This window comes from Duganella sacchari (assembly GCF_900143065.1).
Classification (GTDB): Bacteria; Pseudomonadota; Gammaproteobacteria; order Burkholderiales; family Burkholderiaceae_D; genus Rugamonas; species Rugamonas sacchari.
The window spans coordinates 56,456-112,781 of record NZ_FRCX01000007.1; the positions used below are offsets into that span (position 1 = coordinate 56,456).

The 56,326-nt window shown below is 62.2% G+C and carries 53 protein-coding genes (1 of these 53 only partly in view); 31 read left to right on the top strand and 22 right to left on the bottom strand.

Going from position 1 to position 56,326, the window contains the following annotated elements; translation table 11 throughout:
* The 3 genes from BUA36_RS16480 to BUA36_RS30370 all read left to right on the top strand — a co-directional run.
* On the top strand, nt 1-18 hold the 3' portion of the coding sequence (locus BUA36_RS16480; RefSeq protein WP_072786260.1) for a PEP-CTERM sorting domain-containing protein. 663 nt of this gene lie to the left of the window's left edge; only the last 18 of its 681 coding nucleotides appear in the window; its start codon lies beyond the left edge, outside the window; its stop codon occupies nt 16-18.
* 219 nt (nt 19-237) lie between these two features.
* Complete coding sequence (locus BUA36_RS16485) at nt 238-561, top strand: hypothetical protein (protein ID WP_072786261.1); 324 nt, start codon at nt 238-240, stop codon at nt 559-561.
* 217 nt (nt 562-778) lie between these two features.
* A complete protein-coding gene (locus BUA36_RS30370; protein WP_139260612.1) occupies nt 779-1,531 on the top strand; it encodes a hypothetical protein in 753 nt (250 codons plus the stop codon).
* Between the two features lie 50 nt (nt 1,532-1,581).
* Here BUA36_RS30370 and BUA36_RS16495 read toward each other — a convergent pair whose 3' ends face one another.
* The 11 genes from BUA36_RS16495 to BUA36_RS16545 form a co-directional block, all read right to left on the bottom strand.
* Nucleotides 1,582-2,364, bottom strand: a complete 783-nt coding sequence (locus BUA36_RS16495; protein ID WP_072786263.1) for a 3-hydroxybutyrate dehydrogenase — start codon at nt 2,362-2,364, stop codon at nt 1,582-1,584.
* Nucleotides 2,365-2,374: 10 nt separating this feature from the next.
* Nucleotides 2,375-3,565 carry a patatin-like phospholipase family protein gene (locus BUA36_RS16500; protein WP_084560203.1) on the bottom strand — a complete coding sequence of 397 codons (1,191 nt, stop codon included), beginning with the start codon at nt 3,563-3,565 and terminating at the stop codon, nt 2,375-2,377.
* Complete coding sequence (locus tag BUA36_RS16505; protein WP_072786264.1) at nt 3,558-4,124, bottom strand: carboxymuconolactone decarboxylase family protein; 567 nt, start codon at nt 4,122-4,124, stop codon at nt 3,558-3,560. The genes BUA36_RS16500 and BUA36_RS16505 overlap by 8 nt, the downstream gene beginning before the upstream one ends.
* Before the next feature lie 168 nt (nt 4,125-4,292).
* Nucleotides 4,293-4,676 (bottom strand): hypothetical protein, encoded by a 384-nt coding sequence (locus BUA36_RS16510; RefSeq protein ID WP_072786265.1) that lies wholly within the window; start codon nt 4,674-4,676, stop codon nt 4,293-4,295.
* A gap of 31 nt (nt 4,677-4,707) precedes the next feature.
* Nucleotides 4,708-5,454, bottom strand: a complete 747-nt coding sequence (gene tpiA, locus BUA36_RS16515; RefSeq protein ID WP_139260613.1) for a triose-phosphate isomerase — start codon at nt 5,452-5,454, stop codon at nt 4,708-4,710.
* 9 nt (nt 5,455-5,463) lie between these two features.
* On the bottom strand, nt 5,464-6,951 hold the full coding sequence (gene glpK / locus BUA36_RS16520; RefSeq protein ID WP_072786266.1) for a glycerol kinase GlpK: 1,488 nt from the start codon (nt 6,949-6,951) through the stop codon (nt 5,464-5,466).
* Nucleotides 6,944-8,503 (bottom strand): glycerol-3-phosphate dehydrogenase, encoded by a 1,560-nt coding sequence (gene glpD, locus BUA36_RS16525; RefSeq protein ID WP_208861903.1) that lies wholly within the window; start codon nt 8,501-8,503, stop codon nt 6,944-6,946. The genes glpK and glpD overlap by 8 nt, the downstream gene beginning before the upstream one ends.
* Nucleotides 8,503-9,333: an SDR family oxidoreductase gene (locus tag BUA36_RS16530; RefSeq protein WP_072786268.1), complete on the bottom strand. Its 831-nt coding sequence runs from the start codon at nt 9,331-9,333 to the stop codon at nt 8,503-8,505. Before BUA36_RS16530 ends, glpD begins: the two co-directional genes overlap by 1 nt.
* Before the next feature lie 85 nt (nt 9,334-9,418).
* Nucleotides 9,419-10,288, bottom strand: coding sequence for an alpha/beta fold hydrolase (locus BUA36_RS16535; protein WP_072786269.1), 870 nt, complete (start codon nt 10,286-10,288; stop codon nt 9,419-9,421).
* A gap of 11 nt (nt 10,289-10,299) precedes the next feature.
* Entirely contained in the window at nt 10,300-12,459 is a 2,160-nt protein-coding gene (locus tag BUA36_RS16540; RefSeq protein ID WP_072786270.1) for a TonB-dependent receptor, read from the bottom strand.
* A 41-nt stretch (nt 12,460-12,500) separates the two neighbouring features.
* Entirely contained in the window at nt 12,501-14,156 is a 1,656-nt protein-coding gene (locus tag BUA36_RS16545; RefSeq protein WP_072786271.1) for a 3-(methylthio)propionyl-CoA ligase, read from the bottom strand.
* A gap of 221 nt (nt 14,157-14,377) precedes the next feature.
* Between BUA36_RS16545 and BUA36_RS16550 the strand changes: the two genes are divergently transcribed.
* The 6 genes from BUA36_RS16550 to BUA36_RS16575 all read left to right on the top strand — a co-directional run bounded on the left by BUA36_RS16550 (nt 14,378) and on the right by BUA36_RS16575 (nt 21,433).
* Complete coding sequence (locus BUA36_RS16550; protein WP_072786273.1) at nt 14,378-15,400, top strand: AraC family transcriptional regulator; 1,023 nt, start codon at nt 14,378-14,380, stop codon at nt 15,398-15,400.
* Between the two features lie 46 nt (nt 15,401-15,446).
* The gene (locus tag BUA36_RS16555; RefSeq protein WP_072786275.1) at nt 15,447-16,352 is read left to right on the top strand and encodes a helix-turn-helix domain-containing protein; all 906 of its coding nucleotides are present in this window, start codon (nt 15,447-15,449) and stop codon (nt 16,350-16,352) included.
* Nucleotides 16,353-16,493: 141 nt separating this feature from the next.
* Nucleotides 16,494-19,163, top strand: coding sequence for a TonB-dependent receptor plug domain-containing protein (locus BUA36_RS16560; protein ID WP_072786277.1), 2,670 nt, complete (start codon nt 16,494-16,496; stop codon nt 19,161-19,163).
* Nucleotides 19,164-19,165: 2 nt separating this feature from the next.
* Nucleotides 19,166-19,990: a hypothetical protein gene (locus tag BUA36_RS16565; RefSeq protein WP_139260614.1), complete on the top strand. Its 825-nt coding sequence runs from the start codon at nt 19,166-19,168 to the stop codon at nt 19,988-19,990.
* 53 nt (nt 19,991-20,043) lie between these two features.
* On the top strand, nt 20,044-20,733 hold the full coding sequence (locus BUA36_RS16570) for a glutamine amidotransferase (protein ID WP_072786280.1): 690 nt from the start codon (nt 20,044-20,046) through the stop codon (nt 20,731-20,733).
* Between the two features lies 1 nt (nt 20,734).
* On the top strand, nt 20,735-21,433 hold the full coding sequence (locus BUA36_RS16575) for an MOSC domain-containing protein (protein ID WP_072786283.1): 699 nt from the start codon (nt 20,735-20,737) through the stop codon (nt 21,431-21,433).
* 6 nt (nt 21,434-21,439) lie between these two features.
* On the opposite strand, the gene BUA36_RS16580 is transcribed toward BUA36_RS16575, so the two are convergent.
* The gene (locus tag BUA36_RS16580; RefSeq protein ID WP_208861900.1) at nt 21,440-22,840 is read right to left on the bottom strand and encodes an aminotransferase-like domain-containing protein; all 1,401 of its coding nucleotides are present in this window, start codon (nt 22,838-22,840) and stop codon (nt 21,440-21,442) included.
* A 122-nt stretch (nt 22,841-22,962) separates the two neighbouring features.
* On the opposite strand from BUA36_RS16580, the gene BUA36_RS16585 reads away from it, so the two are divergent.
* The 6 genes from BUA36_RS16585 (at nt 22,963) to BUA36_RS16610 (ending at nt 30,080) form a co-directional block, all read left to right on the top strand.
* A complete protein-coding gene (locus tag BUA36_RS16585) occupies nt 22,963-23,202 on the top strand; it encodes a hypothetical protein (protein WP_072786285.1) in 240 nt (79 codons plus the stop codon).
* A gap of 148 nt (nt 23,203-23,350) precedes the next feature.
* A complete protein-coding gene (locus BUA36_RS16590) occupies nt 23,351-25,927 on the top strand; it encodes an MXAN_6230/SCO0854 family RING domain-containing protein (RefSeq protein WP_072786287.1) in 2,577 nt (858 codons plus the stop codon).
* Between the two features lie 87 nt (nt 25,928-26,014).
* Complete coding sequence (gene paoA / locus BUA36_RS16595; RefSeq protein ID WP_072786289.1) at nt 26,015-26,668, top strand: aldehyde dehydrogenase iron-sulfur subunit PaoA; 654 nt, start codon at nt 26,015-26,017, stop codon at nt 26,666-26,668.
* Entirely contained in the window at nt 26,665-27,618 is a 954-nt protein-coding gene (locus BUA36_RS16600) for an FAD binding domain-containing protein (RefSeq protein WP_072786291.1), read from the top strand. Before paoA ends, BUA36_RS16600 begins: the two co-directional genes overlap by 4 nt.
* Before the next feature lie 4 nt (nt 27,619-27,622).
* Complete coding sequence (gene paoC, locus BUA36_RS16605; RefSeq protein ID WP_072786293.1) at nt 27,623-29,821, top strand: aldehyde oxidoreductase molybdenum-binding subunit PaoC; 2,199 nt, start codon at nt 27,623-27,625, stop codon at nt 29,819-29,821.
* Between the two features lie 43 nt (nt 29,822-29,864).
* On the top strand, nt 29,865-30,080 hold the full coding sequence (locus BUA36_RS16610; protein WP_072786295.1) for a hypothetical protein: 216 nt from the start codon (nt 29,865-29,867) through the stop codon (nt 30,078-30,080).
* A 1-nt stretch (nt 30,081) separates the two neighbouring features.
* Here the strand turns inward: BUA36_RS16610 and BUA36_RS16615 are convergent, their stop codons facing one another.
* The gene (locus tag BUA36_RS16615; RefSeq protein WP_072786297.1) at nt 30,082-31,218 is read right to left on the bottom strand and encodes an aminotransferase class I/II-fold pyridoxal phosphate-dependent enzyme; all 1,137 of its coding nucleotides are present in this window, start codon (nt 31,216-31,218) and stop codon (nt 30,082-30,084) included.
* A 53-nt stretch (nt 31,219-31,271) separates the two neighbouring features.
* Between BUA36_RS16615 and BUA36_RS16620 the strand changes: the two genes are divergently transcribed.
* From BUA36_RS16620 to BUA36_RS16640, 5 genes are all read left to right on the top strand, one after another.
* A complete protein-coding gene (locus tag BUA36_RS16620) occupies nt 31,272-34,649 on the top strand; it encodes a DUF748 domain-containing protein (RefSeq protein WP_072786299.1) in 3,378 nt (1,125 codons plus the stop codon).
* Nucleotides 34,646-35,503, top strand: coding sequence for an EamA family transporter (locus BUA36_RS16625; protein WP_072786301.1), 858 nt, complete (start codon nt 34,646-34,648; stop codon nt 35,501-35,503). The genes BUA36_RS16620 and BUA36_RS16625 overlap by 4 nt, the downstream gene beginning before the upstream one ends.
* 83 nt (nt 35,504-35,586) lie before the next feature.
* Nucleotides 35,587-35,907, top strand: a complete 321-nt coding sequence (locus BUA36_RS16630) for a hypothetical protein (RefSeq protein WP_072786303.1) — start codon at nt 35,587-35,589, stop codon at nt 35,905-35,907.
* Nucleotides 35,908-36,005: 98 nt separating this feature from the next.
* Nucleotides 36,006-37,205, top strand: coding sequence for an alanine transaminase (gene alaC, locus BUA36_RS16635; RefSeq protein WP_072786305.1), 1,200 nt, complete (start codon nt 36,006-36,008; stop codon nt 37,203-37,205).
* An 87-nt stretch (nt 37,206-37,292) separates the two neighbouring features.
* Nucleotides 37,293-37,820: a hypothetical protein gene (locus BUA36_RS16640; RefSeq protein ID WP_072786307.1), complete on the top strand. Its 528-nt coding sequence runs from the start codon at nt 37,293-37,295 to the stop codon at nt 37,818-37,820.
* On the opposite strand, the gene BUA36_RS16645 is transcribed toward BUA36_RS16640, so the two are convergent.
* Complete coding sequence (locus tag BUA36_RS16645; RefSeq protein ID WP_072786310.1) at nt 37,817-38,833, bottom strand: zinc-binding alcohol dehydrogenase family protein; 1,017 nt, start codon at nt 38,831-38,833, stop codon at nt 37,817-37,819. The genes BUA36_RS16640 and BUA36_RS16645 overlap by 4 nt on opposite strands.
* A 101-nt stretch (nt 38,834-38,934) precedes the next feature.
* Here BUA36_RS16645 and BUA36_RS16650 point away from each other — a divergent pair, with 101 nt between their 5' ends.
* Both BUA36_RS16650 and BUA36_RS16655 read left to right on the top strand, forming a co-directional pair.
* On the top strand, nt 38,935-39,834 hold the full coding sequence (locus BUA36_RS16650; RefSeq protein WP_072786312.1) for a LysR family transcriptional regulator: 900 nt from the start codon (nt 38,935-38,937) through the stop codon (nt 39,832-39,834).
* A gap of 86 nt (nt 39,835-39,920) precedes the next feature.
* Nucleotides 39,921-41,003, top strand: a complete 1,083-nt coding sequence (locus BUA36_RS16655; RefSeq protein ID WP_072786314.1) for an AI-2E family transporter — start codon at nt 39,921-39,923, stop codon at nt 41,001-41,003.
* A 72-nt stretch (nt 41,004-41,075) separates the two neighbouring features.
* Here BUA36_RS16655 and BUA36_RS16660 read toward each other — a convergent pair whose 3' ends face one another.
* Nucleotides 41,076-41,306: a hypothetical protein gene (locus tag BUA36_RS16660; RefSeq protein WP_072786315.1), complete on the bottom strand. Its 231-nt coding sequence runs from the start codon at nt 41,304-41,306 to the stop codon at nt 41,076-41,078.
* Between the two features lie 210 nt (nt 41,307-41,516).
* On the opposite strand from BUA36_RS16660, the gene BUA36_RS16665 reads away from it, so the two are divergent.
* From BUA36_RS16665 to BUA36_RS16675, 3 genes are read left to right on the top strand one after another with little or no spacing between them, the layout of a single operon-like run.
* Nucleotides 41,517-42,158: a phosphatase PAP2 family protein gene (locus tag BUA36_RS16665; RefSeq protein WP_229255733.1), complete on the top strand. Its 642-nt coding sequence runs from the start codon at nt 41,517-41,519 to the stop codon at nt 42,156-42,158.
* 5 nt (nt 42,159-42,163) lie between these two features.
* Nucleotides 42,164-43,054: a diacylglycerol/lipid kinase family protein gene (locus tag BUA36_RS16670; protein ID WP_072786317.1), complete on the top strand. Its 891-nt coding sequence runs from the start codon at nt 42,164-42,166 to the stop codon at nt 43,052-43,054.
* A 9-nt stretch (nt 43,055-43,063) separates the two neighbouring features.
* Entirely contained in the window at nt 43,064-43,882 is an 819-nt protein-coding gene (locus tag BUA36_RS16675; protein WP_072786319.1) for a metallophosphoesterase family protein, read from the top strand.
* A gap of 72 nt (nt 43,883-43,954) precedes the next feature.
* Here the strand turns inward: BUA36_RS16675 and cls are convergent, their stop codons facing one another.
* Both cls and BUA36_RS16685 read right to left on the bottom strand, forming a co-directional pair.
* On the bottom strand, nt 43,955-45,346 hold the full coding sequence (gene cls, locus BUA36_RS16680; RefSeq protein ID WP_072786321.1) for a cardiolipin synthase: 1,392 nt from the start codon (nt 45,344-45,346) through the stop codon (nt 43,955-43,957).
* Entirely contained in the window at nt 45,343-47,376 is a 2,034-nt protein-coding gene (locus tag BUA36_RS16685) for a site-specific recombinase (RefSeq protein ID WP_072786323.1), read from the bottom strand. Before BUA36_RS16685 ends, cls begins: the two co-directional genes overlap by 4 nt.
* A 163-nt stretch (nt 47,377-47,539) precedes the next feature.
* Between BUA36_RS16685 and BUA36_RS16690 the strand changes: the two genes are divergently transcribed.
* Both BUA36_RS16690 and BUA36_RS16695 read left to right on the top strand, forming a co-directional pair.
* Nucleotides 47,540-48,619, top strand: a complete 1,080-nt coding sequence (locus BUA36_RS16690) for a porin (RefSeq protein WP_072786325.1) — start codon at nt 47,540-47,542, stop codon at nt 48,617-48,619.
* A 37-nt stretch (nt 48,620-48,656) separates the two neighbouring features.
* Complete coding sequence (locus tag BUA36_RS16695) at nt 48,657-49,493, top strand: branched-chain amino acid aminotransferase (protein ID WP_072786327.1); 837 nt, start codon at nt 48,657-48,659, stop codon at nt 49,491-49,493.
* On the opposite strand, the gene BUA36_RS16700 is transcribed toward BUA36_RS16695, so the two are convergent.
* From BUA36_RS16700 to BUA36_RS16705, 3 genes are all read right to left on the bottom strand, one after another.
* Entirely contained in the window at nt 49,494-50,024 is a 531-nt protein-coding gene (locus BUA36_RS16700) for a DUF3617 domain-containing protein (RefSeq protein WP_072786328.1), read from the bottom strand.
* A gap of 76 nt (nt 50,025-50,100) precedes the next feature.
* Complete coding sequence (locus tag BUA36_RS30375; protein ID WP_008446864.1) at nt 50,101-50,247, bottom strand: lmo0937 family membrane protein; 147 nt, start codon at nt 50,245-50,247, stop codon at nt 50,101-50,103.
* Nucleotides 50,248-50,325: 78 nt separating this feature from the next.
* A complete protein-coding gene (locus BUA36_RS16705) occupies nt 50,326-50,928 on the bottom strand; it encodes a glycine zipper 2TM domain-containing protein (protein ID WP_072786329.1) in 603 nt (200 codons plus the stop codon).
* Nucleotides 50,929-51,048: 120 nt separating this feature from the next.
* Here BUA36_RS16705 and BUA36_RS16710 point away from each other — a divergent pair, with 120 nt between their 5' ends.
* Nucleotides 51,049-51,768, top strand: coding sequence for a Crp/Fnr family transcriptional regulator (locus tag BUA36_RS16710; RefSeq protein ID WP_072786330.1), 720 nt, complete (start codon nt 51,049-51,051; stop codon nt 51,766-51,768).
* 132 nt (nt 51,769-51,900) lie between these two features.
* Here BUA36_RS16710 and BUA36_RS16715 read toward each other — a convergent pair whose 3' ends face one another.
* Together BUA36_RS16715 and BUA36_RS16720 are read right to left on the bottom strand one after the other, a co-directional pair.
* On the bottom strand, nt 51,901-52,125 hold the full coding sequence (locus tag BUA36_RS16715) for a YMGG-like glycine zipper-containing protein (protein WP_072786332.1): 225 nt from the start codon (nt 52,123-52,125) through the stop codon (nt 51,901-51,903).
* A gap of 104 nt (nt 52,126-52,229) precedes the next feature.
* Entirely contained in the window at nt 52,230-54,239 is a 2,010-nt protein-coding gene (locus tag BUA36_RS16720) for an AsmA family protein (RefSeq protein ID WP_072786776.1), read from the bottom strand.
* 138 nt (nt 54,240-54,377) lie between these two features.
* On the opposite strand from BUA36_RS16720, the gene BUA36_RS16725 reads away from it, so the two are divergent.
* From BUA36_RS16725 to BUA36_RS16735, 3 genes are read left to right on the top strand one after another with little or no spacing between them, the layout of a single operon-like run.
* Complete coding sequence (locus tag BUA36_RS16725) at nt 54,378-54,767, top strand: DUF4398 domain-containing protein (RefSeq protein WP_072786334.1); 390 nt, start codon at nt 54,378-54,380, stop codon at nt 54,765-54,767.
* A gap of 18 nt (nt 54,768-54,785) precedes the next feature.
* A complete protein-coding gene (locus tag BUA36_RS16730) occupies nt 54,786-55,700 on the top strand; it encodes an OmpA family protein (RefSeq protein WP_072786335.1) in 915 nt (304 codons plus the stop codon).
* A gap of 24 nt (nt 55,701-55,724) precedes the next feature.
* On the top strand, nt 55,725-56,270 hold the full coding sequence (locus BUA36_RS16735) for a ferritin-like domain-containing protein (RefSeq protein WP_072786337.1): 546 nt from the start codon (nt 55,725-55,727) through the stop codon (nt 56,268-56,270).
* The last annotated feature ends 56 nt before the right edge of the window (nt 56,271-56,326 follow it).

A 56,326-nucleotide genomic window follows, 5' to 3' on the forward strand; every position in this document is an offset into this window, starting at 1 on the left:
CGCGCGCAGATGTCGTAATTAGGGCAATGACATCAACCACGCAACTAAACTTCTTAGCTAGGCAAATCAAGGGGCAACACCAGATATTGCGGTACCTGTGGAACGAAAATTGAGCCCCTTGATTCGTTTGATAAAGACTAGAAGTGCCTGTCCGCACTGCGACTTGACTATTTTTTAATGTTGGTTAAGAGTATCATTGCTTCATGGAAACGATAACTCTTTTTTGAAAGATATGACATGGGTTTTATGGATTGGTCGAACATTGCCTTTTTTGCGGGTGTTAAAGCTTTGTTTGTTGGTTTCGTGATGTATTTTCTGCTAATGCTCTACAGTCGTCACGCTAATGTGTCTAACCGCTGGCGTCTTTGCTTAACCTTCGTTGCTATCTCAGCCGTTATGTCGTCACAGATTTATCACCTGGTTGTTCCGCCGGATATTGTCTGGGAATTGTCTGACCCAGCAATGAGCTCCGAAGGGCTTTGGCTTGCGATTAAAGTCAAATTCTGTGCAGGCTTGGTTGGCCACATCAGCGGTTACGTAGTCGAAAAATGGCTGGAGTGAGGTCTACATAGTTTGTAGATGAAAAGGCCCGCTTCTGCGGGCCTTTACTCATTCGAAGATCAGTTTAACGTGTTTCCCGTACGCTTCAGACTTAAGCGTTATCCTTTGATTCAAGTGATAAAGCGTGAGTTTTTAGGGTTTTTAGGATGATAAAATTTCCTTTCGGAAATTTATATTTTTCACTTAAATACTGCCGGAATTTCAATTAAAGGACGTTATGCAAGCGCTTTGGAACCTGGATAAAACTAGTTTGAAAGAATGGGCGAATTTCGTTAAGCAGAACGAAGATAAAGAGCTACCGAAGCGCAGGAGACATAGAAATGTAAGGCGTAAGGATATTGATTTATCCAAAGGGGAAATTTGGCGCGTCCTGATCGGTTGCCAGGTTACAACTCAACAGCGATCCGGGCCGGGCAGCGCCGCTCATACTTTTATGCAGTCCAAGAGTCCGACGTTGTCGTTGACTGAATGTCGAAAATCGCGGTCGGTATCGCAGTTAGTCCAAGCAGAATGCAGGGGAGCTGGCCTTCGGCGGGGAACGATTATCGGTGAGAATCTGAGCCGGATATTTGACTATCTTGAGTCAGGTGGATGGAAACAGTTGCAGGAGCAACTGGACACCCTGGTGAGCAATACGAGCTTGGCCAAGGAAAGAAAAGTTGTTGAATACATCTTGGAGAGTAAAAAATTTCCAGGGCTCGGGCAAAAGCAGGCTCGCAATTTTATTCAGTGGCTAGGCCTATCTCGATATGAAATACCGTTAGATAGCCGCGTAATGAAAAAAATGAAGGAAATGGGGGCCACATTTGTACCTCGTTCCAGTTCGCTGATTGACGAAACTGTTTATGTATTCGTTCAGGATGTGCTTCAAAAAATTGCGCAATCCCTTGAAATATATCCATGCGAACTAGATGCTTGTATTTTCGCTAGTTTTGATGAAGATAGTGATGACGATGTGGACCAGTATTGACTAGCAAAAGCTGCCATAGGGCAGCCTTTGCTTTTGACTACACACACTCCTTATTGCATGAACCAGCCATGACTGACCACGATCGACTGGCCGGTCAGTGCATTGGACGGGAAGGCCGCCAGGAATAGCGCGGTTTGGGCGACATCGTCGACGGTGGTGAATTCGCCGTCGACGGTTTCTTTCAGCATCACTTTCTTGATGACGTCATCTTCGCTGATGCCCAGTTCCTTGGCCTGCTCGGGGATCTGCTTTTCCACCAGCGGCGTACGGACGAAGCCGGGGCAGATGACGTTGGCGCGCACGCCGTGGGCGGCGCCTTCCTTGGCCACGGTCTTGCACAGGCCAACCAGGCCGTGCTTGGCGGTGACGTAGGGCGCTTTCAGCACCGAGGCTTCTTTCGAGTGCACCGAGCCCATGTAGATCACGCTGCCGCCGCGCTTCTGCGCATACATGCGCTTGAGGCAGGCGCGCGTGGTCAGGAAGGCGCCGTCGAGGTGGATCGCCAGCATTTTCTTCCAGTCGGCAAACGCGAAGGACTCCATCGGTGCGACGATCTGGATGCCGGCATTCGATACCAGGATGTCGATGCCGCCCAGCTTGTCCGCAGCAGCGGCGATGCCGGTATCGACCTGTTCTTCATTGGTAACGTCCATCGCCACGGCAATCGCGCGCTGGCCCGAGGGATCGAGCTCGGTGGCGACGGCCTGCGCCGATTCCAGGTTGAGGTCGGCAATGACGACTTTGGCGCCGTTCTGGAAATACACGGTGGCGATCTGTTTGCCGATGCCGCTGGCGGCGCCGGTGACGACCGCTACTTTGTCTTGAAGGTTCATCTTGTTCTCTTTAAGTAGGTTGAGCCGGCTTCGTCAGGAAGTCGAAGACGGCCGGGTTGTTATCGATACATGGGAGTTTGAGAATTTCTTCATGCGCTAGCGTGGTGTCGGCGTCGGTATAGCCGGCCTGCCAGTGCTCGGTCATGGTCCGGCGCGAGAATTCCACGTCCTTGTACTGGCCCTCGTACGTCGCCGAGCGATACACCAGCTCGACGATGTTGTAGAGCGCGGGATCAGCCGCTGCCGCCAATAGCTGGGCCTGCGGCGAGGCTGCAATCTCGGCAGGAATCAACGCCAGCAGCTCGCTCAGCGTGGCGCGCAATTTCTTCACCTTGCGCAGGGAGTCGGTGGCGTTGCGCGTGCGGCTCGAATACTGGATTTCTTTCATGCGCGTGGCCACGCTGGCCAGGTCGCGCGGCAACTCGCCATGTGCGCTCCACAGGTCCACCTGCCACACCAGCGTGTCGAGGCCCGAACCGTTGGACAGCACCCAGTCTAGCGGCGTGTTCGACACCATGCCGCCATCCCAGTATTTTTCACCATCGATTTCCACCGCATCGAAGCCCGGTGGCAAAGCGCCGCTGGCCATGATGTGCTCTGGCCGGATCTGGTCCTTGATGTTGTCGAAGTAGGCGAAATTGCCGGTGCGGACGTTGACGGCGCCCACGCTGAGCCGCGTTTCCTTGGCGTTGATACGGTCGAAGTCCACCAGCCGTTCGAGCGTGGCGCGTAGTGGCGTCGTGTCGTAATAGCTGGTGGCGCCACCGCCGTTCCACAGCAGATAGGGCGGCGGCATGCGTGGCGCAAAGAAGCCATTCACACCCTGCATGAAGGCGCGCGCCGCCGCAAGCTGGTTGACACAGGAATGAACGCTGTCGACCAGCGGCACGCCGGTCCAGTAGGGATCGGAGACGCCGCTGTAATTGCCGCTGACCAGTTCCCAGAATTCCCGCAGCCGGGCCACGCGGTTTTCCCTGGCGTTGCCTGCAATGATGGCGCTGTTGATGGCGCCAATCGAGATGCCGGCAATCCAGGTCGGTTCGATGCCGCTTTCCAGCAGGCGCTCGTAGACGCCGGCCTGATAGGCGCCCAGTGCGCCGCCGCCTTGCAGCACCAGTGCGACCGCACCGAACTCGGAAGCGCTTTTGCTGGCCGGCGTGATACGGGCGTCGTGGGACGCCGTGGGGTCGCGTTTATTCACGTTCCGGTACCGGCACGTTGTAGCCGTTCAGCGTGGTCGAGACCAGCGCGTACAGGCCGACCAGGTAGATCAGTTCGTTGGTGCCATGCTGGCCGAAGGTCTTGACCGCCAGCCGGTACAGCGGTTCCGGCAGCGTGCCGCCGCGGCTCAGCGCATAGGCAAAGTCGAAGGCGACGTTTTCGTCTTTGGACAAATCGGTGGGTTTCAGGTCGGCGACCAGCGCGGCCAGGCGTTCTTCGGACATGCCTTCTTTTTCCGCGACGGCGACGTGGGCGTACAGCTCATACGCCGCGTCGTAGCGGGCGCCAACCACCAGAATCGCGATCTGGCGTACGTTGTCGGGCAGGGTGGCGTTGGCGGTCATGGCCAGCGTCAGGTCCCAGATGGCTTTGCCGATGCCGGGCTCGTGCAGCCATGGATTCCATGGCCCCATCAGCGCGCCATCTTCGTGTTCGACCTTAAAGGCGTTGAAGTTGCTGGCGATGCCTTTGCGCATGCTGTCGTAAAGGCCTTTTTGTTCAGCGGTGAGTTCGTTCGGAGGGATGAGTGGAAGTCGCAATGTAGCCTCGCATGGTTGGGTTAAGGGCGAGGAAACAGGTGGGGTGCTGAGACCTTGTATGTTGCCTCAGCCTTATTCTGGCAGTTTGGCGCTAGATCCGGCGTCCGATTGCGATGAGCAAAACGCAGCGGCGCCAGGCGTTTGAAACTATTTCTTTATGGAAAATAATTATTTGGAAGGCGTTACGCTGGCGGCAGGCACCGGCTGAGGATAGATAATAATCGGCGCAGGCATGGGAGATATGGCGGGTCTTGGTGTGACTTGCGTGAGCAGGAGGGTGATGGTTGAAACCGATACGGCCGTGCTGGCGAGTATTGCGCCGACAATCCATTTGATGACTTCGCTCTGACCGCGATGATAGCTGGCATCTAGCTGGGCAAGCCGGGTGTTGACTTCTTCCCGGGCCGACTTCAGACCGAATTCAATCGTTTGGTCGAGTTTATCCAGACGAGCATCTGTTGAGAGCCGATGCACGCCCGCTTCGCCGTTTAATCTTTCGATGACGGCTTGCATCCTCGCATCGACATAGTCTTTTTCATTGTGCGCGTCCATCGTTGAATCGTCCGCCCGGACGCAAAAGATGTCAACAGGGTTTATCAACGTCCAGGCACGCGTGCGCTATGGTCAGGAATGCTTTGGCGTTCAGCGAGGCGCCGCCGATCAGGGCGCCATCAATGTCGGGCATGGCCAGCAGCTGTGCGGCGTTATCGGGTTTGACGCTGCCGCCGTAGAGGATGCTGCACGGCGCGTTCAGGTAGCGGCGGATTGTTGCGTGGGCTTGCTGTGCTGTGTCGGCTGATGCGCTGTGGCCCGTGCCGATGGCCCAGACGGGTTCGTAGGCGATGACGATTTGTGTCAGCTGGCTGGAAGAGAGCGCCGTGGTGAGTGCCAGAACTTGCTGCGACAATACTGCTTCGGTTTGCCCGCTCTCGCGTTCGTGCGGTGTTTCTCCCACGCAGACCACGGGGATCAGGCCCGCTTCAAGCGCGCGCACGGTTTTGCAGGCGACGGCAGCGTCGTTCTCGTGGTGATACGTGCGCCGTTCCGAGTGGCCGATCAGCACATAATGACAGCCGAACTCGCGCAGCATGGATGCTGATACTTCGCCCGTGTAAGCACCAGACTCATGCGCGGAGAGATCTTGGGCCCCCAGCCGGACGCCACTGCCGGACAGGATGTGCGCGCACATGGCCAGATAAGGGGAAGGCGCGCAGACAACGACTTCGCAGCCCGGCGCCACTTCAGCAGCGACGATCTCGGCCAGCAGCGCTTTGATGCTGGCGCGACTGCCGTTCATTTTCCAGTTTCCGATGATGAGCTTGTTGGTCAATGCAGTCTCCTATACAGTCGCCCAGGCTGACGAGCGTGACACAGCATCGTGCCAGCGTGTGAGCGCCCAGGTACGGCGGTCGTCGCAGATGGCGGGTTCAAAGCAGCGCTCTACCTGCCAGTGATGCTTCAATGCCGCGATATCGCTCCACAGGCCCACACCGAGGCCGGCCAGCTGTGCCGCGCCGAGTGCGGTAGTCTCGATGTTGACCGGGCGTAGCACCGGAATGCCCAAGGCATCGGCCATCAATTGCAGCAGCAGATCGCTCTTGGCGCCGCCGCCGTCCACACGCAGTTCGCGCAGCGGCACGCCGGAGTCGGCTTCGATGGCACGCAGTACATCGACGGTCTGGTACGCAATACCATCCAGCGCGGCGCGGGCGATATGCTGACGCGTCGAGCCGCGATGCAGTCCCAATATGGTTCCCCGCGCATACGGATCCCAGTGCGGCGCACCCAGGCCGGAAAAAGCAGGCACCAGCACCACGCCATCCGCATCGGCCACGGTGCCGGCCAGTTGTTCGATCTGGCTCACCTCGTTGACGATGCCCAGCCCGTCGCGCAGCCATTGCAGCGTGGCGCCGGCCATGAAGACGCTGCCTTCAAGCAGATGCGTGGTGCGGCCGCCCAGGCGCCAGCCGACCGTACTCAGCAACTGGTTGGCGGAGGCCACCGGCGCCTCGCCCACATTCATCAGCAGGAAGCTGCCGGTACCGATGGTGTTCTTGGCGCTGCCTGGCTGAAGGCAGGCCTGGCCGAATGTGGCGGCTTGCTGGTCGCCCGCAATACCGGTGATGGGAATTGCATGGCCCAGCAGATCGGCCGCCGCGGTGGCGATATGGCCGCTGCTGTCAACGATGGCGGGCAGCACGGCAGCCGGGATGTCAAACAGCGCAAGCAGTTCATCATCCCAGCGTCCGGTATGAATATTGAACAGCATGGTGCGCGATGCGTTGCTGGCATCGGTCACGTGCGCGCCACTGAGTTTGTAGACCAGCCAGCTATCGACCGTGCCAAACGCCAGCTCCCCGCGCGTGGCGCGTTGCCGCGCGCCCGGTAACTGATCCAGCATCCACTTCAGTTTGGAGGCCGAGAAGTAGGCATCCAGCACCAGGCCGGTTTTTTCACCGATCATGGCGCCGTAGCCATCGCGGCGCAGGTTGTCGCAATAGGCGGCGGTGCGGCGGTCCTGCCAGACGATAGCGTTCATCATCGGCTGCCCGGTGGCGCGGTCCCACAGGATGGTGGTTTCGCGCTGGTTGGCCAGGCCGATGGCGCGCACGGCAGACGCAGGCACGCCGCACTGCTGCAACACCTCGCGCGCGGCGGTCAGCTGGGAATGCCACAACTCAGCAGGATTGTGTTCCACCCAGCCGGGCTGGGGAAAGATCTGGCGGATGGCGTGCTGGGCGCTGCCAGCCACCTTGCCGTCCGCATCAAACAGCACGGCGCGCGAGCTGGTGGTGCCCTGGTCAAGCGCGAGGATGTAATCAGGCATGCCGTCCTCCCGCCGCAGAAACTGGCGTCTGCCGCAGATGGCGCTGCATCCATGCATCGATCAAGCGTGCTGCGCTGGCTGGCGCCTGCAAGCCAAGCTTGCTGCGGCGCCACAGCACATCGTGCGCGCTGCGTGCCCATTCGTTGTCCATCAGGTAGTGCAGCTCGCCTTCGTGCAGGCCTGGCGCCAGGGCCACGCCGAGATCGGCCAGACTGTGGCAGCTCGCCAGCAGCTTGTGCACGCGGGTGCCGTAGGCGCGTGCGTAGCGCTGCGTCAGCGGAGCAGGTAGCCATGGATACTGTCGTTGCAGGCGCTGGATGAAATCGCCAAACTGCAACACGGAGGCGTTGGCTGGCGCGGCGCCCAGTATGTCGCCGCCCGGCAGACAGGCGGCGCTGGTCCATGCTGCACCGGGCACGTCGATGAGTTGGGCGATACGGTCCAGCGCTTCTTCGGCCAGCTTGCGATAGGTGGTGACTTTGCCGCCGAATACGGACAGCAACGGCGCCGTCGCAGTATCGGTGTGGAGTTCATAGTCGCGGGTAACCGCCTGGGCATTGCCCGCGCCGTCATCCAGCAGCGGACGGATGCCTGCGTAATTCCACACAACATCTGCCGGGCTGATTTGCTTGCGGAAGTAGCGGTTGCTGATGTTGCACAGATAGGTCGTCTCTTCCGCGCTGATAGACACGCGGCGCGGGTCTTCCGTGAACTCCACATCGGTGGTGCCGATCAGCGTGTAGTGCTGTTCAAACGGCAGCGCGAACACAATGCGGTCGTCGTCGTTCTGGAACAGATAGGCCTCGTCATGCTGGAACAGGCGCGGCACGACGATATGGCTGCCTTTCACCATGCGCAGCTGGCGCTGACTGGGGACTTGCGCCTGCTTCAACAGGTCCAACGCCCAGGCGCCGGTGGCATTCACCACGCAACGCGCTTCCACCATGGTGGCCCTGCCGTCTTCGCTGCGCAGCGTTGCATGCCATGCGTTGTCGCTGGCGTACATCGAGACGCAGCGCGTGCGCGGCAGGATGACGGCGCCACGTTCGTGGGCGTCCAGCGCGTTCAGGACCACCAGGCGGGCGTCATCGACTGCGGCATCGGCGTACACAAAGCCGCTGTCGATGCCGTTGGCGAGCGGCAGGCCGGCTGCATGGGTGCGCAGATTGATATGGGATGAGCCGGGCAGCAGCTCGCGCCGCGCCAGATGGTCGTACAGGAACAGTCCGCAGCGCAGCATCCACGCCGGCCGCAAGCCTGGCAACTGCGGCAACACGAAACGCAACGGCCGGATCAGATGCGGCGCCGAACGCATCAGCACCTCACGCTCGCGCAGCGCCTTGCGCACCAGGCCCAGTTCGCCGTATTGCAGGTAGCGCAGGCCGCCGTGTATCAGCTTGGAGGAGGCGGACGAGGTATGCGCCGCCAGGTCATCCTGTTCGCACAGCACCACCGACAAGCCACGTCCGGCGGCATCGCGGGCGATGCCTGCGCCATTGATGCCGCCGCCGACCACCAGCAGGTCGCAGCGCAGCGCGGAAGCGTGACCCATCATGCCGCCGCCGCATTCGCCAGCGAATCGCTGAGCATGGCGCCGAACTCCAGGCTGCCGACGGCGGTCTGGCCGCCATCGATCGGCAGCACCGCGCCGTTGATGTAGTCGGCCGCGCCGCTGGCCAGGAACAGCGCAAAAGCGGCGACCTCGTCGCGGCTGGCGGCCCGTCCCGACGGGATGCCGCGCAGCAGCCGGTCCCAGCTGCGTTGGCCGTCCGGGGCCAGGCGGCGCATGCCTTCGGTATCGCCGACGGGTCCCGGAGCGATGCCGAGGCAGCGTATGCCTACCGCACCCCATTCAATTGCCAGTGTGCGGATCAGCATGTCGACCCCAGCCTTGGCCGCGCACACATGGCTTTGCGTGGCCATCGGCAGGCGCGACTGGCTGGCAGAAATCGCCAGCAGCATGCCGCCGGGCTTGGCCAGGAATTCATACGCGGCATGGGCGGTATTGAAGGTGCCAACCAGATCAATGTCGATCACCGTGCGGAAGCCGCGCGAGGACATATCGACGGCATTGGCAATGAAATTGCCCGCTGCACCGGCCACGACGATGTCTAGCCGGCCGAATTCCTGGTGTGCGCGGAACATGGCGGCGTAGATCTGGTCATGGTCACGCACGTCGGCCGACAGCCCGATGGCGCGGCCACCGGCTGCTCGTATGGCTTCGGCCGCACGTTCCGCCTTGTCCTGATTGCGGCCGACGATGGCCACGGCCGCACCAGCAGCCGCATAGGTTTCCGCGATGCGCTGGTTGATGCCGCTGCCACCGCCTGTAATCACGGCCACTTTGCCTTTCAACAGGCCATCGACGAATATCTGGGTCATTGCAATTCCTTTGGGTAGGGATGCACGGCACCGCCAGCGGCGCTGAGGGCGCCGCTGTCCGGTACTGTGCGGGAGAAGAAGAGGGCTAGAGCGAGGCTGTCACCCGGTCGCACCATGCGACCAGATTCGTAATGACTTCGGCACGGTTGGTTTCGTTCAGCACCTCATGGCGGGCGCCGCCATAGACGTGGGTCGACAGGTCTTGCACGCCCGCCTCGCGCAGGCGGCGCACCAATGGATCGAACCAGGCCAGCATGCCGTTCACCGGATCATGGTCGCCGGTGAACAGCAGCAACGGCAAGTCCTTGCGCATGCGCGCCAGTTGCTGCGGATCGGCCGTGCTGTTGCCAACGTCGAAAATGGAGAATAACGATGGCAAGGTCAGCGCAAAGCCGCACAGCGGGTCGGCCACATAGGCGGCTGGCACCTGCGGATCGCGGCTCAGCCAGTCGACCGGCGTTTGCGCGTTGGGCACGGTGGCGTTGGCGCTTTCCACGGTCCAGCCGGAGACACGCGGATCGAGCAGTTCCAGCGCGGTGGTGCCGGACAGCGCGCAACCATCCAGCAGCGCGCCGTGCTCCAGCAGATAGATCTGCGCCGCCATCGAGCCCATGCTGTGCGCCAGCATCAGCAAGGGCACGCCGAAATGGCTGGCGCGCGCGTGGCGGGTGACGACGGCCATGTCGTCCACCAGTCCCTGGAAACCGCGCGGGCCGAAATCACCGAGCGAGCCGTCATCCAGCGCGGCCTGGCCGTGGCCACGGTGTTCGCTGGCGATCACGCGGTAGCCGGCTGCCACCAGCGCGGCAGCCACATGCTCGTAGCGCGCCGAGTGCTCCGCCATGCCGTGGACAATCTGCACCACGCCTTTGACGCGGGGGGCGGTCCAGGAAATGACGTGGATCGGCTGGCCGTCATTGGCGCCCAGCGTATAGCGTTCCATTTTGATGCTCATGCGGCTCTCCATTAGTAACGGAAGGTAACATCGACACCATAGCGGCGTGGATACGGCACGGTGGTGAACTTGGTCTGCGAGGTCGCATCCAGCACGATGCCGGTCGGATTGCGGTTGTCACTGAGGTTTTTACCATAAACGGCGACCTCGACCTTTTTCGACGGCGACAGCAGGGCGATGCGCGCCGACACATCCTTGGTGGCGCCAACGCGCGATTTCGGATCGTTATTGGCCAGGAAGTACTGGTCGCCGTTGAAGCTGGCGTCGCCATGCAGCGTCAGCAGGTAGGCGTTGATCGGCATGCTGTAGTCTGCGCCGATGTTGCTGGTGTAGCGCGGCGCTTCAATCATGCGGTTGCCCGACAGGTCGACACCGTTCAGTACCAGCGAGCGGTATTTGCCACTCAACAGGCCCAGGCTGGCGCTCAGGCGCAATTCCTTGTTGACCTGCAGGAAGCTCTCCACCTCCATGCCGGTAATGCGCGACTGGCCGGCGTTGACCAGCTGCTGATTGCCGATGCCGACCACGTTGAGGAACTGCTGGTTGCGGAAGTCGTAGCGGAAGGCCGACACGTTCAAGGTCAGCTTGTTATCCCACAGCTGCGATTTGACGCCGCCTTCGTAGGAATTCAGGTATTCCGGCCGGGCGACATTGAGGTCGGCGGCGTTGGTCAGTGCGCCGCCATTGAAGGCGCTGCTGCGGTAGCCGCGCGCATAGTGGGCATACAGCATCAGGCTGCGGTTCAGCTTGGCGTCGACGCCGAGGCGGCCGGTAGGCTTGCGGTCGTCGTAACTGAGTTCCGGCTGCACCGGAATCACGGGCGTGACGCGGAAGTCCAGCAGGCGGCCTTCATCGCGCGTGTAGCGCACACCGCCGTAGATGCTCCAGACCTTGTCGATATCGTAGGTGCCGTCGATGTACACGGCAGTCGAGCGGCGCTCCTGCAGATATTGCTGGTTCAGGATGGGCAGCACTGGCGGGCCGCCAAAGATGGTGTAGGTGGTGCCGATATCGACATTGTCGCGCTGATGATACAGGCCGGCGATGAACTGGAACGGGCCATCAAACGCGGTGGTGAAGCGCAGGTCCTGGCTGAACTCATGCGTGCGGGTATGGAAGTCGATGTGCAGCAGCGGGTCCATGGTGCCATCGGCATCGACCAGGTTCTGGAAGCGGCCGTTGAGGAAGGAGGTGATCGAGGTAATGCTGCCCAGGTCGGTGCTCTTGTTCAAGGTCAGGTAGCCGCCGTTGCCGCGTACCGCAATTTCGCCGGAGCGGTCGAACGCCACCTCGTTGTCGCCCAGGCGCTGGCCGTTAAACGGATTGATGCGCGGGTCTTTGCCATTGGCGTTCAGGCCATTGGCCGCCAGGCCGGTGTTGACCACGCCGATCGCATTGGGATTGTTGTTGACGTCGAACAGGCGCAGCGTGCCGGTCAGGCCGTCACCGTCCTTGTAGCCCAGCGTCAGGCGCGCTGCCTTACGGTCGACGTTGGACAGGTCATGGCCGTTGGGATTGACGTTGTGGATGTAGCCATCCGAATGGGCTGCCGTGAAGGCGAGGCGCGCGGTCAGGCGGTCTTCGATGAGCGGCACTTCAACCACGCCCTTGGTTTCCTTGTAGCCGTAGTTGCCCGCGCCGACAGTGATTTCCGCTTCTTCCTTGAAGCGCGGCCGCTTGGAGATGAAGTTGACCGCACCTGCCGTGGTGTTCTTGCCGAACAGTGTGCCTTGCGGGCCGCGCAGCACTTCCACGCGTTCGATATCAAAGATCTGCGCGCCGCCCAGGTATTGGGCGCCGACATAGACCTCGTCAAAGAAAGCGCCGGTCGGCGAGATCGCGTTCAGGTTGAATTCCGAGGACGAGATACCGCGCAGCGAAAACTTGGGCTGCGATTCATCGCCCAGGTTGGACACGCGCAGGTTGGGCACCAGGCGGGCGATCTCGGTACCGGTGTCGATCTTGGCGTTGGCCAGCGATTGCGCATTCATCACGCTGACTGATACCGGCACGTCCTGAAGGCGCTGCTCGCGCTTTTGCGCGGTGACGACCACGGTGTTGGCGTCCTCCACTGGTTGCGGCGTAGCGTCCGGTGCCGCCTGCTGGGCTTGCGCCGACATTGCCAAACCTAAGGCCGCGACGGTGCCCAACATTTCTTTGGTGCTGATCATGCTTGTCTCCTTGTTGTTATTGCTGTCGTTGTGGTGAAGCTTTATGGTTGTTGGTTACGCAGGTGCTGGCGGAACTGCTCGCGCACGCGGTGCTTGAGGATTTTTCCGGTGGGGCCGAGTGGCAGGGTGTCGACAAACACCACGTCGTCAGGGATCCACCACTTTGCGACCTTGCCGTCGTAGAGTGCGAGCAGGTCGGCGGGCTGGACATCGGCGCCGGATTTACGCACCACCACCAGCAGCGGGCGCTCGTCCCATTTGTCGTGCGCCACGCCGACGCAGGCGGCCAGTTGCACCTGCGGATGCGCCATGGCGATGTTTTCCAGGTCGATGGAACCGATCCATTCGCCGCCGGACTTGATCAGGTCCTTGCTGCGGTCGGTGATCTGGATATAACCATCGCTGCTGATATTGGCGACGTCGCCGGTGGCAAACCAGCCGTCGGTCACGGCGCTGCCGGGCGGGTGGCCGTAGTAGGCGTCCACCACCCATTGGCCGCGGACCTGCAGGTGGCCGCAGGTGGCGCCGTCCCATGGCAGCTCGGTGTTGTCGTCGTCAGCGATGCGTGCGTCCATGCCATACAGCACATGGCCCTGTTTCTGCAGCAGCGCGCGCATGGCCTCGGGCGGCAGTGACGTGTGCTGCGCCTGTGGCGTGCAGACCGTGGCCAGCGGCGACAGCTCGGTCATGCCGAAGGCGTGGATCACTTGCAGGCCGTACTGGTCGCGCAGGCTGTCCATCAAGGCTGGCGGGCACGCCGAGCCGCCGATGACGACGCGGCGGAAGGTGGAGAAACGCAGGTGGTGTTCACGTACGAAATTCAGCAGGCCCAGCCAGATGGTCGGTACGCCGGCGGAGAAGGTCACGCCTTCCTGCTCGCACATGGCGTGCAGTGCGGCGCCGCCCAACGACGGTCCTGGCAGCACCAGCTTGGCGCCCACCAGCGCGGCCGAATACGGCAAGCCCCAGGCGTTGACGTGGAACATCGGTACTACCGGCAGGATGCAGTCGCTGGCGGACAGGTTGAAGGCATCCGGCGCTACTTGGGCGTAGGCATGCAGTACGGTGGAGCGGTGCGAGTACAGCACGCCTTTGGGATTGCCCGTGGTGCCGGAGGTGTAGCACAGGCCGGACGCGGCATCTTCATCGAACACGGGCCAGCTCCAGCCATCGGCATCGGGCGCCAGCAGTGCCTCGTAGCTGATCAGGTTGGGGATGCCGTCGATGCCGTGCAAGGCATCGTCATCGCCCAGCAGCACGTAGTGTCTGATGGCCGGGCAGTGCGCCACGATCTCGCGCACCTGCGGCGCAAACGAGCGTTCAAAGAACAGGTACTGGCTGGCCGCGTCATTCAGGATATAGGCCAGTTGCTCGGCGTGCAGGCGTGGATTGAGCGTGTGGATCACGGCGCCCATGCCGGAAATGCCGTAGTACAGCTCCAGATGCCGGTAGCCATTCCACGCCAGCGTGGTGATGCGGTCGCCCATGCGGACATTACGCTGCTCCAGCGCCCGCGCCAGCCGTTGCGTGCGGGCGTGGCAGTCGCGGTAGGTGTAGCGGTGCAGCTTGCCGTCGTCGCCGTACGAGACAATGTCACGGTCGCCGAAGTAGCGGTCGGCGTGGCGCAGCAGGGAGGAGATCAGCAAGGGCCGGCGCATCATCTGGCCCGGCAATGGACTGCGGTTTGTTTCAGGCATGCGTGTCTCCCGGCACGCGCGTCTGCAAGAATGTCCGATTCTTCCGCACCGCGCGGCGCGTTTTCGATTAGTATTTATTTAGGTACAGACTTGTTGCCCGTCCGTTGAGCATGACTGTAGAGGCGTTAGCACGGGCCGTCTTGCTCTTGAGAGCCAAGTTTTTGACCGACAAAGACAACCTTGCAAAAGCAGGGGAAAAGACGAATTGGGAGACGAAGGGTATGGAACAACCGACCACGGCCGGGTCCTGGCTGCGTGGTATCTGGGATATGCTGCTGACGATAGGCCTCGATCCGCAGCCGATTTTTGCACGGGCCGGCCTGGAAGATGAGAGCTTGCGCAGTCCGCATCACCGCATTGCCAGCGACGCGCTGAGCCACCTGTGGAATGTGATTACCGAGGTCTCCGGCGATGAGGCGGTGTCGCTGGCGGCGTCGGAAAATCCGCGTCCCGCCACGCTGGATCTGCTGACCTATACCATGATTACTGCGCCGACCATGGAAGTGGCGCTGCAACGTTTTATCCGCTACATCCGCATCATCAGCGATGCGGCGATTTTTTCGCTGGAGCCGGATGCGCAAGGCGCGCAATGGCTGCGCCTGACTATCAATGGCGGCGAGCTGCCCGTGCCGCGCCAGCGCAGCGAGTTTGTGATGATCACGATTCTTAACATCTGCCGCTGGATCGCGAGCAAGCACATCAATCCCTTGGCCATCGAACTGGCGCATGTGGAGCCTGGCAGCACGCAAATGCATGCGCGCGTGTTCGGCGGACCGGTGCGGTTCGGCGTCGCGCGCAATGGCCTGTTGCTGGCGGCCGAGGATTTGAATGCGCCTTTGCCGGCATCGAACGCGGCGCTGTCGGAGATGCACGAGCGCTTTGCGGTGGAGTTCCTCGACAAGATGGACCAGGCGCGCTTTGCACCGCGCGTGCGCGAGGTCATCGTGCGCTGCCTGCCGGATGGTTCGCCGCCGCGCAGCGTGGCAGCGGCAGCGCTGTGCATCAGCGAGCGCACCTTGCAGCGCCGGCTGGAGGACGAGGGCACGTCGTACAACGATCTGCTTGATGAAACGCGGCGCGACCTGGCGCGTGAGTATCTGGCGAAAGAACAGATGGCGCTAGGGCAGGTGGCGTTTCTGGTGGGCTTTGCCGATCAAAGCACTTTCTGCCGCGCCTGCCAGCGCTGGTTCGGCAGCTCGCCCAAGCAATTCCGCAAGCAAAATATCCGGAATCAGGAACGTTAAGTTTTTGACATATAATTTAATTCCCTGATCCGCCATTGCTGAATCCATGGATGCCGCCATCGATACCCCGGAAGTCCTGAAAGACTGGTTCCACCGCAGTGGCGTGCATGATCCCTTGCGCACTTGCATCGGTCCGCTGCCGAATTCCAAGGCTTCCATCGTGCGCTGGACCAGCGATCATCCAGACGCGATGATCCAGACCGTCAGCCCGCACCTGAACGATTACCGCATTGCGATCATGATGGAGCCGGTGGATGCCCGTATCTGGCAGCAGGGAAGGCCGGTGTGGGGCGGCGTGATTGCGGCGGAGCGCTTCCGCATCTGCCCACCGAGTTCCGCCAGCCAGTGGAGCCGCTTGAGCAGCTGCGATATCGTCAACCTGTTCGTGCCGGCTTCTCTGGTGGACAGTCTCAGCGACCTGCGCCAGACCGGCGTGCCGCTGGCACTGGGCGCCAATCAATTTACTTCTGATCGCTATGTGATGGAAACCGTCAGGCGCATGCTGAATGCGGACGTGATGGCCGGGCCGCTGCAATCCCAGTACTGCGATGGCCTGATGGTCGCGCTGCTCAGCTATCTGCTGGAACACTACAGCCGGCCGCAGGATGCTGTGCAAACCAGCACGCTGGGCGGCGCCCGCTTGCGGCGCGTGCTGAGCTATATGGAGCAGCATCTGTGCGAGGACGTCACCAACCAGCAACTGGCCGGACTGTGCGCCATGAGTCCGGCGCACTTCTCGCGCGAGTTCCATGCAGCGCTGGGCTTGCCGCCGCACCGCTACCTGATGAAGATGCGGCTGGAGAAGGCGCGCGCCATGCTGGCTGCCGGTGGCCACGCCATGGCGGATATCGCCGATACCTGCGGTTTCCATGACGCCAGCCATTTGTCGCGCACCTTTACGCGCCACTTCGGTTCGCCGCCCGCGCGTTTCCGCCAGCAGCGTGGCGTCTAGCATACAGCTAGCCAGTTGGCGTAACGAAGCCAGCAGTTTTGTACAAAAACAGCATTTCCATCCGTGACCTGACTTCTCAGACAAAACACACTTCAGACAGTTACTTTCATTTCATAAAACTGTCATAAATACGGAGACTGCATGTTTGAGATTCGTCCCATCGTCCGCGCCGTTGCGCTGCTGTGCGCTGGCGCCGCGCCGCTGTATGCGCAAGCCCAGGAACACAGCGAGCCACCGCCACGCGTAGAAATTACCGGTTCCCGCATCAAGCGTGTCGATGCGGAGACGGCCTCCGCAGTGCAGGTCATTACCGCTGAAGACATCGCCCGTTCCGGCGCCACCACCGTCACCGACGTGCTGCGCAATCTGCCCGCCGGGAATACCGGCGGCTATGTGACGGAAGGTACGCCGTCGCAGGCATTCGGCTCGGCTGGCGTGTCGCTGCGCGGGCTGGGCGCGGGTTCGACGCTGACGCTGATTAATGGCCGCCGCGTGGCGCCGTTCGGCTTTGGTTCGGCCTCGTTTGTCGATACCAACGCGATTCCGGTCAACGCGATTGAACGCGTTGAGGTGCTGCTGGATGGCGCTTCTGCGATTTATGGTGCGGATGCGATTGGCGGTGTCATCAACATCATCCTGCGCAAGAATTATGAGGGCTTGTCGGCCACAGTGAGCGGCGGTACGTCGGCCTACCACGACGGCAATATGGGCAATGCCAGTATCACCTACGGCCAGGGCAAGCTGGAACAGGATGGCTACAACTGGCTGCTCAGCCTGTCGCATAGCGATATCAGCCCGGTGCTGGTCAACGCGCGCGAGCGCACCAAGGATGGCGACTTCCGCCGCGTTGGCCTGGCCGACCGCCGCTCGACGTTCTCCAGCAACGCCTACACGGCGTCCGGCACCACGGGCGGCACTTTCCTTGGCATCATTGGCGACTGCGCGCCGCTCAACGATCCCGCCAGCCCGACGCTGAATGGCCGCTGCATCGCCGACAGCACCAATTCCGTCACGCTGCAATCGAAGGCGCAGCGCGACAACGTCTACAGTGCGCTGACCTACGCGCTGTCCGGCGGCTGGGAGCTGTTTGGCGATGCCTCGCTGAGCCGCAGCCGCCAGGCATCGACCATGTACAGCTACGCCACCAATGCCTACGGCGCCTACACCAATGATCTGGTGGACAAGTACGGCCTGTACGGCAATGCGCCCGGCACCACCATCAGCTACCTGCTGCTGCCCGCCAGCCACCCGCAGAACCGCTGGGGCAAGACGGTGGCCGTGCGCTACCTGTTCAACGACATTCCAACCACCATCGCCAGCGAAAGCCGCAATATGCGCTACACCTTTGGTGCGCGCGGCACGCTGGGCAAGTGGGACGTGGAAGCGGCCGGCATGTTCTCGCGCTCGCTGACGGACACGCGTTATCGCGGCTATCTGCAGGACAGCGTGCTGATGAACGATGTGCTGGACGCCGATGGCCTGGTGCGCAACAGCTTCACGCTGAGCAATCCGGGCGCCAATGATCCGGCATTGATGGCGCGGCTGTACCCGCAACTGAACAACCGCGCAGATACCAGCACCAGCAGCATCGACCTGCATGGCAACCGCGAGCTGTTTACGCTGCCGGGCGGCCCGCTGGCGATCTCGCTGGGTGCGGAATTCCGCCGCGAGAAGTTTGACGCGGTGCCGGATACGCTGTTCACCGATGGCTCGATTCAGCTGATCGGCATGACGGGCTCGAATGGCTCGCGCAGCGTCTCGGCTGCCTACGGCGAACTGAATGCGCCGGTACTGAAAACGGTGGAGCTGAGCCTGGCCGCGCGGAGCGACCATTACAGCGATTTCGGCTCGGCCTTTACGCCCAAGGCGGGAGTGAAGTGGAGTCCGCTGCCGCAGCTGGCGTTCCGTGGCACCTATGCGGAAGGCTTCCGCGCGCCGTCGTTGCCGGAGCTGCATGCGGGGAATACCAACGGCTACATCAAGGTGCTCGATCCCAAGCTGTGCCCGGTCTACGATGCGGCCAACGCCAACTGCGATATTTATGTGGCTTACACCACCGGCGCCAACCCGGACATCAAGGCCGAGAAATCGAAGAGCTTCACGGTGGGCGTTGTGGTGGAGCCGATCCCGCGCTGGTCGCTGTCGGTCGACGTATACAACATCAAGCGCCGCAACGAGCTGTCCACCATCAACGCCAGCTACCTGCTCGAGAACGAGGCGAAATTTGCCGACCGCATCGTACGCAATCCGGTCAGCGGCAAGCTCGATCACATCAGCCTGATTACGGCCAATCTGTCGGAAACGCAGACGCGCGGGGTGGACGTGGATGCGCGCGGCGTGACGCCGCTGGGCGACTGGGGACGGCTGACCATGACCGCCAGCTACAACCGCATGAACAGCTACAAGAGCTCGAATACGCCGGATGATCCGCTGGCGGAATACGCGGGCTACTACGAGCTGCCCAAGAACCGCGCCCGCTTCGGTCTGGCCTGGGATCGTGGCCCGTGGGACGCCAGCGTCAACTGGAACTATGTGGGCGGCTACCTGCTGAAGACCTCGCCGGATTCGGTGTGCTCGTTCCAGGCGGCGACGCCGTGGTACTGCGATGTGCACTCGTCGCTGACGGCCGACGCATATGTGAGCTACAAGGGCTTCCGCAACCTGGAGCTGTCGCTGTCGGTGCGCAACCTCGCCAACAAGGAAGCGCCGTTTGACGCGAGCAAGATCGCTTATCTACAGGGTTACTCGCCGACCTACCACAGCCAGCTCGGCCGCTACTTCCAACTGTCCGCTACCTATAAATTCAAATGACCATGCTGCAACGTATTTTGATTTGCCTGGGCGCCGCCGTGCTGTCTGCCTGCAGCACGGTGGCGCCGATCGATCACAACAACGACGCACTGCGGCTGGAGTGTCATTGGGACTTGCAGTACCCGGCCGTTGCGCCAGCCGATGCCAGCGTGGAGGTGCTGCGCGCGGTAGCGGCACGGCGTCTGGCGGCGCTGCAGCTGAATGCTGTGTGGACGCTGGAGCAGGAGGGCGTCAGCGGCGAGGCATTCACGGACAGCCAGGAGGACCGGGCACGCCTGCAGCGTTTGCTGAGTGTGGTGCTGCCAGGGCTGGAGCGTTATCCGTCGGCGTTCTTTGCAAATGTGCGCCTGAAAAATATCGTGCTGGTCAAGGAGCTGGCGGTGGGTGGGCAGCGCCGTCTGGCCATGCCGATGGCGGAGTCGGATGGCGTGGCGTATGCCGACAACAATGCCGGCACCTTGTGTTCGGCCGGGATGGAGATGCGGGTGCATCACGAGTTCTATCACTTCATCGATCATCGCGAGTTTGATGACTACTATCATCTGGACCCGTCATGGCTGGCGCTGAATCCGGACGGCCTGCAATACGGCAAGGGCGGCGCTACTTTCTATGGCAAGAACCTGCAGGATCTGGGCCACGTGAGGGATGGCCTGGTGAGCGCGTATTCCAGCTATGGCCAGGAGGAGGACAAGGCCGAAACCTTCGGCTGGATGATGACGCCGGACTACGCCGCGCGGCTGGATTTATACGTGATGACGGACCCGCATCTGGCCGCCAAAGTGAAGTATATGCGCGAGCAACTACGCAAATACAGCCAGCCCAACTGAGTTTTAAAATTGTGCTATCATGAATTCATTAGGACTCCTATTTATGGTGAATCATGAACTGCATCGCGCTGTATCACGTTGGGTTTGAGGATCTGGGGGAATTTGCCGGGCCGTTGCAGGCAGCCGGCTACAGCATCACGTACCAGCATGCGGGAACGCCGCTGTCGGAAACGCAGTGGCGCGAGACGGCGCTGATCGTGGTGCTGGGCGGGCCGATCGGCGTCAACGATACGGCGCTGTATCCCTGGCTGGTGGATGAGATCGCAGGCATACAGTTGCGCTTGCAGTTGCAGCGGCCGCTGCTGGGCATTTGTCTGGGCGCGCAGCTGATGGCCGTTGCGCTGGGTGGCGAGGTGCGTGGCCGCAAAGCGGGCAAGGAAATCGGCTGGTCGCCGGTGGAGGTCGCAGCGGATGCCGGACCGCTTGCGCATCTGCGCGGGGTGCCGGTGCTGCACTGGCATGGCGATAATATCCATGTGCCTGCGGAGGTGGCGGTGACGGCCTCGACGCCGGGGACGCCATGCCAGGCGTTTCAGGTCGGCCGCCATGCGCTGGGCATCCAGTTCCATGTCGAGTTTGAGCCGGCGGCACTGGAGCATTGGATGACCGGGCATGCGGTGGAGTTGTCGCACGCGGGTGTGGACCTGGCGCGGTTGCGGGCGGATACCCAGCGCTACGGCGCAGGACTCACGCAAGCGGGACCGGCGCTGATGCGGGAATGGCTGGCTGGGCTGGAGCGCTGAGATGAGCGTGCTGGCATCGCTGTTTGTCGGCCGCGCACGTCCGCTGGCAAGGGCTGGGCATCCGGATGTGCCCAGCGGGATCGTCAAGCTGCCACAGTCCGGTGCGCTGCGCCTGACGGTCCACGGACTGGAGGGCGATGAGCAGGGCGACCGGGTGTTCCACGGCGGACCGGAAAAGGCCGTGCATCACTATGCGGCGGAGCATTACGCTTTCTGGCGCGGGCAGTACCCGCACAGTCCGGTGCAGATGCTGCCTGGCGCGTTCGGAGAAAATTTTTCTACCTTGGGCATGACCGAGTCCACGGTCTGTATTGGCGATGTGTACGCCGTTGGCGCGGCCTTGCTGCAAGTCTCGCAAGGACGCCAGCCGTGCTGGAAGCTGAACCGCTTGCTGCAACGCGAAGATGCCGCCATCAATATGCAGCGCTCGGGGGCGACAGGCTGGTACTACCGCGTGCTGCGCGAAGGCTTGGTGGCGGCGGGCGACCAGCTGCTGCTGGTGGAACGGCCCAATCCGGCCTGGCCGATGCAGCGCCTGATTCAGGCATTGTTCCCGGAGAGCGCTGTGACGCCGTCGCTGGTGGCGGAATGGCGGCAGGCGGCGGAGCTCAAACAGCTCACCGTCAACTGGCAAAACACCTTCACCCGCCGCGTCCAGCAACTGCAACTGGAAGATTGGTCACGCCGGCTGACTGAATGACGGCCGTTAAACCACGGCGGCACTGAATGACTCCGGCCGCCGCGCAAGCAGGTGAGACAGCCGTTGCAGGCCCGCCTGCAAGCGTCCGCGGTCCCGGATGCTCCCCAGGGAGATGCGAATGGCGTTCACGGATACGCCGCCAGTGGCGAATGCCTCCGCCGGCGTGACGGCGATGCCCTCGCTGTCGGCTGCACGTGCAAGCTGCGAGGGCGTCCAGTACGCCGGCAACTCGAGCCATACATGCAGGCCGTCTCCGGCGCCGCTGTAACGCCCCGCCAGAATATCGCGCGCCATCCGGTGGCGTAGGCGGGCCTCGTTGCGTACGCCCGCTATCAAGCTGTCAGCTGAACCGTCGAGTATCCACTGCGTAGCCAGGGCGGCCGTCAGCGGCGTGGCCATCAGCGCAAATGATCTGAGCGCGGCCAGGAAACGTGCGCGTTCGTGCGGGTCGCGGATCAGCACAAAGGCGACCCGCAAGCCGGGCGTCAGGCATTTCGACAGGGTGGAGATGTAGTACACCTGTTCCGGCGCCAGCGTGGCAATCGGTGGTGGCGGGGCATCGGCAAGCAGCCAGTAGGGGTCGTCTTCGACGATGCGGACATGGCAGCGCGTGGCGATGCTGGCGAGCTCCTTGCGCCGGCGTTCCGGCATGGTGATGGCGGTCGGGTTCTGCAACGTCGGATTGAGGAAGACCAGCCCTGGCTTGTGCTGGCGGCACGCGTGTTCCAGCTTTTCAGGCACCATGCCGTGCTGGTCCGCTTCCACCGCAATGATCTGCCGGCCGAACTGGGCCGCCGCGGCACGCAGGCCGGGATAACTCATGGGCTCTGCCAGGATCACCCCGCCAGGCTCCGTCAGCGCAAGCATCAGTGCGGCAATCGCCGCTTGCGCACCGGGGCAGACCACAATCTGCCGGGAGTCCAGCGGTCCAAACATCGGTGCGAGCCATTGGGCGCCCGCCTTGCGGTCGGAGTCGCTGCCCCCGGCCAGGTGGTAAGTCATGAGCAATGCATTATCTGTTCTCATCAGGACTTGAGACAAACCTTGTTTCAGAATGTCGTCGAAGTCCACACCGTCCGGCGGTGGTGGGGTATTCATGCTGAGGTCCAGGATCGAGGTCAATTCGACTTTTGGCGCCGCGACATACGTGCCCCGGGCGCCGCGGCCTTCCAGCAGGTTGCGGCGTCTGGCTTCGTCGTAGGCGCGCGTAATGGTCGTCAGGTCGACGTCCAGCTGGGCCGCCAGCTGGCGCTGCGGCGGCAGGCGGTCACCCGGTTTCAGCGATCCATCGGTCACCGCCGCCTGCAGCGCATCCGCAATCTGCAAGAAGCGTGGCCCGCCGTGCGCGGCCAAGCGTGGCGACCAGCGTGGCCAATTTTCATCTTGTATGGTTTTTGACTGGGACATTTTGTCTCAATGTATGGAAATTGCTTTTGGGTAGTATGCCTCAGAGCGTGCGGCAATACCATCCTTGCATGGCAGTGCCGATCACGATAGATCGTGTCAAGTAATCGCCTGGAATACTCAAAATGATGGATTGGATACCTGTAGTCTTCGTGACGTTCAAGTTTCTCGTGCTTGGCACGGGCATGTTCTTTGCCATCAAATGGCATTACGACCAAGGCAAGAAGCAGAAGCTGGAGGAGCGGCGCGCGGTGCTGCGCGCGGGCGGCAAGGTGGTCGCACTCTTCATGCTATCGCTGCTGGGTGTGGGACTGCTGACCTTCGTCCTGATCCGCATGCTCGGGATGGACTTGTCCATGCCTTGATGGCCAGTAATGCGCGGCGGTTGTGCCGTTTTAATTCTCCCCTTGCTGATGGGTTGTAAATACATTAGGATCCTTTCCGAGAAGGCTTAGGACGGGCTTCCTTCTACCCTCCGATTCAGTTCGTCCGTTTCCCTTCTCCCCGAATTTCATGACGTTCACTGCCGCCCACACGATCTTGTTGCGCAGGCAGGGCTTGCTGTTTGTTGAGGCAGGTACTGCGGCGCTCCCCAGCAATTTCCTTGAAGCGTTCGAGATCAATCTCGCGAAGCTGGGGTACGCGGTGTCCACGCGTCTGCGTCAACGCCTGCAGACCATTTCCACCGAAGCGCTCACCCTGCTGCAAGCGCAAGTCTGGAGCGTTCTCGCGGAAAACCTGGGCGGCCATCGCACTCACGTGCCGCTGTACCGCAAGTTTCCGGACGATGTGCCGGCCGATACGTCTGGCTTGTGGCGACGGCGCGTGCTGTCCCATTTCATGCAGGCGGAAGGTCAGCCCTGCCTGCATTGCGGGCAGACGGGGACCACGCATGTGCTGAATCCCTGCATGCACGTGGTATGCGACCAGTGTTTTGACGGTAGCAATTACTCGGCATGCCCCATCTGCGAACGGCAGGTCGATCGCCAGTCCGCATTCTTCCGGCGTGAACCGGCGACAGGCATGTCGACGGAAAACGTCAGACTCAAATTGCTGGACCTGGGCGTATCCGCTGCGCAGGCTGCACGTGCGCTATTCGGCAGTTTTTGCGAACGCACGCAGGCCATGTCGCCGGTGGATGTGGCGGACCTGTCAGCCATCGTCACCGAATACGGCGCTGAGGTGTTGCCGTGGTTGCCAGCCACCATGCCGGTACGCGAGAATATTGCGCATGTTTTCGGCACGCTGCTGCGTCAGTGCGGTCCTGCCGTGGCCATGCCGGCCGCAGCGCCGTATATGAATACCGCGACGGATGTCTTGCGTTTGGTTGCCAGCTATTCCGGCGCAGATCCTGGCCTGCTGCCGCAAACCGTGGTGCGTGAATTTACCCTCGCGGAGGCGAGAAAGAAGAAGCCATATCGGCAGCTGTTTGCGCATAGCTACTACGATAGATACACGTCGCTCAAGCTACCGGTGGAAATCAACCGTTTCAAGATGGCGAAGCTTGGTCGTCCACTCAGGCGTGCCTTGATGGCGTTCATGGAAAGCCTGCCGGCGGAGTCCATGACGGAGGACATGCTGCGGCATCGTTCGTACTGGATCTGGCTCGGTGAATTCCTGCATCCGGCCGAATACCGGTTGCGCTTTCCCAAGGTGGCGCTGGCCTTCGAGATCGTGCGGGGCAAGGCGCCGGATGGCAGCCGCGCACCGGCATGGCTGACGTATTACGGCAAGCTGGAAGCGGCAATTAATCTCAGTGATGCCGGCAGCATGACGGCTTTGCTGTTGCAGCGGCCGGGTGAACTGGCGCGGCGGTTTGACCATGCGCTGCGGATTGCCGGTGACGACCAGGCTGCCGTCGAAGCACTGCTGGCAGGCCTGGAACGCTGCGCGCCCCAGTTGTCCACACCGGTATTGCTGACGCTGCACGCTTTGTTGCCAACGCGCGGCACGCGGGCCACGTCGCGCGTGTACTGGCCCAAAGGATCTGTCGTCAATGGCGTGTTCGCTCGGGACACGCGGGCAGTCCTGGCGCCGGCCGCGATTGCGCGCAGCGTGGCGATCGTCGAGCGGGAATTGCTTGCGCGCTTCGCCGGCAAGCCAGGTGTGGGCGATTTCATTATCGATACCAGGCTGAAAACCATCATGGTTCCGTTCAATGAACGCACTGCCTCGCCGGCAGCAATCCAGCTGCCGCGTGGATCGACCATCGGCATCGCGCCCGACAAGACCATACGGCTGTTCCTGCACTGGTGCGAACCGGAGCGGGCGCACTGCAATACCGACCTGGACCTGTCCGTCGGCTTCTATGACGCGCAATGGCAGCACGTCGGCACCTGCTCCTATTACCAGCGCGAGCTGCAGGGCGAGTTTGGACGGATCGCCGTCAGCGCCGGTGATTTGACCAGTGCTCCTTATCCCGATGGCGCTTCGGAATTCATCGACCTCGATTGCCTGGTGGCCGAAAAACATGGCATCCGCTATGCCGTCGCAGTGGTGAACAATTATTCCGGCCAGGCTTTCGAAGAGCTGGAACACGCTTTTGTCGGCTTGATGCTGCGCGGCGATACCGGTGGTGACCATTTCGACCCGCGCACGGTTGAAATGAAATTCAATCTGCAGGGCGGCGATGGCATCTTCATGCCGATGGTGCTGGACCTGGAAAAGAAATCGCTGCATTGGCTCGATGTCTACTCGCGCGGGAACCTGGAATTCAACAACGTGGCCAGTTCCAATACCGCGATTACCAGTATCTGCCCAACCATGATTGACTACTTTGCCAGCGGCGTCCGGGCGAATATGTTTGACCTCGCACTGTTGCACGCTGCGGCCAGGGCGCAGCGCGTGCTGCTGCGCGGGGAGCGCAATATCGTAATCGAGCGCATTGCTGGCGAGTCTGCCAGTCAATTCCTGCAACGCTTGCGTGGCGGCGAAGGCGCCGACGTGGCAGCTTTCGATCTTCGCCATGACCAGCAAACCATGGCTGCGCTGCTGGATGGGGATATGGTGCTGCCACAAGCAACCCTGGCTTACATCCTGAAGCCCGGCGTCATGGCTGGCACCCTGTCCGCAAGCGATTACCTCGCTTGAGGCTTCTGACGACATGGTCAACAGTGTTTAACCTGAAGTCGTAATCCTCTTACCATAGGCCTACCTAACAGGCGGAGGTGCGGGGATATGAACGATCTGAGCGATATCAGTTTTTCTCGTCGTAACTTGTTGATTGCGGGCGCGTTGTCGGCGACATCAACGGCGATTCCATTAACGGCCGAGGCGCAGAGCGCCGCGCCACCACCGCCACCGGCGCCCTCGCCACCGTCGATCGCCAAATTCACCTTCCTGGTCAATGGCCAGCAGCACACGCTGGAGGTGGACACGCGCACCACGCTACTTGATGCCCTGCGTGAACATTTGCATCTCACCGGCACTAAAAAAGGCTGCGATCATGGCCAGTGCGGCGCCTGCACCGTGATTGTCGATGGCCGCCGCATCAACTCCTGCCTGACGCTGGCCGTGATGCAGGATGGCGCCAAGATCACCACTATCGAAGGGCTGGGCACGCCGGACAAGCTGCATCCGATGCAGGCCGCCTTCGTGAAGCATGATGGCTACCAGTGCGGCTACTGTACCCCGGGGCAAATTTGCTCCGCGGTTGCCGTGCTGGATGAAATCAAACAAGGTATCCCCAGCCATGTCACGGCTGATCTCAACACCCGGCCGCTGCTCAACGAATCCGAGCTGCGCGAGCGCATGAGCGGCAACATCTGCCGATGTGGCGCCTACTCCAATATCATCGACGCCATCACCGAGGTGTCGGGGAGGACGGCATGAGAGCCTTTAGCTACCACCGCGCACAGTCGCCAGCGGAAGCTGCCGCGATTGCCGCCCGCACACCCGGCGCCAAGTTCATCGCCGGCGGCACCAATCTGTTGGACCTGATGAAGCTGGAAATCGAAACGCCCCAGCACCTGATCGACGTGAACGGCCTTGCCCTCGACAAGATCGAGGCCACGCCAGGCGGCGGCCTGCGCATCGGTGCGCTGGTGCGCAATACCGATCTGGCATCCGACCAACGTGTGCGCCGCGATTACGGCGTGCTGTCGCGCGCCTTGCTGGCGGGCGCATCGGCGCAATTGCGCAACCGCGCGACCACGGCCGGCAATCTGTTGCAACGCACGCGCTGTCCCTACTTCTACGACACCAACCAGCCGTGCAACAAACGCCAGCCAGGCAGCGGCTGCGCGGCGATTGGCGGATATAGCCGCAACCACGCCATTCTCGGCGCCAGCGAAGCGTGTATCGCCACCCATCCCAGCGACATGGCGGTTGCCATGCAGCTGCTGGAGGCCACCGTCGAGACGGTCAAGCCGGATGGCGCTACGCGCGTCATTCCCATCGCCGACTTCCATCGTCTACCCGGTACCACGCCGCACGTGGAAAACGCCTTGCTGCCGGGCGAGCTGATTACCAGCGTCACCTTGCCCAAGCCGCTGGGCGGCACGCATGTCTACCGCAAGGTGCGCGACCGCGCCTCGTACGCGTTTGCGCTGGTGTCGGTGGCGGCGGTGATCCTGCCGGACGGCAACGGCCGCGTCGCGCTCGGCGGGGTGGCGCACAAGCCATGGCGCGTGCCGGATGCGGACGCCAGCATGCCGCGTGGCCCGCAAGCGGTGGCCGAGCGCTTGCTGTCCGGCGCTAGGCCCAGCGCGGAAAGCGCGTTCAAACTGCCATTGGTACAGCGTACGCTGGCCTCTGTATTTGCCGATACCAGGAAAGGGTGATGACATGAAATTTGATACGCCTGCCACCACCAATCCCATCGATCAGCTGAAGGTCATCGGCCGCGCCACCGACCGTATCGATGGTCCGTATAAAACCACCGGTACTGCCACTTACGCCTACGAGCACCACCGCGAAGCGCCCAACGCCGCCTATGGCTATGTGCTTGGTTCGGCCATCGCCAAGGGCCGCATCAGCGCCATGGATGTCAGCGTGGCGCAGCGTGCGCCTGGCGTGCTGGCCATCGTGACGGCCGAGAATGCGGGCAAGCTGGGCAAGGGTAATTTCAATACGGCCAGGCTGCTGGGCGGGCCGGAGATCCAGCACTACCATCAGGCGATTGCGCTGGTGGTGGCCGAGACGTTCGAACAGGCGCGCGCCGCTGCGGCGCTGGTGCGCGTCGAGTACAGCAAGCAGCAGGGCAGCTATGATCTGGCCAAGGCCAGGGACAGCGCCAAGATGCCGAACGATAAAGATGCCAAGGACAAGCAGGTCGGCAACTTCGAATCCGCGTTTCCGGCGGCGCCGGTGCGGCTGGACGCCACTTACACCACGCCCGACCAGTCGCATTGCATGATGGAGCCGCATGCTTCCATCGCTGCGTGGAACGGCGACAAGCTCACGGTCTGGACGGCCAACCAGATGATTAACTGGAGCAAGGGCGACATGGCCAAGACGCTGGGCATCCCGAAAGAGAACGTGCGCCTGGTTTCGCCCTATATCGGCGGCGGCTTTGGCGGCAAGCTGTTCTTGCGTTCCGAGATCTTGCTGGCGGCGCTGGGCGCCCGCATGGCCAGTCGCCCGGTCAAGGTCGCCTTGCAGCGGCCGCTGATGATTAACAACACTACGCACCGCCCGGCAACCATCCAGCGCATCCGCATAGGCTGCAGCCGCGAAGGCAAGATCACTGCCATCGGTCACGAAAGCTGGTCCGGCGATCTGCCGGACGGCAAACCGGAAACCGCCGTGCAGCAAACCCAGCTGCTGTATGCCGGTGCCAACCGTATGACGAAGATGCGCCTGGCTGTGCTGGACCTGCCCGAGGGCAACGCCATGCGCGCGCCCGGCGAGGCGCCCGGTTTGATGGCGCTGGAAATCGCCATCGATGAAATGGCGGAAAAGCTCAAGATGGATCCGATCACCTTCCGCATCATCAACGACACCACGGTCGACCCCGCCAAGCGCGAGCGCAAGTTCTCGACGCGCCGCTTTGTCGATTGCCTGCGCACGGGGGCGCAGCGTTTTGGTTGGGACAAACGCAATCCGACGCCGGGCAAGACGCGCGATGGCCGCTGGCTGGTGGGCATCGGCGTGGCGTCCGCGTTCCGCAACAATATGGTGCAGAAGTCCGGCGCCCGTGTGCGACTGGATGGCAAGGGCATCGTAACGGTGGAAACCGACATGACTGATATCGGCACCGGCAGTTACACCATCATCGCGCAGACTGCGGCGGAGATGATGGGCGTGCCGCTGAACCAGGTGGTGGTCAAGCTCGGCGATTCGGATTTTCCGGTCTCCGCCGGCTCCGGCGGGCAGTGGGGCGGCAATAGCTCGACCGCCGGCGTGTACGCGGCATGCGTCAAGCTGCGCGAGCTGGCGGCGCAGAAGCTGGGGCTGGATCCGACCGAAGCCGAGTTTGCCAATGGCGCGGTGCGCGCCCACGGCCGCAGCTTCGCGCTGACGCAGGCTGCCGCCGACGGCGAACTGGTGGGCGAGGATACGATGGAGTACGGCGACCTCGACAAGAAATTCCAGCAATCGACGTTTGGCGCGCATTTTGTCGAGGTTGCGGTCGATGCGTACACGGGCGAACCGCGCATACGCCGCATGCTGGCGGTGTGCGCTGCGGGCCGCATCCTCAATCCCAAATCGGCGCGCAGCCAGGTGATCGGCGCGATGACCATGGGCGCGGGCGCGGCCTTGATGGAAGGGCTGGTGATCGACCAGCGGGGCGGCTTCTTCGTCAACCACGACCTGGCCTCATACGAGGTGCCGGTGCATGCCGACATCCCGCACCAGGAAGTGATCTTCCTGGATGAAACCGACCCCATCTCTTCACCCATGAAAGCCAAGGGCGTGGGCGAGCTGGGCATCTGCGGCGTGGGCGCGGCGGTGGCCAACGCCATTTACAACGCCACCGGCGTGCGGGTGCGCGAGTATCCCATCACGCTGGACAAACTCATCGCCAAAATGCCGGCCGTCTGAGTTAGTGCTATGCTGGACGCCTACGCTTAGTAAGGAGGACATCATGCCTGCTACTCATGACACCTACACCCGCCGCCAGGGGTTGAAAAAGACGTACGATGTGGAATATACCGCGTTGCACTACAGGATATCCCTCGGCAACAAAGTGCTGAAGGATATCCATCTGGACTTGCACTCGTCGCCGGTGCTGGATACGGAAGTCACGTGGCGCCACGCGATCGCCGATATCGAAAACCTGCGCGGCATGACCGAGCAGTAGCTTAACGCCGGGGCTGCGCTGCAAACCACGGTTGCAGGCGGCGGATGGCTTCGGCGATTTCCGCCGTGGAGACGGCAAAGCTGAAGCGGATAAAGTGGCGGCCATCGACCGGGTCGAAATCGATGCCGGGCGCGCTGGCGATGCCGGTGTCTTCCAGCAGGCGCTGGCAGAAGGCCAGGCTGTCGTCGGTCAGGTGGGCGATGCTGGCATAGATGTAGAACGCGCCATCCGGCGGCGCTACCGTGGTCAGGCCCAGCCCGGGCAGGGCGGCCAGCAGCAGGCGGCGGTTTTCGCGGTAGACATCGATGTGGCCTTCCAGTTCATCCAGCGCATCGAAGGCGGCCAGGCCCGCGTGCTGGCTCAGCGATGGGGCAGTCAGGAACAGATTGCCGCAATACGCCTGCGCGCGTTCGACGTGATCCGGTGGCGCCAGCAGCCAGCCCAGCCGCCATCCGGCCATGCTGAAATACTTGGAGAAGCTGCTCACTACCAGCGCCTGCGGTGCGTAGGCCAGGATGGTGTGGGCCGGCTCGACATAGCTCAGGCCGTGATAGATCTCGTCCGAGATGATGCGGATGCCGCGCGCGCGGCACACCGCCACGATGGCTTGCAGCTCGTCGGCCTGGATCAGTGTGCCGGTCGGATTGGCCGGGCTGGCGATGATGACGCCCTGTGGCGCCGGCTCAACGGCAGCTAGCGCGGCAGCGGTCAGCTGGAAGCGGACTTCCGCGCCGCAGGCAATCTCGACCGGTTCCATATGCAGCGCCTTGAGCGTATTGCGATACGCCACGTAGCCCGGCCGCGCCATGGCGATGCGGTCGCCCGGCGCAAACATCGAACTAAGCGCCAGTACCAGCGCCGGCGAGGCGCCGCAGGTCAGCACGAACTGGTCGGCTGACACTGTCACGCCGTAGCGCTCGTCATAGAACTGCGCCAGCCTTTGCTTGAGCGGCGCGCTTTCCCAATAGCCCATGCTTTCGGCGTCCAGCACCGCGTGCGCCCTGGCGATGGCGGCTTTGGGCGCGCCAGTGGACGGCTGGCCAAACTCCATGTGAATGATCGAACGGCCCTGGGCTTTCAGGGCGTGCGCCTGTTTGCTGATGGCGATGGTGTGGAAGGGTTCAAGTTGGGCATTCATGGGTTCGATTATACTGTTGCCTGTAACATAAAAAAAGCAAAGGTTGGCTGGGTATGACGATACGATGGAAGCGATGGGCAATAGGCGCGGCAAGCGCGGTTGGTGTGTATGCGGTAACAGGCTTCTGGCTGGTTCCGGGCATCATCAAGAGCCAGTTTCCGAAGTATGCCGAGACCGAACTGGAGCGCAAAGCCAGCATTGGGCAGCTGCATTTCAACCCATTCACGCTACGCCTGGAAGCACAGGATATCCGCCTGACCGAAGTGGACGGCGCACCGTTGTTTGCGGTGGGCGGGCTGACGGTGGAGATGCAGTGGCGTTCGCTGTTCCGCCGTGCCTGGAGCTTTGCCGAGATCCGCGTCACGGCGCCCGCCGTGCAACTGGCGATCGCCAAGGATGGCACGTTCAATATCGCGGCATTCCTGGCCACACTCGACAAGCACAAGAAGGACGACAAGGACACCGGCATGCCGCGCCTCATCATCAGCCATTTCGCGCTGGATGACGGCAAAGTGGCGATGCACGACAAGCATGCGGGTTACGAGGATACGTTCACGCCGATTTCGTTCGCGCTGAATAACCTGAGCACGCTGCCGGATGAAAATGGCGATTACACGCTGAGCGCGGACGCGGGCCTGGGCGGCAAGCTGCGCTGGAAGGGCGTGGCTGCCGTGAATCCGGTCAGTGGCAGCGGCGCGCTGACGCTGGAGAACGTGGTGCTGCCCGGCCTGGCCGCCTACCTCAAGTCGTTCTCGCGCATTGTGGTGGTGGATGGCAAGCTGTCAGCCCGTTTGCCCTACAGGTTTGCCTACCAGGATGGCAAGCTGGACGCCCACCTGGAAGGCGCTGGCCTGACGCTGAATCAGCTCGCGCTCAAGCGTGGCGACGCGGCGGCATCCTTCGTTGAGCTGAAACAGCTGGCGGTGACGGAGGTTGGCGTGGATCTGCTCAAGCGGTCAGTGCAGATCGGCGGTTTGCAGCTGAACGGCGGCGCGCTGGCGGTGCGCCGCGATGCCCGTGGAGATATCGATGTGGCAGGGCTGATGCTGCCCGCACCGGTGGCCAAACCATCGCCTGCACCCGTCAAGCCGGCCGGGCAGGAGAAGGAGAGCAACTGGAAGCTGCACTTCAAGCAGATCGGCCTGGATGCGGTGGCGTTGAGCTATATCGATGAAACCGTGTCGCCTGCGCTGAAAGTCAGCAGCGACAACGCCAGACTCAAGCTGGGCCTGCTGCTGGATGGCGGCAAGCTGAACATCGATGATGCGGCGTTTTCGATGGAGAACGTGGCCATGAACGCAGGCGCGGTGGCGCCGCTCAAGCTGTCGCGTATTGGTTTTGAGGAGGCCGCGCTCGACCTGGCCGTGCACAAGGCCAGCGTGGGCCGTTTATACGCGGACGGCGGCCAGCTCGACTTGTCGCGTGATGCGAAAGGCCAGTTCGTGCTGATGGGCGCGTTGCCGAAAGCGGGTAGTGCGGCGCCGGCCTCGGCTGCTGCACCAGCCGAGGCCGGGCCGGCGTGGACCGCCAATGTCAAGTCGGTTGAGCTGAACAAGTTTGGCGCGCGCTATGACGACGCCAGCACCGGGATCAAAGTGAATCTGCAGGACTTCAACCTGAAGCTGCGCGATGCCGGTACAGAGCTGAAAAAGCCGCTGGCGTTTGAAGGCGCTGTCGCCTTGCGCGAGGGCGGGCAACTGACGGCCAAAGGCAAGGTCGTGCCGGCCACCGGTGCAGTGGACACGGACCTGAAACTGAGCAAGCTGGCTTTGGCGCCGGTGCAGCCCTTGCTGGGCAAATACGTCAAACTGAAGATTGCCGATGGCGCCATCAATGCGGCAGGCCGTTTGCGTACCGGCGCTGGCGGCAGCAAGGCCGATCCCGCCTTGCGTTATGACGGTTCGTTTGAGGTGGCCGAGCTGTCGCTGAACGAACAGAACAATGACCGCTTCGCCCACTGGAAGTCGGTACGCGCCGAGAAGGTGGCGCTGAGCCTGAAACCGGACTTGCTGGACGTGGCCGAGTTGCGCGTAGTCGAGCCGAATGCGATTCTGATGATTGAGAACGACCGCAGTTTAAACGCGCAGCGTTTGCTGGTGCAGCAGCCTGCCGCACCTGCGGAAAAGGCTGCACCGGCGCCGGCCGGTGAACCGTTCCCGGTGCGCATGCGCCGCGTGCGCTTCCAGAACGCCAAGCTGGACTTCACTGACCTGAGTCTGCGGCCGCAATTCGGCGCCAGGATTTACGAGTTGAATGGCGTGATTACCGGGCTGTCGTCCAAACGCGATGCGCGTGCGCAGATCGAGCTGGACGGCCGCGTGGATGACTACGGCCTGGCGCGTGTGCGTGGTCAGCTGAATCCGTTTGTGCCGGCGGATAACACGGACATGAACGTGGTGTTCAAGAACGTGGACATGGTGTCGGCCTCGCCGTACAGCATGAAGTTCGCGGGCTACAAGATCGCTGAGGGCAAGATCTCGCTGGACTTGCAGTACAAGGTCCGCAATGGCCAGCTGGAAGGCAACAACCAGGTGGTGCTGGACAAGCTGACGCTGGGCGAGCGCATCGACAGTCCGGATGCGTTGAAGCTGCCACTGGAGCTGGCGCTGGCCATCCTCAAGGACAGCAATGGCCGGATCGACCTCGGCATACCGGTGTCGGGCAATATGAATGACCCGAGCTTCAGCTACGGCGCCGTGGTGTGGAAGGCATTGGGCAATATCATGACCAAGGTGGTGACGGCGCCATTCCGCGCGCTGGGCAATCTGTTTGGCGTGAGCGGCGACAAGCTGGAAGCAGTGGAGTTCGATGCCGGCAGCGCAGTCGTGCTGCCGCCGGAGCGTGAGAAGTTGCAGCAGGTCGCCAGGATACTGGTGCAGAAGCCGGAGTTGAAGCTGTCCGTGCCTGGCCTGTACAACCAAGACAATGACGGCGCGGCTTTGCGCGCGCAGGCATTGCGCCGCGTCGTGCTGGCCAAGGCGGACATCAAGCTGGCCGCGGATGAACAGCCCGGTCCGCTGGACATCGGCCAGCGCAAGGTGCGTAGCGCGCTGCGTGATTTGTATGCCGAACGGTTCGGTGCACCCGAGCTCGATAAGCAGAAGAAGGCGGCGGAAAGCGCGGCAGGCACGGGCGATGAGGCGGCGAAGAAACTGCCGGTCCTGCAACGCCTGGGCAAGCTGGTGCAAGGCGAACCGCAGGTGGCGGATGCCAGCGCTTTTTATGACGGCCTGCAGGCACGCCTGGAAAAAAATCAGGCGCTGCCCAAGGATGCCTTGCCGCAGCTGGGCGCCATGCGCGCGGCGGCGGTCATCGCTGTATTGAAGCAGTCCGGCGTAAACCCGGCAACTGCGAGCGCTAGTGCACCGGTCACAACTGAGAGCCGCGCCGGGCAGCCGATTGCAGTGAAACTGGCGCTGTCGGCGAAATGACGCAAGAAGAAAAAGTACTGCCGGCCGCCAATCCCTGGCTGGCCGGCATGGCGCTGCTGTGCAGCCAGCTGTCCCTGAATATCGGCGCGGCGGTGGCCAAGCATCTGTTCCCGCGCATCGGCGTCGAAGGCGTGACCGCTTACCGTGTCGGCATTGCGGCGGCGCTGATGCTGCTGGTGTTCCGTCCGTGGCGTACGCCGCTGACGCGCAAGCAGGCGCTGAATCTGGCCATCTACGGCTCGGTGATCGGCTTGATGAACTTGCTGATTTACCGCGCGTTCGCGCATATTCCGCTCGGGATTGCGGTGGCGATTGAAGTGGCCGGGCCGTTGACGGTGGCTGTGCTGTCGTCGCACCGGCCGCGCGATTTTGTCGCGGTGTGCCTGGCGGTGGCGGGGCTGTATTACCTGCTGCCGATCCATGGGCATGTGGATCAGCTCGACCCGGTGGGCGTGGCGTATGCGGCCGGCGCTGCCGTGTGCTGGGCCTTGTACATCGTGTTTGGCAAGCGTGTGTCGTTGATGCCGGGCGGTCAGACGGTGGCGTGGGCGATGCTGGCGGCGTCGCTGTTTATCGTGCCGATTGGCGTATGGCATGCGGGCGAGGTCTTGCTGACGCCGTCATATCTGCTGATCGGCCTGGCGATTGCGGTGATGTCCAGCGCCTTGCCGTACACGCTGGAGATGTTCTCGATGCGTACGCTGTCCTCGCGCACCTTCAGCATGTTCAGCAGTGCCGCGCCGGCGCTGAGTGCGCTGGCGGGGATGGCGGTGCTGGGCGAGCATCTGAGCCTGGCGCAGTGGCTGGCGATCAGCGCCATCGTTGCGGCCTCCGCGCTGACCTCGTTGCGGTAAATTACCGGGCGCTCCGCGTGTGAATAGCTTGTTGCTTTTGCAATCGGTTCGTGGCAGCATACTTGCTTCTTTGAGGAGATGCCATGCAAGTCGCTCGTGCCCAACAGCCTATCGCCGCCGCCGCAGTCACGCTGGTGCTGTGGATATTTGGTGTGGCTTCCTTCCTGCCGCCGCTGTTTCAAAAATACACCAGCCAGTCGGTGCTGCTGATCATCGCCGCCGGCATCGGCATTTTTGTTTGCCTGGTGCTGCACCTGATCTTCATTGGCATCGCCGCCCGGCGCCTGGGCCGTTCGCCGGTGTTGTGGGTGCTGGTTTCGCTGCTGTTCCTGCCGCTCGCTTCCATCATCGGCCTGATTCTGTTCGAGTGGTTCAGCGAAGAGCAAAAGCAGGCCGCCGCTTAAGGCCCTTGCCAGACATGAACGGGATCGTCTAGTATCGATCCCGATGCTCTCTGCATCGACGTCGCTCGGACGGTTCCGGGCGCTTACGTGGACAATTCATGACTGACACCCAAAATCCGCGCAGCTTTGCGCGCATCGATCGCTTACCCCCTTACGTTTTCAATGTCACCGCCGAGCTGAAGCTGGCGGCACGCCGCCGTGGCGAGGACATCATCGATATGTCGATGGGCAATCCGGACGGCGCCACGCCACCGCACATCGTCAGCAAGCTGGTGGACACCGTGCAACGGCCGGACACCCACGGCTACTCGGCCTCCAAAGGCATTCCGCGCCTGCGCCGCGCCATCTCCAAATGGTACAAGAGCCGTTACGATGTCGAGTTCGATCCGGATTCGGAAGCCATCGTCACCATCGGCTCCAAGGAAGGCCTGGCGCACCTGATGCTGGCAACGCTGGACCAGGGCGATACCGTGCTGGTGCCCAATCCCAGCTATCCCATCCACATCTGGGGCGCGGTGATTGCCGGCGCGAATATCCGCTCGGTCCGCATGACGCCCGGCGTGGACTTCTTCGACGAGCTGGAGCGCGCGGTACGCGAGAGCTATCCGAAGCCGAAGATGATGATACTGGGCTTCCCATCGAACCCGACTGCGCAGTGCGTGGAGCTGGAGTTCTTTGAGCGCGTGGTGGCGCTGGCAAAGCAGCACAATATTTTGGTGGTGCACGACCTGGCCTATGCCGACATCGTGTTCGATGGCTGGAAAGCGCCGTCCATCATGCAGGTGCCGGGCGCACGCGAGGTGGCGGTGGAGTTCTTTACGCTGTCCAAGAGCTACAACATGGCGGGCTGGCGCGTAGGCTTCATGGTCGGCAACAAGGAGCTGGTGGCGGCGCTGGCGCGCATCAAGAGCTACCATGACTACGGCAGTTTCACGCCGGTGCAGGTGGCGGCGATTGCGGCGCTGGAAGGCGACCAGCAATGCGTGAGCGAGATCTGCGCGCAATACCAGAGCCGCCGCGATGTGCTGCACAAAGGTCTGTGCGAAGCCGGCTGGCTGGTGGACAAGCCGAAAGCGTCAATGTACATCTGGGCGCGCATCCCCGAGGCCTATCGCCATCTGGGCTCGCTGGAATTTGCCAAGCTGCTGCTGGCCGAGGCCAAGGTCTGTGTTTCGCCGGGGATCGGCTTTGGCGAGTACGGCGATGAGTATGTGCGGTTTGCGTTGATTGAGAACGAAGCGCGCATCCGCCAGGGACTGCGTGGTATTAAAGCCATGCTGCGCAAGACCAGCGCATAGATTTCCGCCAAAGTTTAAGCCGCATCAAACTATCCGTTTGATGCGGCAGCTAATGTAGTTCCCTGGACCCTCAGCGGAGCTGCCATCATGCCCCATCTTCCCATCGGTACCAGCGCGCGGCGCCTGGTCGAATCTGTCCAAAAACTTGAACGTACCTTGTCCGGCGCAGGGCTGCCGCATTTCGTCTCGCGCATGCCCGTGTGGTGGCTATGCTGGCAGTATTGCCGCATGCTGGACCAGAAGATCGCGCGCATGAAGCGGATTGCGCACAAGTTCGAACGCTGGGGGCCGGCCATCCGCCGCATCTCGCCGACGGCGCAAGAGAAAATGGAAATGCTGGACCTGGACCACAGCATGCGCGCGGATATTGAATTCACCAAAACCACCATGCTGGAACTGCGCGACTACTGCGAAGACATCGGCCGCATGTTCGCGCAACTGGGTTATGAGTCGGCAGGACTCAAGCGGCGCCAGACGGCGTTCATCGAGGTGCTGGAGACTTCCTGCGCTTTGGCAAGCTATATGCAGGAAGCCCTGACCAGGCATGACGACACCGTGCTGGCGCTGTTGCGCGCCGAGGCGGATGCCACCTCGGCGGCAGCCGCCCGTGCTTAGAACCCTTCCAGTACGATCTTGCCTTTGGCGCGGTTGCTCTCGATCAGGGCGTGGGCGCGCTTGAGGTTTTCCGCATTGATCTTGCCGTAACGTTCCGCCAGCGTGGTTTTTACCGCGCCGGTTTCCACCAGCTTGGCCACATCGTTGAGCAGCTTGTGCTGTTCCTGCATGTCGGCGGTCTGGAACATCGAGCGCGTGTACATGAACTCCCAGTGCAGCGACACGCTCTTGCGCTTCAAGGTGCGTACGTCCAGCGCGGCCGGGTCGTCGATGAGCGCGATCTTGCCTTGCGGCGCGACCAGTTCGCTGATGGCGGCCCAGTGGTGGTCGGTCTGGTTCAGGCTGGCGACGTAGGTCACGGACGGCAGGCCGAGGCGGGTGATTTCTTCGTTCAGCGGCTTGCTGTGGTCAATGACGTGATGTGCGCCCAACTGCTTGATCCACTCGCCGGTTTCCGGACGCGAAGCGGTGCCGATGATGGTCAGGCCGGTCAGCTGGCGGGCCAGTTGCACCAGGATGGAACCGACGCCGCCCGCAGCGCCGATCACCAGCAGCGACTTGCCCTGCGTGGCGCCCGCGTCGCGGCTGACTTCCAGACGGTCAAACAGCAGTTCCCATGCGGTGATGGTGGTTAGCGGCAGCGCGGCGGCCTGGGCGAAATCGATATTCTTCGGCTTGTGGCCGACGATGCGTTCGTCCACCAGATGCAGTTCACTGTTGGTGCCGGCGCGTGTCAGGTCGCCGGCGTACCAGACTTCATCGCCGGGCTGGAACAGCGTGACGTCCGGGCCGACAGCCTTGACCACGCCTGCGGCATCCCAGCCGATGACCTTGGCCTGGCCTTCGGCGGGCGCGACATTGCGGCGGATCTTGGTATCCACGGGATTGACGGAAATGGCGCGCACTTCCACCAGTAGATCACGGCCGCTGGCTTGCGGGGCTGGCAGTTCGATATCGATCAGCGATTCGGCGTGCTCGATTGGCAGGGACTGGCGGTAGGCGATGGCTTTCATGAGTTTTTTCTCCGGGAGTGTTTGATGGGCGTATCATGATTTATTTCTGAACGCCGAAAAAGAGGCGTTTTCCAGAAACACTTTCAAAGGAATCATGAAAATTGCTGCGCCTCGATGATTTAACCGTGTTTGTCCGCACCGCCGACCGTGGCAGCTTGTCGGCTGCGGCACGCGAGCTGGAGATTTCACCGGCGTTGGCCAGCGCTGCCGTGAAGCGGCTGGAAGGTGAGTTGAAGCTGCGGCTGTTTGCCCGCACCACACGGTCACTGCGGTTGACGGAGGAGGGCGAGCATTATCTGCGTCACGCGCGGGAAGCCTTGCGCCTGCTCAAAGAGGGGCACGATACCTTGATGCAGGGGCAGGAAACCCTGGGCGGCACGCTCAAGATCTCCATGCCGTCCGACCTGGGCCGCAACATGGTGGTGGGCTGGCTGGATGAATTCCAGGCGCAATATCCAAAAATCAGCTTCCAGCTCAGCATCAGCGACCGCGTGTCGGATATGTACCGGCAGCCGGTGGACATCGCCATCCGCTATGGCGCGCAGGAAGACTCCAGCCTGATCGCCTTGCCGCTGGCGCCGGAAAACCGCCGCGTGCTGGTGGCGTCGCCGGAATACATCAAACAGCATGGCAAGCTGAACTCGCTCGATGACCTGGCGCGCCACAATTGCCTGCGCTTTGTGCTGGATGATGTCATCCACGACCGCTGGAGCTTCTACCGCGATGCGCAGTCCGGGCCGGAGGTCGTCCACGTCAACGGCAACCGCAGCGTGGACGATGCGGACGTGGTGCGGCGCTGGGCCGTGGCCGGACTGGGTATCGCCTACAAGTCGCGGCTGGATCTGAGTGCGGACATTCGCGCCGGCCGCTTGCAGATCCTGCTGCCGGATGTGCTGGGCGAGCGTACTGCGCTGCACATGATTTTCATGCACCGCTCGCAGATCACGCCCACCGTGCTGCAGCTGCGCGACTTCTTGCGCGCGCAGTGTGAGAAAGCTTAAGGCCACCTGAAACTGGCGTCGCGTTTGGTTGCATTGCGTCAAAATGCGCTTAACATAGCGCCAACAATAATGATCGGGAGAGAGCAATGACCGAAACCCAGCGCGACATCCTCAGCGCGGGCTTTTCGCTGACACTGATAGTGTTGGCCGCCTTCGTGATGCAGCGATTCTTCCTGCCGCTGATCTGGGCTGGAATTTTATGCGTGGCCACCTGGCCGCTGTACCAGCGCATCCGCATGCGCTTCGGCCGCCATCACATCATCGCGGCTGCCGTGCTGACGCTGCTCATGGCAGCGGTATTTATCGTACCCGTGCTGCTGGGCGTGGCACAGGCGGCAAGGCAAGCGCCCGTCCTCGCCAACTACATCGTCAATGCCAATACGGATGGCATTGCCGTGCCGGGGTTTGTCCAGCACCTGCCTGTGATCGGCGACGCCATCACCAACTGGTGGCAGGCGACCTTGAGCCAGCCGCATGGTCTGGCGCATCTGTTCTCCGACCGCGAAATCAACGGCTTCCACTCGGCCAGTGACCTGATCAAAGTGGTGGGCGTGGGCGTGATGCACCGCCTGGTGGATTTTGGCCTGGCGTTTCTCTGCCTGTTCTTTTTCTACAAGGATGGCGAAGTCCTCAATCGCCAGATCAATGCGCTGGGCAGCCACTGGTTCAGCGAACTGCGCTGGCAGCACTATTCGGCAAAGATCCCGACCGCGATCCGCGCCACCGTCAACGGCCTGGTGCTGGTGGGCCTGGCGGAAGGCATCTTGATCGGCATTGGCTATGCGTTCGCCGGCCTGTCATCACCCGCACTGTGGGCGGCGGCAACCGGTGTTCTGGCGATTATTCCTTTTGGCGCACCACTGGCGTTCGTCAGCGGGGCCGGTGTACTGGCCTTCAACGGCGCCATTCCGGCGGCGATTGCTGTCGCCGCGTGGGGCGGTGTCGTGCTCTTCGTTGCCGATCACTTTGTACGGCCAGGTATTATCGGCAACGCCACGCGTTTGCCCTTCCTGGCCGTACTGTTCGGTATTTTAGGCGGGGTAGAAACCCTGGGCCTGGTAGGACTGTTTATCGGTCCAGTCGTGATGGTGCTGTTTGTAACGCTGTGGCACGAGGCGAATCCAGCGACTGCGACGGATGTCGGTTCGCCAGTTGCCAAACCCAGGTGAGGAGCGCAAGCGAGGTCGCGGCATCTGCCGGCCGGTCTTGTGCATGGGCTGGGCAACTGGCTCCGGCAACCATTAATGTGCTTTCGACTTCGACAGGATCAGCAGCCAGCGGCGGAACAGCAGCACTTCCAGATGGCCAGCCTGTACACCGGTATCGCATTCCATGATCGGGTTCACCGCGTAGAAACGCTTGCGGAAGTCGCGGCACACCATCATTTCGCGTTTGCCCATGCGAACCATGAAAGAGGTAGGCAGGTATTCCAGGCCGAAGCGGGAGCCAAAGCTGCTGTTCAGAGTGCTCATGACGTTTCCTTTTGGGTTGGTGTGTTTAACGAGGAGTTCAGAATAGCATAACTACTGTATGAATAAACAGGTACTGTGCAAATAAACAGTAAATTCGCTATTTCGTGGTTTTTACGCCAACTTCATCGGCAGTCAAGCAGGGAGGACCAAATTTTTAGTAAATTGCTCAATTTCGTGGAGGCAAGACTGTCTCCTGGCGGTGAGTTCGGTTTGCATTTGACCGTGGGCATGGCATTGCTGCTGGTGTCCGGTTATGTGTTTCACGAACTGGCCGAGGCCGTGATGGGGCAGCAAGCCATCACCCTGCTGGACGTGCAGGTGGCGCACTGGTTCAATGCCCATGCCACCGAGCCCTATACCAGCCTGATGCTGGGCGTATCGGCCATGCATTCGGTGGCGGGCATGGTAGTGCTGTTCTGCCTGCTGGCACTGTATTTATGGCGGGCGCAGGCGCGCTACTGGCTGCTGGCGCTGGTCGTCAGCGTGCCGGGCGGGATGGTGCTGAATGTGATGCTGAAACATCTGTTCCAGCGTACGCGGCCGGTATTTGACGAGCCCCTGGTGATGCTGGCGACGTACAGCTTCCCCAGCGGCCACACCACGGCCGCCACCTGTTTTTATGGTTTGCTGGTGAGCTATCTGGTGATTGCCCGGCCGGCGTGGAGTGTGCGCTTGGGAACGGTGGTGCTCTGCCTGACAATGGTATTGTTGGTGGCATTCAGCCGGGTCTATCTGGGCGCGCATTATGTCAGCGATGTGCTGGCGGCCATGGCTGAGAGCGTGGCCTGGCTGGCGGTGTGCATCACCGCGATCTCCACGCTGCGCCGTCGCCGTGAGGCTAAAACTATATAAATCATATGAATAAATTCGTCGTCATCGTGAATGCGAGTGCAGGCTTGGGATATTGCGGGGGCTGGGCGGAAGCGTTGCTGGAGAAATTCCGCAGCCATGGCGCTGAAGCCGACATCACGCTGGCCAAGAGCGGTGAAGAGATGATAGAACGCGCCCAGCGCGCCGTGGCTGATGGCGCACCGACCGTGGTGGCGGGCGGCGGCGACGGCACCATGAACGCCGTGGCGTCGGTATTGGCCGGCACCGAGACCTGGCTCGGCGTGCTGCCGCTGGGGACGCTGAACCACTTTGCCAAGGACCTCAAGCTGCCGCTGGACCTGGACGAGGCCGTGGCCTACATCGTGGGCAACAAGGCGCGCAAGGTCGATGTGGGCGAAGTCAATGGCCGCATCTTCCTCAACAACTCCAGCCTGGGGATTTATCCCGACATCGTGCGCGACCGTGAACAGCAGCAGCGCCATCTGGGACGGGGCAAGTGGCCGGCGTTTGGCCGCGCGCTGTTTGCCGCACTGCGGCGTTTTCCTTTCCTCAGCGTGCGCCTGAAGATCAACGGCGAAGAGCATTTGCGCCGCACGCCGTTTGTCTTCATCGGCAACAACGAATACCTGCAAGGCCTGACCATGGGCGCGCGCGAGCGCCTGGATACGGGCAAGCTGTGCCTGTACGTGGCGCAGAAGCCAACCCGGCTGGGCTTGCTGCGCTACGCGATGCACGCCTTGTTTGGCACGCTGCAGGCGGCGCGCGACTTTGATGTGCTGTCGGCGTCGTCGCTGGAAATCGAAACGCGCCATCATCATCTGCGCGTGGCCACCGATGGTGAGGTAACGCTGATGAAGCCGCCACTGTGCTATCGTTCAAGAGCCTCGGCGCTGCATGTGATTGCGCCGGCCGCCTAGGAGGAGAGCATGCGCACCATCGTCCATTTATCCGATCTGCATTTCGGCCGTGTCGATCAGGACCTGCTGCGGCCGCTGCAGGAGCTGGTGACCCGGCTGGCGCCGGATGTGGTGGTGGTGTCCGGCGACCTGACCCAGCGCGCCAAGACCGAAGAATTCAAGGCCGCGCGCGCCTGGCTCGATACCTTGCCCGGGCCGCAGATCGTGGTCCCCGGCAATCACGACATCCCGCTGTACAACGTCGCCAGCCGCTTCCTGGCACCGCTGCGCAAATACACGCGCTACGTCACACTGGACCTGGCGCCGGAATATGTGGATGACGAAATTGCCGTCCTCGGCATCAATACGGCGCGCTCGCTGACCTTTAAAGATGGCCGCATCAACCACGAGCAAATTGCGCAGATGAAGCAGCGCATGAGTGCGGTGGGACCGGACCATACACGCATCATCGTCACCCACCATCCGTTTGATTTGCCGGACACCTTCGACAAGGACGACCTGGTCGACCGCGCGCCCATGGCCATGCAGGCGTTTTCGGAATGCGGCGTCGATGTGCTGCTGGCCGGCCATCTGCATTCTAGCCATGCGGGCAATAGCGCGCAGCGCTACAAGATCAGCGGCTATGCGGCGCTGGTGGTGCAGGCCGGTACCGCCACCTCCACGCGCGGGCGCGGCGAATCCAATTCCTTCAATGTACTGCGCGTAGCGCCGGATGATGTGCAGGTCCAGCGCTACAGCTGGATCGAAGGCACGGCCAGTTTCGAGCCAGTCCACACCGAATGCTTCCGCCGCAGCGGCGACACCTGGTCGCTCGCCGCCGAAGCCTGAAGTTCGGGGTCAGTGCCGACATTCGGACATTTCGCTGGCGAAATGTCCGAATGTCGGCACTGACCCCGAACTTTAGAGCCAGTAGTTCATGAAGCGGGCCGCCCATTCTTTCATGCGGTGGGACCAAGGGCGGTGGCGCCAGGCTTCCAGTGTGATGAGGTTGGAGTCGCGCATGTCTTCCTGGAAGGCGCGCTCCATTTCGGTGCCAAAGGCGTCGCCCATGACAATGACGTTGAGCTCGCTGTTGTGCAGGAAGCTGCGGGTGTCGATATTGGTCGAGCCGACCGTGGACCATCGGCCGTCGATCACGGCGGTCTTGGCATGCAGCACTGCCAGCTTGAGCTGGTAGATCTTGACGCCTGCTTCCAGCAGGTCATCATAAAACGCGTGACCGGCATAGAACACCAGGCCGCTATCGGAAACGCCGGGCAGCACGATCTTGACGTCGACGCCGCGCCGCGCGGCCGCGATCAGGGCGTCCACGGTTTGCCGGTCCGGCACAAAATAGGCGGAGGTGATGTGGATGGATTTCCGGGACTCCTGGATTGCCAGCGCATACGCCTTGTAGATTTCAAACTGGCCGCCCGGATCGCTGCCCAGTACCCGCACCACCTTGTCGCCCGCGATGACGGGTTTGGGGAAGTAGTCGGCTTCCGGCAGGTCGTCCTTGTCCTGCGAGGCCCACTGGCGCACGAACAGCCACTGGAACGCCTGCACGGCCGGGCCTTCCACCTTGATGTGGGTGTCGCGCCAGCCGACCTGCGACTTGTCGGTGGGCTTGGAGGCCGAGCGGAACAGCGAACTCTTGGCATAGGTGGCGCTGATGTTGATGCCGCCCGTGAAGGCGACCTTGCCATCGACGATCAGCACCTTCCGGTGGTCGCGGTTGTTGAGCTTCCAGCTGTCGCCGATGACCTTGGCCGGGTTGACCGGGTTGAATTCGATGAGCCGGATGCCGGCATTGCGCATGCGCTTGAAGAATTCGGCCGGCACGCCGATGGTGCCGACGCTGTCATACAGGATGTTGACGGTCACGCCTTGCTGCTGCTTTTCAATGAGCGCATCGGCAAATTTCAGGCCCAGCTCGTCCTGGTCGAAAATATAGGTTTCGAGGTTGATGTTGTTGCGCGCGGTGGTGATGGCCTTGAGCATTTCCGCCATGGTCTGCGGACCGTCAAACAGCAAGGTGGTCTTGTTGCCGGCGATGAGCGGGACGCCGGTGGCCGCTTCTTCCAGTGCGGCCTGTTCCTGCAAGTTCAGCGTGCCCTTGGTCCAGCGCTTGGCCAGCAACGCCTTGGCGCGCGCGTCGCTCAGTTCGCCATTCGGGCCTTTGACGGTGGGCGTAGGCGCGGGCTCGAGCTTGTCGCCGAGCTGAGTCACATTGGGCAGCGATGCGCATGCGCCCAGCAAGCCCCAGCTCATCAGGAGCACCGGTAGCCAGAAATGCATGCGCAGGGTTTTCATCTGTGAGCCTTTTCAGTGGTGGTTGATTCGTCAGGCAGCAGCGCTGGTTCTTCTGCCTTGGATCCGAAGAAGAATGACATCGGGCTGGTACGGAACCGGCGGCCCAGTGCTTTGGTCAGCTGCCAGCCGTGCTTGAAGCGCACCTGGCGCGAGCGCAGCGCAACCCACAGCGCCAGGCCAAAACTGACCAGCAGATTGACTGTCCCGATGGAAAGGAAACCTGCCACCGAGGTCACAACCAGTTCCCAGCTGACATTGTGATCGAGTCCAACAATTGCTGTCGCAAAGTTGGCCGACGAGAAGGTCACGTGCCGGATATCAAGCGGCATGCCGAGCACGAAGCCGATGAACGGCATCACGCCGAGCAGGATGCCGAAGAAGAAATTCCCCATCAGCCCGCCCAGGTTGTTTTCCATGTAGACGCCCAGCCGGTCCAGGCGTTCCTGGCCCAGCAGCCAGCGCAGGCCGCGCAGCTGCGAGATGCGCTGCGCCCAGCGCGTGTACAGCGCCTTGTTGTCGTAGTAGCCCGAAATCAGGCCCGCCACGAACAGGCAGACGCCGGCAATCGCCGCGTAAATCAGCGTTGGCGCGTGGATGGGATCGATGTCGTGCAGCAGGTGCATGGCTTTTTCCGGCGACACCAGGTGGTGGCCGGTCATGTAGGGCCAGGCCATGGCGATCAGCCAGGCGGTGGGAATTGCCACCGCCAGGTTGCCCAGCACGGCCATGTTCTGGGTGCGGATCACCTTGGCGCATAGTTCGGCCATGCTGTCGATATCGATATTGCGGCCGTCCTTGCTGTGCAGGCCGGCGGCGATGCGCGACGCGGTCATGGCCGGCTGCTTGGTGGCCACCGTGAAGTGCAGCAGGTGGATGAACATGAAGCCCAGCGAGTAGTTCATGCTGAACAGGAAGGCTTCCACCAGCGGCGCCGCGCGCAGGTAGGACATGAGGATCTTGAACAGCGCCATGAAGCCGATCACCAGGCCGGCGCCGGCAGAGGACACGAACATGCCGCGCAGTTCCTTGCGGCTGTCGGCCACGTAGTGTTCGCCCGTGTGGCTGGCGTTCTCGGTGACGTTGCGTGCCAGCAGATCGACATTGTCGCGCAGCAGGTCGCTGATCATGTATTTGTTGTTGTGCGCCTCGGTCAGTTCCAGCGCCAGCGCGACGGCGGCGTCGCGGCGGGCATGCTGGTCTTCGGCGTGGACGTCGACCAGGAACAGCAGCTTGCGCATGCGCGCCAGGCTTTGCGTCAGCGACACCAGCAGGTAGGTGAGGGCGATGCTGGTGCCCTGGTTCAGCGCTTTCTTGCGGATCTTGGCGATGACGGCGTCGCACTGGTCCAGCATCACCAGCAGGTGGCGGACGTCTTCGATATCGACTTCTTCACCGGCCAGCTTGCGCTGGTAGACGTCGAGATAGGCGTTGACCTCGAAGTTCTGCACCATGAAGGGCGATTCGTAGGTTTCCATCTCGGTGTGGAAATTGGTCAGGCGTGGCTCCAGGCCGATTGCGCACACGCGGTAGGACAGCGTGCGGATCGCGTCCAGCAGCCCTGGCAGCATGATATTGCCGACGCGCGGTGCGCACGAGCGCTGCTCGGCGTAGCAGATGACGTCGAACAGGGCGATCCAGTCGTCGGCCGGCACGGCGCCCATCCACAGGTAGTCGGTGCGCTTGTAGACGATCTGGTCCAGCGCCTCGCTCAGGTAGTCGTTGCCGAGCGCGGGCGGCAGGATGCGGTAGGCGATGCGCGTGCGCAGTTCGGAGAAGAAGCCGTCATTCGACAGCACGCCGATTTCGGTGTACAGGCTGGCGTGGCGGCGGGCCGCGATGATGTTGCGCGCGTAGTTGCGCAGGGCCAGCGCGTGCGCCGGGCTGCCTTTCAACAGCTGGGTCAGGGTACGGACGTTGGCGGTGGCACGGGCGCCATCGCTGGCGCGCTTGGGGCGCAGGGTGTCAAACAGCGCGACCATCAGGCCGATATCGCTGCTCTCTGCGTTGATTTGTTCAAGGATTTCTAGCATGGGCCGAGTATACCCGCCCCACCTGGCGCTGTATGTACGTTGGCGTACATATGTTTCCATTGCGAAAGATGCATGCTGCGTGATTGCCCGCACAGAGCGCGCGGCCAGGGCGGCCTACACTGGCTTCAACACGTAACCTGTTACCTTACGCATCCGACTCATCATGAAATCCGCTCTCATTTCAATGGCTTTGATTGCACCGCTGACCGCAGCGGCCCAAGCACCGTCAGCGGTGGAAGTATACGGTGTGGTGGATGCCGGCGTGGTAGCCGAACGCGGTTGCCAGGGCGACTGCACCCGCACGCGGCTCGACAGCGGTGTGTCGACTGGCTCACGGCTGGGCGTGCGCGGGCGCGAAGACCTTGGCAACGGCACGGCGGCCGTCTACACGCTGGAAGCCGGCGTGCTCGGCGACACCGGACGGTCGGACCAGAACGGCCGCCTGTTCGGCCGGCAGGCCTTCGTCGGGCTGGACAGCCCGCTCGGGCTGGTGACGCTGGGCCGCCAGTACAACCTGGTGTACGAAGCGCTCACCGATGTGGCCGATCCCTTCCATGGCGGCATGGCGGGCAGCGCGGCCAACCTGGTCGGCTATACCACCAAGCGCTATGACAACACCATCAAATACAAATCGCCGCGCTCGCGCAGCGGCCTGCTGGGTTCGGTGATTTACAGCTTTGGCGAATCGCCCTACAACAACAAGGTCAACCGCGCGTATGGCGCCACGCTGGGCTATGAAAAAGGCCCGGTGAATCTCACGCTCACCCATCAGCGCAAGGAAAACCTGCTGGATGCGACCGGTACTACGCCGCCGGTCGACCAGTCGGCCAGCAATTCGCTGGTGGCCGCCAATGTCGATTTCGGCCGCTTCGTGGGCTATGCGGCGTATGGTCACAGCAAGGGTGATGGCAGCATGCAGTGGGATGAATCCAACCCGTATGGCGCGGTCGCGCAGCGCGACTTCTCGACCAACAGCCGTGACGTGCTGGTGGGTGTGGCGGTGCCGATGGGCGCAACCACTTTCCTGGCGTCCTACATCCACAAGGATGACCGTGGCCTGGCGGACCGCGATGCCAACCAGCTTGCGGTCGGCGCCAGCTATGCGTTCTCCAAGCGCACCAATGTGTATGCGTCGTTCGCCAAAATCCAGAACCGCAACGGCGCCGGCTACACGGTGGGCAACGCCACTAGCCGCGGCAGCGGTGATCGCGCCATCAACGTCGGCCTCAAGCATTCCTTCTAAACATGCTAAATTGCTGGTTTTGACACCAGGATTGAGCATGTATCTCACTTACTTCAACGGCAACTGGGCCGAAGGCAATGCGCCGCTGTTTGGCGCCATGGACCACAGCGTCTGGCTCGGTTCGTCCGTGTTTGACGGCGCCCGTTCCATCCGTGGCCACATGGCCGACCTGCGTTTGCACCTGCAGCGCGTGATTACCTCGGCCGACCGTCTGGGCCTGTCGTGCCCGCTGACGGTCGATCAGATGGAACAGCTGGTGCGCGAAGGCGTGGCCAAGTTTCCGGCGGATGCCGAGCTGTACATCCGTCCGCTCGTATTTGGTACCGATGGCCTGCTGATACCCGTGCCGGAAAAAAGCGCGTTTGCGCTGACCCTGTTTGATGCGCCGGTGCCGCCATTTACCGGCTTCTCGGCCTGCCTGTCGCAGCTGCGCCGTCCGGACGCCAACATGGCGCCGACCGATGCCAAGGCATCATCGCTGTATGCCAACACCTCCAAGGCATTGCGTGAAGCGCGCGATCGCGGCTTTGACAATGCCGTGGTGTGCGACAGCACCGGCAACGTGGCGGAGTTTGCGTCGGCCAACCTGTTCTTTGTCACGCCAGCCGGCAAGGTGGTGACGCCGGTGGCCAATGGCACTTTCCTGTCCGGCATTACGCGTGCGCGCGTGATCGACCTGCTGGCCAAGGAAGGGGTCGTGGTGGAAGAGCGCAGCGTGCGCCCGGAAGAACTGGAAACCGCCGTTGAAATCTTCAACACCGGCAATTACGGCAAGGTTACGCCTTGCGTGCGCTACGAGGCACGCATCTTGCCGGTGGGGCCGGTCGCAACGCTGGCGCGCGACCGCTACTTCGCGTTCTCCGACACCCAGTAATTACTGCGGCCTGGCCGGGCAGGTGGCGCTGAGCCAGCGCCCGGTCGACTCCACCGTCGCTTGCTGCGGGCCGGTGCCGCTGTTGTTGGTGACGTTCATGGTCATGGTGTAGGCGCTGTCGCCCTGGAAGCGCAGCTGGCCATTGCCGCTGGACGCGGGATCGGTACAGGTGAACGCGATGTTCAAGCCGCCGGGCACCTGATCTTGCTGGGATGTGCATTTGCCTTTCTGATTCAGCGGTATCTCCTTGCGCGACGCCATTTCTGGCGTAACGCAGGCGGTCATGGTGATGCCGCCATTGGCGCCCGCCTTGGGCATGGACACGCCGTTCCTGGCCATCATCGCCTCCATCTGCGCGCGCTGTTCCGGCGGCAGGGCGGCCAGCTGCGACAGGGCCGCGCTCATGGCCTGGTCGGTCTGGGCATTGCCGGTCTTGACCTTGCTATTGGTTTCCCATAAGCCCGGCTTGATGGTTTGTGCGGAAGCGGAAACTGCGGCCAGCATCGCCAGCGAAATCAACAGACGTTTCATGGTGTCTCCTTCCAAAAACAATGAGCATAAATGAAAACGGCGCCGTTGGCGCCGTTTCAACCGATAGCGGAGAAGGCTACACGCCGCGTCCGCTAATCAGGCGCAGCAGAACCATGATGATGGCCACTACCAGCAGGATGTGAATGAAGCCGCCGATAGTGTACGAAGTCACCAGGCCCAGCAGCCACAGAATAAGCAGAACTACAGCGATGGTATATAGCATGATTCTCTCCTCGGGTTGTGTTGAAACCATTATCAACAAAACCCGGCGCCGATTCTGTACGCTGCCGTACCTAGCGCCTTAGTCCATCGAACGCAACTGGCCGTTCACCACGCGCACGGCGTCGCCCGAGCGCCAGTTTGGCTGCGCCGATTGATGGAAGGTGCGCTTGGTGCCATTGTCCATGCGGACCACGATATTCCAGCTATACGAGGTTTTCATATTGCCTTCGATCTGGTTGCCCGCCACCGCGCCGCCGACCGCACCGGCCACCGTCGCCAGCTGACGGCCGTGGCCGCTGCCAACCTGGTTGCCCAGCAGGCCGCCAAGCACCGCGCCACCGACCGCGCCGACGCCGCTGCCTTGTGGACGGTGTTCTACCGAGCGTACCGATTCCACCGTGCCGCAGCTGGTGCATGGCGCCTGACGCGCTTCCTGTTCCTGCACCTGACCCGGGCCCTGCTGCACGGCCGCTGCCGTGGCCGGCGCCGCACTGTTATAGGCCATCTGCTGCGATGCTGCAGGCGCGGGCGGCATGCCGCTCACAGCGGCGGGTACCGAGGCGTTCGAGGTGGGCAGCCAGCCCAGTATCGCGGCGCTGCCGACGCCGCAGAACAGCACCACCGCGACAGCGGCGATGACCATGACCGGATGCGTGCCTGGTTTGTTGTTGGGGGTGTCCATGAGGTGTCCTTTTTATTGGTTGAGATGGTGCATTGCGCCGCATATTTTCCTTCAGGACATGTATTTCTTCCGTGCGTCACCGTACATACAGAGCAATTCATTGCCCTTACTCTTGGTCACATGCACACCTCGATCTCACCCTTCACCGACGACGACCGCGCCCAGCCACGGCTGGCGAACAACCGCCTGCTGGCCTGCCTGCCGGACGACGAACAGCTGCAGCTCGCCGAGAAATGCGAAACGGTGCGGGTGGAAAATGGCCAGGTGCTGAGCGAGCCGGGTCAGGCGGTGCGCTACGTCTACTTCCCGATCGACTGCCTGCTGTCACTGCTGGCGGTGGCGGAAGGGCGCATGACGCTCGAGGTCGGCGCTGTGGGGCGCGAAGGCATGATCGGCGCCTCCTCGGTGCTGGGCCACGAACTGGCGCAGATCCGCGCCGTGGTGCAGCGCTCCGGGCGTGCGTATCGCATGGTGGTGGAAGACTTCGTCACCGAATTCCACCGGCTCGATTCCCTGCAGCGGCTGCTGCATCGCTACACCGACACCTTGCTGGCGCAGGCGCAGCAGATCGCCGTGTGCAGCCGCTTCCACGTACTGGAAGCGCGGCTGGCGCGCTCGCTGCTGATTACGCGTGACCGTCTGCAATCGGAAAAATTCCACCTCACGCACGAATTCCTCGCCCATGCGCTGGGCGTACGGCGCGTCGGCGTCACCAAGGCAGCCAGCGCGCTGCAGCAGCAAAAACTCATCAGCTACAGCCGCGGCAACATCGAAATCCTCGACTCCGCCGGCCTGGAGTCCGTCTCCTGCCACTGCTACACCATGTTCAAAGACAAATAGGGGTCAGGTCCGTCATTTCTACACGAACCCGGCAGTAGCCGCAGCTACTGCCGGGTTCGTGTAGAAATGACGGACCTGACCCCGAAATGAAAAACGGACCCGCAGGTCCGTTGTTGGTTGAGGCGGCGGGGATTAACGTGGTGGCTTTTGTACCTGGTTGCCGATCACGCCGCCGACGGCTGCGCCGCCGACGGTGCCGACTGCGCTACCGCCGGTCAGGACCGAGCCGGCGACGGCGCCAACGCCAGCGCCTACTGCGGTGTTGCGGTCCTGATTCGACATGCCTGCGCAGGCGCTCAGACCCAGGGTGGCCGCCAGCACGGCGGCGGTTGCTGCAATACGCTTGATGTTGTTCATGATGTTCTCCTCTGGCAGGTGGGGCGCGGTATTGCGCTCACCGATGGGGCCAGATTACGCAAGCTGGGCGCGCGCTTCCGTTCGGCACATCACATAGCCGGGATTTACTTGCCCGGCGCGGGCGCGACTGGTTTGGCGGCAACTTGTGCCATTAAGGCCTGGCAGCCGGCCGTCTCGCCCGGGCCGGTGCTGACCAGCGGTACGATGGCGGCCACCGGCGCTACCACGGCCAGCGCCAGCGCGCCGCCCGCGCGCAGGGCCAGTGTGCCTTTGTCGACGCTGACCTCGGGCGCCTTGAAGGTGCCGCGCACGTAGATCGGCGCGCGCAGCGAGATCACGCGCACACTCTTGGCGTCGGGCTTGAGTGTGAGGTCGAGTTTTTCGTTGTCCAGGTTGACGGTGCCGCCGATGTCGATTTTGGCTTCGGAGGTGTCCACCACGAACAGCCGCGATTTCATCACGCCATGGGTTACGGCGAAGTCGGTCACCATGCAGTTGAGCTTGACCTGTTTGTCGCCGGCCAGGCGCGTCAGCACCACGCTGCCGAGGTTGAGGCCCATTTCTTCGAGCAGCAGCTTGCTCACGCTGCCCTGGTTGATGACGCCCTTGAGCTCGCCATTGGATGAGCCCAGCAGCCCGGCCACCGAGTTGCCGGTGGCGGACAGCGAGACGTCGGCGTTGACTTCGCCCACGGTGGCCTGCATGCCTTCGATGCCGGGGAACAGCTGTTTGAGTTGCAGGTGCTGGGCGCCGGCCTTGAGTTCGGCACGGATCGCCTGTGGATTGATCTTGCCGCTGCCATCCAGCATGACGGTGGAGTTGAAGCGGCCGCCGGCGATGTCGAAGTTCAACGGTTTCAGCGACAGCACACCGTCCTTGAGGTGGATCTGCGTTTCCAGTTGATGGATCGGCAGATTTTTGTCGCGGGTGATTTGCGCGGCCTTGTAGTTGACGTCGGCATCGATCGCGGTCCAGCGCTCGGTGCGGAAGGTTTCTACCGGCAGCACCTTGTTGCCGGGCTGGACCGTATCGGCGCCGCGCGCCTCCTTGCTGGCGTTGGAGTCGGCGCCGATCAGCGGCCCCAAATCGGACACTTGCAGCAGCCGCGATTGCACGGCGCCGCTCAGCAGCGGCCGCGGCGCCCCGGTTTTGAAGTCGAGCTTGCCGCCGATGTCGCTCTGGCCGACCTTGCCTGTGAACTGGTCGTACACCCAATGGCTGGCGTTGGCGCCGAGGTTGCCGCTGAGGTGGCCTTCGGTGACGAATGGCGGCGTCTCGGGCAACAGCACGCCGGTCAGGCCATACAGGCGCGCCATGCTGGGGCCGGACAGTTTGAGGCGCATGTCGAGCGCGGCCAGCGCTGCAGGCTTGGTCAGCGTGCCTTCAACGCTGATGCGGGTGCCGCCCACCTCCAGGTTGGCCGCCAGCGGGTAGGGCGTGGTCTGTTCTTGCAGCGACAGCACGGCGCCGGCCTTGCCGCTGCCGCTCACGTCCTGCTGGTTCCACTTGCCGTGCAACTGCCAGGCGACGCCGTAGCGGGCGTCGTTGATGGTGTCGACCTGGGCGCTGGCGTCAACCTGGGTCATGGCATCGATGTAGCGTATTGCGCCTTTCGAGAACACCACGCGCTGCACGTCCAGCGACCAGGCGGAGCGCTTGTCTTCGCGTTTGAAGGTCCAGTTGTTGTGACCGTCGGCGTCGCGCTGCAGCAGCAGCTTGGGATGGTCGAAGCGCAGCACCGGGATCTGGATGCGCTGGCGCAGCAGCGGCAGGGGCTCGATGACAAACGCGAACTGGCCGACGCTGGCCATCTCGGCCGGCGCCTGCATGCCGCGCGGATTGCCGACGTGGACGTCGCTGGCCAGCAGGTGCGGCAGCGGCAGGTAGTCGCGCCAGGTGCGGTCCTGACCGTTGTTGCCCTGCTGTTGCCAGGTCAGGGAGACCGCGCCACGGATCTCGAATGGCCGGTCGATGGCGGCGCTGATTTTTTCGTTGAGCCAGGGCCGTGCGCGGTTCCAGTCGTAACTGGCCAGCACGGCGGCGGCAATCACGGGCACCGCCAGCACAACGCTGCTGGCAGCCAGGGTAATACGGGTTCGGCGGGATAGGGACATGGACATGGGAGACCAGCTGAATTTTTATAGTTGCCTCATTTTACACACTCGGCGTTTTTGTGCGGCACCGTACTGATGCCAAAGCAGCATGGGGCTATAACATCAACTGTACCGTTCATTTTTTTGAGGAGAACAATAATGATGAATCTGAATACTCAATGGCAAATGATGTGCGGCATCGCCCTGGTGGCTGGCCTGAGCGCCTGCGCCAGCGATAAAACGCCCGCTACCGCTGACGTCGCAGTGTCGCGCGAAGCCGTGGCTGCTGCCACCAGTGCTGGTGCTGCCGATCTGGCGCCAGCGGAAATGCAGTCTGCCCGCGACAAGCTGATGCGCGCCAATCAGGCGCTGGCGGCCAAGGATTACAAGACCGCGCAAGACCTGGCAACGCAAGCGTCGGCTGACGCCCAGCTGGCCCAGAGCAAAGCCAACTCGGCCAAAGCCACCACGGCTGCCGATGAGCTGCAAAAAAATATCCGTCTGCTGCGTGAAGAAGTGGCCCGCGCCAACGCCACCAGCCAACAATAAATCATCCCGGAGCCCATCATGAAAAAAATCACTCTGCTGCCTGTTGCCTTTGCCATGTCCGTGATGTTTGCTGCCTGCAGCAGCACGCCGACCACCACTTCGCAGCTGGAACAGGCGCGCAGCGACTTCTCGGCGGCACAGGGCAATCCATCGGTGGCATCGAACGCGCCGCTGGAATTCAAGGCCGCCTCGGATGCGCTGGACCGCGCCAACGCCGCTGCCGCGAAGAAGGACAGCCTGGATGAGATCGACAAGCTGGCCTACATCGCCAAGCAGAAGATCGCCACCGCACAGGAAGCCGCCAAGGCCAAGCAGGCGGAAAGCGATGTGGCCAATGCCGCCCGTCAACGCGATGAAATCCGTCTTGAAGCCCGCACCGCGGAAGCCAACCAGGCCCGCGCCAGCGCCGACCGCGCCCGTACCCAGGCCGAGCAGGCCAAGGCTGATGCCGACGCCGCCCGCATGCAAGCCGAGGCGGCTGCCAATTCGGCGCGCGACGAGCAATCCAAGAACGCCGCGCTGCAACAGCAGCTGGCCGACCTGCAAGCCAAGCAGACTGACCGCGGCATCGTGATTACCCTCAACGACGTGCTGTTCAATGTCGACCGCGCTGAACTGAGCGCCGAAGGCATGCGCACCGCGCAGAAAGTCGCTGACGTGCTGATGCAGGAACCACAAAGCGTGGTGCTGGTCGAAGGCTTTACCGACAGCACTGGCACCTCGTCGCACAATCTGGAACTGTCGCAGCGCCGTGCCGAATCGGTGCGTGCCGCGCTGTCCGGCCTGGGTGTCCCACCCGGCAAGATCGCTACCCGTGGCTACGGCGAAGCCTATCCCGTCGCCAGCAATGCTGATGCTGGCAGCCGCCAGCTGAATCGTCGTGTGGAAATCGTGCTGTCGCAAAACGGCGCACCGATTGCCAACCGCCGCTAATTTATTACACTAGGAAGGACTATCATGGCTGAATCCAATCCCACCCATCCGGCAGGCATCGACATCGAAGCCATCCGCGCCGCCGCCCGCAATCTCGAGGACGGCGCTGTCACCGCAGGCTATCGCGGCGACCGCGAGGCAGTGATCGCGATGCTCAACGGCGCACTCGCAACCGAACTGGTCTGCATCATGCGCTACAAACGCCACTATTACACGGTGGCGGGGCGCGAGAACGCTGGCATCAAGGCCGAGTTCCTGGAGCATGCGAACCAGGAGCAGGAGCACGCCGACTGGCTGGCCGAGCGCATTGTCCAGCTCAACGGTGAACCTGATTTCAACCCGGCAACATTGCTCGCACGCAGCCATGCCGAGTATGATGCGTCAGAAGACGTACAATCGATGGTCCGCGCCAACCTCATTGCCGAGCGCGTGGCGATTGAATCGTACCGGCAGATGATTCAGCAAATCGGTGATTCCGACCCGACCACCCGCCAGTTATTGATCAAGATCATGGCGGTCGAAGAAGAACACGCCGACGATATGCGTGATTTGCTTGACGAACACGGATAAAGACACTGCAGCTTCATTTGCTGTACAGTTTTCACATCAACAACCACAACAGGAGC

Coding starts and splice junctions, on each gene's coding strand:
- BUA36_RS16620 (WP_072786299.1), top strand. CDS start 31,272: ATGACGATACGATGGAAGCGATGGGCAATAGGCGCGGCAAGCGCGGTT.
- alaC (WP_072786305.1), top strand. CDS start 36,006: ATGACTGACACCCAAAATCCGCGCAGCTTTGCGCGCATCGATCGCTTA.
- glpD (WP_208861903.1), bottom strand. CDS start 8,503: ATGGGTCACGCTTCCGCGCTGCGCTGCGACCTGCTGGTGGTCGGCGGC.
- BUA36_RS16530 (WP_072786268.1), bottom strand. CDS start 9,333: ATGACCCAGATATTCGTCGATGGCCTGTTGAAAGGCAAAGTGGCCGTG.
- BUA36_RS16550 (WP_072786273.1), top strand. CDS start 14,378: ATGGAACAACCGACCACGGCCGGGTCCTGGCTGCGTGGTATCTGGGAT.
- BUA36_RS16715 (WP_072786332.1), bottom strand. CDS start 52,125: ATGAACAACATCAAGCGTATTGCAGCAACCGCCGCCGTGCTGGCGGCC.
- BUA36_RS16720 (WP_072786776.1), bottom strand. CDS start 54,239: ATGTCCCTATCCCGCCGAACCCGTATTACCCTGGCTGCCAGCAGCGTT.
- BUA36_RS16700 (WP_072786328.1), bottom strand. CDS start 50,024: ATGAAACGTCTGTTGATTTCGCTGGCGATGCTGGCCGCAGTTTCCGCT.
- BUA36_RS16710 (WP_072786330.1), top strand. CDS start 51,049: ATGCACACCTCGATCTCACCCTTCACCGACGACGACCGCGCCCAGCCA.
- BUA36_RS16625 (WP_072786301.1), top strand. CDS start 34,646: ATGACGCAAGAAGAAAAAGTACTGCCGGCCGCCAATCCCTGGCTGGCC.
- BUA36_RS16555 (WP_072786275.1), top strand. CDS start 15,447: ATGGATGCCGCCATCGATACCCCGGAAGTCCTGAAAGACTGGTTCCAC.
- BUA36_RS16640 (WP_072786307.1), top strand. CDS start 37,293: ATGCCCCATCTTCCCATCGGTACCAGCGCGCGGCGCCTGGTCGAATCT.
- cls (WP_072786321.1), bottom strand. CDS start 45,346: ATGAAAACCCTGCGCATGCATTTCTGGCTACCGGTGCTCCTGATGAGC.
- glpK (WP_072786266.1), bottom strand. CDS start 6,951: ATGCCTGATTACATCCTCGCGCTTGACCAGGGCACCACCAGCTCGCGC.
- BUA36_RS16670 (WP_072786317.1), top strand. CDS start 42,164: ATGAATAAATTCGTCGTCATCGTGAATGCGAGTGCAGGCTTGGGATAT.
- BUA36_RS16725 (WP_072786334.1), top strand. CDS start 54,378: ATGATGAATCTGAATACTCAATGGCAAATGATGTGCGGCATCGCCCTG.
- paoC (WP_072786293.1), top strand. CDS start 27,623: ATGAAATTTGATACGCCTGCCACCACCAATCCCATCGATCAGCTGAAG.
- BUA36_RS16730 (WP_072786335.1), top strand. CDS start 54,786: ATGAAAAAAATCACTCTGCTGCCTGTTGCCTTTGCCATGTCCGTGATG.
- BUA36_RS16705 (WP_072786329.1), bottom strand. CDS start 50,928: ATGGACACCCCCAACAACAAACCAGGCACGCATCCGGTCATGGTCATC.
- BUA36_RS16675 (WP_072786319.1), top strand. CDS start 43,064: ATGCGCACCATCGTCCATTTATCCGATCTGCATTTCGGCCGTGTCGAT.
- BUA36_RS30375 (WP_008446864.1), bottom strand. CDS start 50,247: ATGCTATATACCATCGCTGTAGTTCTGCTTATTCTGTGGCTGCTGGGC.
- BUA36_RS16695 (WP_072786327.1), top strand. CDS start 48,657: ATGTATCTCACTTACTTCAACGGCAACTGGGCCGAAGGCAATGCGCCG.
- BUA36_RS16510 (WP_072786265.1), bottom strand. CDS start 4,676: ATGGACGCGCACAATGAAAAAGACTATGTCGATGCGAGGATGCAAGCC.
- BUA36_RS16630 (WP_072786303.1), top strand. CDS start 35,587: ATGCAAGTCGCTCGTGCCCAACAGCCTATCGCCGCCGCCGCAGTCACG.
- BUA36_RS16495 (WP_072786263.1), bottom strand. CDS start 2,364: ATGAACCTTCAAGACAAAGTAGCGGTCGTCACCGGCGCCGCCAGCGGC.
- BUA36_RS16570 (WP_072786280.1), top strand. CDS start 20,044: ATGAACTGCATCGCGCTGTATCACGTTGGGTTTGAGGATCTGGGGGAA.
- BUA36_RS16590 (WP_072786287.1), top strand. CDS start 23,351: ATGACGTTCACTGCCGCCCACACGATCTTGTTGCGCAGGCAGGGCTTG.
- BUA36_RS16645 (WP_072786310.1), bottom strand. CDS start 38,833: ATGAAAGCCATCGCCTACCGCCAGTCCCTGCCAATCGAGCACGCCGAA.
- BUA36_RS16610 (WP_072786295.1), top strand. CDS start 29,865: ATGCCTGCTACTCATGACACCTACACCCGCCGCCAGGGGTTGAAAAAG.
- BUA36_RS16545 (WP_072786271.1), bottom strand. CDS start 14,156: ATGCCTGAAACAAACCGCAGTCCATTGCCGGGCCAGATGATGCGCCGG.
- BUA36_RS30370 (WP_139260612.1), top strand. CDS start 779: ATGCAAGCGCTTTGGAACCTGGATAAAACTAGTTTGAAAGAATGGGCG.
- paoA (WP_072786289.1), top strand. CDS start 26,015: ATGAACGATCTGAGCGATATCAGTTTTTCTCGTCGTAACTTGTTGATT.
- BUA36_RS16690 (WP_072786325.1), top strand. CDS start 47,540: ATGAAATCCGCTCTCATTTCAATGGCTTTGATTGCACCGCTGACCGCA.
- BUA36_RS16540 (WP_072786270.1), bottom strand. CDS start 12,459: ATGATCAGCACCAAAGAAATGTTGGGCACCGTCGCGGCCTTAGGTTTG.
- BUA36_RS16565 (WP_139260614.1), top strand. CDS start 19,166: ATGCTGCAACGTATTTTGATTTGCCTGGGCGCCGCCGTGCTGTCTGCC.
- BUA36_RS16735 (WP_072786337.1), top strand. CDS start 55,725: ATGGCTGAATCCAATCCCACCCATCCGGCAGGCATCGACATCGAAGCC.
- BUA36_RS16580 (WP_208861900.1), bottom strand. CDS start 22,840: ATGTCCCAGTCAAAAACCATACAAGATGAAAATTGGCCACGCTGGTCG.
- BUA36_RS16535 (WP_072786269.1), bottom strand. CDS start 10,288: ATGAGCATCAAAATGGAACGCTATACGCTGGGCGCCAATGACGGCCAG.
- BUA36_RS16685 (WP_072786323.1), bottom strand. CDS start 47,376: ATGCTAGAAATCCTTGAACAAATCAACGCAGAGAGCAGCGATATCGGC.
- BUA36_RS16585 (WP_072786285.1), top strand. CDS start 22,963: ATGATGGATTGGATACCTGTAGTCTTCGTGACGTTCAAGTTTCTCGTG.
- BUA36_RS16485 (WP_072786261.1), top strand. CDS start 238: ATGGGTTTTATGGATTGGTCGAACATTGCCTTTTTTGCGGGTGTTAAA.
- BUA36_RS16575 (WP_072786283.1), top strand. CDS start 20,735: ATGAGCGTGCTGGCATCGCTGTTTGTCGGCCGCGCACGTCCGCTGGCA.
- BUA36_RS16660 (WP_072786315.1), bottom strand. CDS start 41,306: ATGAGCACTCTGAACAGCAGCTTTGGCTCCCGCTTCGGCCTGGAATAC.
- BUA36_RS16655 (WP_072786314.1), top strand. CDS start 39,921: ATGACCGAAACCCAGCGCGACATCCTCAGCGCGGGCTTTTCGCTGACA.
- BUA36_RS16615 (WP_072786297.1), bottom strand. CDS start 31,218: ATGAATGCCCAACTTGAACCCTTCCACACCATCGCCATCAGCAAACAG.
- BUA36_RS16560 (WP_072786277.1), top strand. CDS start 16,494: ATGTTTGAGATTCGTCCCATCGTCCGCGCCGTTGCGCTGCTGTGCGCT.
- BUA36_RS16600 (WP_072786291.1), top strand. CDS start 26,665: ATGAGAGCCTTTAGCTACCACCGCGCACAGTCGCCAGCGGAAGCTGCC.